This is a genomic window from Hymenobacter lucidus (assembly GCF_020447265.1).
GTDB classification, from domain to species: domain Bacteria; phylum Bacteroidota; class Bacteroidia; order Cytophagales; family Hymenobacteraceae; genus Hymenobacter; species Hymenobacter lucidus.
The window spans coordinates 1-57,671 of record NZ_JAJADR010000015.1 but is presented as its reverse complement, the minus strand read 5'-3'; the positions used below and the strand labels follow the sequence as shown (position 1 = coordinate 57,671).

The following is a 57,671-nucleotide window of genomic DNA, read 5'->3' as shown; positions in this document are numbered from 1 at the left end:
CCACAGCGCGCTGTTGGACTTGAAGTCGTTGGGGAAATAGCCCAGCGTCATGCCGAAGCCATCGGCGGCCGAGGCCGTCATGCTCGTTTGCGTGCCGTCCTGGCCGGGGTCTACGGTAGGATGGTTCACACCTTTGAGCCAGCCCTGTAGCGTGTAGGTGTAGTCGATGCCCTGCACATGGTCTTCACCCAGCTCCAGGCGTTTGAGCGGGCCGTGCGCATAGTAGGAGTAGCGGGCATCCTGGTCCCAGAGCACGCCGTCGGTGGAGGTGTATACTTCCGTCAGGCGGTTATCGGCATCGTAGCTGTAGCGGTGGTGGAACTGGTCTTTCTGGCCTTCCTGGTATTTCACCCGTAGCACCTTGTTGCTGATCAGGTCGTACTCGTAGCGCACGAACTTGATGGGCAGGCCCGTCTGCTCCTGGGCCAGCCACTCCACGTTGCCGTGCGGGTCGTAGCTGTAGTAGGTGTAGCTGTTGTCGGTGCGGGTGCTGGGGTCGCCGTCTACATCGAGGTAAGAATAGCTCACGCGGTTGGTGAGGTAGCGCTGGGGCTCGGCGGGGCTGGTGTGGTTGAGGTAGTTCACGGGTGCCGGCACGCTGTAAACCGTGCGGGTGATCTGCTTGCAGTCGTCCAGCGGAAAGTCGAGCATATCGATTTTGGCCAGGGCATCATGCAGAACGAATATCTCGCCCCCGGTGGGTTCGCGCGGTCGGTTCACATCTTTAGTTCTACCCGACTTCGAACTCCGCGCGGTTTCCACCGGCCCTTTGTTGGTAGCCCGCTCATAGTAGGTGCGGGCCTCGCCGATAAAGCTTGTAACGCCTTCCGAGCTTTCGCCTACCTCCACTACGCGTCCGAGCGCATCGTAGCGCGTGTAGGAATACGTGCCGATGGAGCGTTGTACCGCGTTCTGGGAAAAACGCAGCTGGCCTTTCTGGTTGTAGTGAAACTCAGTAGTGCCCCCGTCGGGAGAGGCCTGGGAAGTGAGCTGGTGAAGGCTATTGTAGAAGTAGGTAGTGCGCAGCGTGTGCGCCGGAGCTGGCCCGTTGTTGCGCAGCCAGGAGTACCCTCCATTTTCCAGGTTAGTTAGCAGGCTCGTCATCGTACCTTCTGATAAAGGTTGGACACCCGCCGGTGGCACCGTTTTGATCAGGTTACCGCCCCGGTCGTAGTAATAGAGCGTGAAGTGGTGGTAGCCCAGCGGATAGCTCAAGAAGAAGGACTCACTCAGGCCGTTCATAGCGACACACTGGTCCGCGTACTGCTGGCTGAAGGCCGTGAGCTGATTTTCTCCCCAGGTATTGAGCTGCTCATAAAAAGCGGTCCGGATGCGGGCCGCGGCTACTTTGTTGCAGTTCGTCGTGTTGTCAAATACCCGGGTGCTGTCGATAGGCAGCTCTACCGAGTCCAGTTCGGGATTCCACTCAAAACAAAGCTGAAAACGCTTGTTCTCGCATTCAGGCACTAGTGTCTTCCACTGCAGGAAGCGCTTGGCGGGGTATGTTTCAGTTGGCTCACTGCTACCTTTGTAAACATCGGACTGGATTTCGGCAATTATCCAAGAATTGGTGTTCGTACGCGTATCGTGCACCAGAAGCCGGACGCGAACATGCTCGCTGCTGTAGCTCTCGTCAGATGTTATGGGGGATAACAGCGCCTGGTCAGCCAGGAATGGCGCTGATATATCGACAATGGTCGACTTTTCAATTGCCGTATTGGTTGCCTGCCCGTTCACAACCTGAACAAAGCGCATGTCGAAATGATAGTTATCATCAACATCCAGATCAACCGGCTGGATGCATGGTGGTGCTACAGATAGCGGGAGATCAACTGGGCGGACGCCCAAACTGTTGCAAAAACGGCCATACTTGTCCCAAACAAGCGCATAGTCGAAGTCCTGCCGAAAGAATTTTCGATGGTGCTCTTTATAGCCATTGCCATATATTTGGAATGTCCGGTCATCAATTAAGGCAATAGAAGTCAATCCTGACTCATCAGCGCAGGTAGATGAGTTGCGCGTCAGATGGGCAGCGCTTAAGGGACCGACGTAAGAAAAAACATTCGTACTGGTTTCGCCAATGCCACCAGGGTTAGGGCAACCAATTGGATGGTTAGGTAGCAGTACAGCTTTGTTTACTCCCCGGGCTAAAGCGCCCAGATATTGCACGACCGTCTTCGCTCCAATAGTAAGCGAGGGCTTAATTGGTTCTTCCCTCTTGGTTAGCCGGCGTAGGCCGGTTTCACAGACATCCGGGTCCCGGTTGGTATCCACCACGGCTAATCGAAACCCATGAAGCATGGATTTCTTCATGGCGTCATGCTCGGCCAGGGTGCCAACTGAGCAATAGGAGTTGTCCTGATCCGGAACCAGGGTTAGCTGGCAACCATGCTGGCACTCATCAACCATTTCCTGAACCAGCATGTCCAGTTCGCACTGTTGCACCTGCTCCCGCTTCTGCTCCGGGGACAAAACAGTGTTTGTCAGCGTGTAAAAGCCGGCGATGATCTGCCCCTCAAACTCGTCGCCCTGCACGTAGATACCCTGCAAGTGCAACCGATTCACAATAGCCGTCAGAAACTCGCCCCGGCGGTCTTCGCAGATAGTGCTGCACGAGCGGACCATCTCATCGCGCTGCTCGGCAGCCACGGTGCAGGACGCACTGGCGGGCGGCGTATCAACCACCGCCGTGTTCTTAATACAGTCGTATACCTTGTTACGCTCCTTTTCAGGATACGTCGAGAAGACGCTCAGCACAGTCTGCAGGCTGACATTGAAGCCACTGATGCCCGGATGGTTGGTTTGGTAGAGAGCCTGGAAGCAGCGCAGGTGCAGCTGGCTCTCCTTCTCGTACTGGGAGGTAGTAGTACGCGTTTCGTAGGCAAACTGCCGGAAAGCCTGTTGGGGATCAATAGTTGCCGGCTTGGCTACGGGCACCGACATTTTTACGCCCGTGCATTGAAGGTAGCTGTCAAGCAGGTTGAAGCTATATCCAGTTGGAACGTCAGTAGTCAAATACAGATTGACTTCTAGGCTATTAAGCTGGCTTTGAAAACACTTCTGCAGGTCTTGGCAGCTGTAGCCGGCCTGGCTCATATTTACGAGCATGGCATTGAAATCTCCTGCGTTGTAGCCTGGCAGAAGCTCCGGGTCTCCAATTGCATATTGCCTCTCATCCGGATGTTTGCCATTGAGCTCGGCCACCTTGGCACTCAGTGCAGCTTCGAAGTCGAAGGTGGTTACATCACATTCGTTGTTGCAGAAGTTGACCAGGTACGGTATGCGCACACTAGGCATGCACTCATTCGAGTTCAAGAAGGGTATTTCGTAGTAAGGCTCTTCTACGTCTTCTACGAGCGTAAACCCCTGTTCCGCCAGATACCGGTACAGCCCCCGAACATTGGCTGCATCCAGGAATTGGTTGATCTTCGTCCAAGGTTCCCCCAGGGTGGCTGAAGTTATCAGGGTACGAATCCGGTTCAGATGGCTCGATAAGGTGCGGGGAGGAAATCCGTTTACGTTATCCAAATATTCACCAATTTCGCCTCCCCCGATACCACTGTTATTATCGTCGGCGGTAGCACTGGTAAAAGGTCTTATCTCACGCTCAATGCGATAGGTGCCGGCCTCTAATGGTAAATTATGCTTGTTTTCCAGGAACCTGGTCTCGCTCCCGCATTGGTCGGAAGCGACAACCAGATGTACGAACTCCTGTGGAATTGCCAGCGAGTCGAGTTCGAAAACGCGAATGCGCACCTCATAGTCGCAGGTCGAGCAGTACTCTACACAGGCATCCTGCAGCATAGCAGGGGTGATGCTGTAGTTGAGTTCCACAGTGGTTGGCTGCGTCAGGGTAAGCGTTTTGCCGATAACCGCATCCCGGCCCGTAATAAAATCCTTGACGTCAAAGCCCGCCGTAGCCGCCGACGGCAAGGCGCGCAGCAAGGCGGCTGTCGTGTCATTGCCTCCCGATTTGGAAAGGGCGGTGGCGATGGTCTGCCCTTCCTTGGTCTGGTAGGTAATGGTTGAGGTATTGTTCGGGTCCGTCGTGATGATTTTGTAGGTTCCTTCTACTTCGGGGGACTCCCGGCCAAATAAGCGCAACAGCTCGTAGGGAGTCACGCTGGCGTAGGCAGTGCGCACCGTACGCGGGGCCGCCGTGCTCGTCGGCTGCTTCAGGCGCAGGGCCGCGCCCACCCCACCCTGCTCACGGACGCGGTTGGTCCCATCATTCGAAAACAGGGTGCGCGTAAAGGGGTAGCCTTCCGCATCCGGTACCCGGTCGTTGTTGGCAATGGGCTGGCTGCTGTAGTAGCCATTGGCCGTGCCCAGCTCCGTAGCAGCCCAGGGTTCCCGAACGGGATTGGTCGTGCTGGACAGTGGAATATTCCAGTCGAAGTGTTCTGGTCCGTACGCTTGTGTGCCCTGGGAGAGCAGCTTGGGCTGATACCCCAGCACACCCACGACGGCCCCGGTTGTCGCATTCGTGACCGGGAAAGGCAGGCTGGTCAGCGCATCACGGCCCGAGTAGTCCTGTAAAATCTGGGTGGCGATAAGCTGCTGGCCCAGCGCCGTGCTAGCCTGGTTGGGGCTGGCCAGCCGGGTCTGTACCTGATGGACCTGCTGCAGGCCGTTGGCAAACGTGAGCTTCTCGGCGACTCGTCCGCCCTCAGTAAAGGTGCGGCTGTAAATCCAGTTTAGATCTTTATTGGGGGCCTCAACAGAGAAAAAGGAGCTGGAACTCCACTGTCCCCAGTTGGCCGGATTGGCCACGCCGTTGGGCTGGTTGCCTAGGGCGCGTACCCGCCAGTGGTAGGTCCCTTCACCTTCTGCCAGCGTCAGCTTGTAAGCAGCAGTAGCACTACCTGTTTCGATGAGCAACCCATTCTGTTCCCAGTCCGAGGGAGAAGGTATAGCAGTCGGCTTATAGGTTGCAGTAGGACTGGGATCCGTAGAAACAGGGCGGTGTAGAATCTGCAGCTGATAATTCTGGACCAGCGCACAGGTCGGAATCCAGTGCAACTCATGCTCGAAAGCCACGGTGCCCGCGGTAGGAGGTGTATAAGCAGTGAGCGATATCGGGGCTGCCTGGCCATCGGCAAAGCTTATGTTATAGACAGGTTCACAGCTTACTACAATGCGCTGGCTACCGGGGTCAGTGCCAATAATGAGGGGAGTATTGATCGAAACCTGAATGTGGATATTGCCCGTTGCCGCTACAAAGGCAGCCGGTAAATCCACAATAGCTACTGCTTCTGGCTGGGCCTGCCCGATGGACAGAGTACGCACCAGCGTGGTTGGCGCAACCGAGCCGTTGGTTGTACTCAGGTTCAGTGTTATCTCCAGGTGGGTTTCAAATGCGACTTTCCCCGAGCTATGATCCACCCCATTATCTAATCGGACGTGGATGGGCGCTTTGAGCAGGGAAGCACACGCATTAGCGCCGGCTTTTACTGTAATGTCTGTATAGGGCGTCCCCGGTTGGTTACGGGTGATAATCACTGGGGCCGTCGCCTGGGCCAGCACGGTGCCGTGGCCCAGTATTCCTGCCCCCAGAACCAGTCCCAGGCAGCGGAACAGCTGTTTTAGTACCGGCATACGCATCCCATTAAGCACTCGCATAGTATTCGACATGAACTGCTGTAGATTCTTACTTTCTCGTTTGAGTAACACTCGTCTGATCCACAAGCCGGTAGCCTTGGTAAGCCGGGCGTAGATGCCCGGTCTTGTCCAAAATCTGCGCCCGGGCATCGGCCGTTAGCTTTTCGGGCTTATCCACCCATTGCTGCTTGAGAAAGGACAGGGTGAGGCGGGACAAAGGCATACCGGGCCCGTAGTTGATTACCATTTTCTGGACCCGGTGCTCCCGAAGCCAGAACTCCAGCTTTTGATTGGACGACCGGTTTCCGCCTGCTAGGGGAAGCACCAACTGCAGGTGTTGCTGGGTGGTGTTTTGCACTTGCTCCGTGCGACAGAACGCCACTTGGCTCTGACGGATCAGCGAATCGCGAAAGACGGTGAACTGCCCCGGATCAGGCCCTTTTTTTCCGGCCAGCACCCGTGTGATAAACACGGTGTGCTGGCGCTGAATCACCGAAACTACGAATTGACCATCCTGCCACATCGTTACCTCCGGCGTGTGAAAGTAGACTTGATTACCGCTGGTATAGAGCTGGGCATCAACACTGGACTGACGCTCGCCATCTTGGCCGGGAATTCGATAAGCGGTCTGGCTCAGGAAGTGTACATAAAACGCTTTGCCATTCACCGTTTGCTGCCCAGTTTGCAGGTGAGCATAAGCATTCATCAACTCCTGCTTGCAGGCGTCGGCTGTCGGGATCGGGGCAGTTGGGAAAGAAGCAAGAGGCAGCGACAGGGTAGCTGCCCAGAGGCAACCGGCACTCCAGAGCGCAGATAGAGGTATAGCCATAAGGCGAAAAAAGAGCAACGACAGGGTGACTCGTAGTGAGAATTAAGGCTGATAAGGCGTATGGTAGTGCGTTTCCTGTACCGTCTTGACCCCGCGCTCAGTTTCTACCTGCTTGCGGATCAGCTTACCTTCGGGGTTATATTGATAGAGGAGGGCAAAATGCTGGTCATCGAAGCTGGCCAGGAGCCGAAACGTGTTGGGCTCATAGACGTAGGCTGTCATCTGCGCATCCATAGGTTGCACCCGCACGTCGTCTACCCACAGCGCGGCGCCGTTACCCTCCGTGCCGGTCAGCAACAAGCGTGGTACTAACATTTCGTTTTCACCCAGCACCAGCGTATTGAGTGAAGCAGCCGGAATCCGGGCCTCGTAGAGTACCCATTCGCCGGTGCGGACTAATTCCCGCAACGGGGCTGTCGCGCGGGACTGGCTTTCCGTTAGGCTATTTGCCAACACCACCTGCGGGCTGGTAAGGGTCAGGGCCTGCGTTTTGATCCATACCTTGACCAGCAGGCCGCTTTGGCGGAGCCGGTTGGTCAGCGGAATGGCTTTCAGCGAAAGCTGCCAGCCCGCGCTGCCCTGTTTCAGCAGCTTCGCCGATCTACTGCCCGTATGCCGCTGCGCTGTTTCGGAACTCACTTCAGTAGCGCGCAGCAACAGGTGGTCTTCCCCATACAGGGTGGCTCCTGTTCCATACAGGCTCTCGAAGCTTTCAAAAAGCACGCTACCGGTTTCCGCATTCTGTGCCTGCAGATAAGGCAGCGCATGGGTCGAGCCGGTTGCAATCGAATGTGCGTCAGGATTAGTAGACGATACCCACGGCGTGGCCAGCCCGTAGCCAAACTTGGCCGTACTGGGCACTCCTAACGGGTCACGCTCCTGTAGCACTTCACCGTTAGGAGCTACCTGCTCGGCGATGGATGCCGGCAGCCAGACGCGCGGCCGGGCCCGGGCACTGCTCTGCCAGTTAAAGGGCAGCATAGAGAAGGTGCCCGCTGCAAAGTTTGGCTCATTGTTATAGTTTGGGGCTGCCGGTGAGCGGTAGCTGTAGCTGGCATAGGGCTGCAGCTGATATTCCCCGTCCAGGAACGGGTTGCCGGTCAGCTCTCCGGCATAGGTGGCATCGGCCCGCACCAGCGTATCGGCAAATGCCGTGGCCGTGGCCGATACAACTCGGCTGATAGTGGGAATCGTGAGGCCCAGGCATTCCAGGGAGTTATCAGGGATGCACTCTGAATCAGTGTACACGTAATCAATGGAGCCGGAGCGGTTATTACGCTGAAACGTTCCACCGGGGGCGACGACCGTTTCGCAAAGGAAATCCTGAACTTCCACACTCAGGGCAACAACCTTGGAGCAGGGCCTATTGGTAGCGCCAAAGATGCCATGAATCGTTACCTGCACGGTATACGGCGTGGCTCTGCCGGCTTTGAAGGTGTGGGTGGCTGAATTGCCGGTAGTTGTTTGTGCAGGGCTGCCGTCTCCCCAGTTCCAATCGTAGGAAACGTAGCCGGCCGCCGCCTCAAACTTTATCTGGTAGTTTTTCAGGAAGGGGGCCATGCCGCTTTCCGCGGCTACGCTGAGCGTAGAGCCGCTACCATACACAGTAACCGTCACCTTCTGACGCGGCGAGCGGCACCCGGGCGAGGCTGTCGGGTATGCCTCGACATAGTAGTCGGTGGTACTGGTCAGGATGCCGGTGTTGTAGGTCGCTCCTGTTGGACTCAACGGGTTGCCATTGGTATCGAACCAAGCATAGGTAAATCCCGCAACCTGATTGACCTGCAGTATGGTGGATTCCCCAGAGCAGATATCTGGATTGGCCGCGGTTGGAGCGCTGCCAATCACGCTTTGAATGCTGACCATTACCGGAACCCGATCCGATGGGCAACCCAGCCGACCACTGGATATTGCCTGTACATAGTACGTGTCATTGGCTGTTACCGTAGGATGGTAATTGGTCCCAGTATGCAGAATAGGATCTGACGGGTTGTTGGTCTTATACCAGTTATAAACAACACCAGAAGCAGCATTGGTAACAATCAGGTTGGCCTGCTGGCCCGACAGACATACAGTGCCTTGTGGAACGTTGGGGTTGGGCAGGCTATAAATTGCTGCGTCGCTCGTAAAGGCGATATCGTCAACACCTATTACCCCCGCCTCTTGCCCACTACAGGAAGCATGACCAGGTCGGTTACAGCAGCTATAATCAGCCGTATAGATTAACCGTAGCCGCAGTGGAACCGTCGCTGCCGTAGAGCCTGGAGACACCACACTAGCTGGAATCGTGGCATACCCGTTAGTGCCACCGGAAGGTGCGGACCAGATAGGCTGATCGTCCGCGCCTAATACTTGTACCGTAAACCCTGTGAGGCTGGCACTGGCCGCGTTTCGCCACGTTTTTGCGCTGAAACGCCCACCAAACCCGGGAGGAACCTCCAATGTTTTGCCCCAGATAACATAGGGCTGGTCTGGACTGCTGACCTCAATACTACCATCACTGCCACGTGCCGCACAATAGATTTTAGGCAGCCAGACCCATAGACGATTGCCTGACCCACTTTGCGTGGTTTGGTTCGGGACAGAAGATGCTACAACATACTGCCCTGGCCCGGAGAAGGCAGGATTCCAAAAGAAATTCTGAGGATTCTCACAGCTATATTGACTATGGCAAGTGGCATTCGGTGCAGACGTTACGCAATCAACAAAGGGGGCATCAAAAGTCTCTACAAAATCCGGGGCATCACTATTGAAGTAGATGTCATCTAAGCTTACAGTCCCGAACGTGTCGGAACACTTGTCAATAGAACAGCAGCCTCCCAAAGTGGTATAGACTATCCGGAGCCGCAGGGAAGAGCCATTTGTTCCCATTAACATAGTAGCAGGAATGGTAAAGTTGGCAGGACTTGAACCTACTGTCCAACTCTGCAGCACACTGCCATTGGCAGCAAGCGCATCGACTCTCATTTCATGCCAAGCTCCTCCACGGCTGGTAGTGAAGAATCCAAAGTTGCCACCATATCCTGCCGGTACCTGTAAGGTTTTTTCCCACAATACATAGTCTGTATCTGGAGCATTGCCCTGCACCCCATCGTCAGGAAGCGGGCAATAAACATTGCGCAGGCGCATCCATAGCTCATTATCACTATCCCCGCCAGTAGTAGTACCTGGCTCCCGGGGAGCTACTACATAATGCCCATAGCTCGATAGTTGCGGGTCCCACAGCCAATAGGTATTTCCCGTCTGATAAGGAGATAATGAGTGACACGCTTGCGTTGGGGGCGAGCAAACAGGATTATCAAACGTTTCCAGAAAATTCCTTGAACAAGGAGCCGTAGCTTGCCCATTCGCTTGATGGCCAATCGATAACAGGCATACTACAATCATCAATGTAGTGTAGGCGTGCTTTAACCCAGCGTTATGAATAACCCGTTGCAAAAACAAGCTTGGTACTGGAAGGTATGATATCATAAGTAGGAGTGAAATCGCGCAGGCTGACACATTTGGAGTACAGACGAAGAAGAAACTCACAGCCGAAGCTGTTATCCAGGGTTAATTGGAGCACTCTGCTTTTTTGAGGTAGCGTGTAATAGCTCCTCGCTTCCATACTTTGCAATCAATTCTTCACCAGCACCCAGCTGCCATTGGCACAACGGGCCTGGAATGACTTAATCGTGAGCCGCATCTGGCCATTCGTGATTTGGCGGGCTACCTGCACTTGGCTGATAGTAGCATTGGCTGGGTCGGGCACACAAGATGGTGGTAGCTTTGCCGCGTAGGCCGTCATGTTCACTCCCGCATAAGACGAGCCCGGCAGGGTAGTACTCACCGTGCTGGTACCCGTACCCGCCGTGGAAGCCAGCCAAGTGTTCAGATCGTCGGTAAAACTATGCTCACTGCCATCAGCGTGCTTGGCAGGGCTGTTCGGCAGCCACAGCGATTCGTAATTGGTCTGATGGTACGTCGTCGCCCCGGCGGGGGTGCTCAGCTGGTTGCGGTGGCCGCTGCGCACAATCTGAACCCGGGTGATAGGGGCCGTCGTGGCGGATTGTAGAAATGCAGTTGTGAAGCCTGAGGCCGCAGAGTTGGTGTGGGGCAGGCCGGCGGGGTAGAGTCGGATACGGTTGTGAATAAAGTCAGGAGCTCCAGTAAAGCACACGAAGTTCGTGTTGCTATTGAGTTCGAGCTGGTCACCCTTGGTCAGGCGCCCAAGATTGTCGCACACGCCGCCCGTAAACTGCAGCCAGATTTCGTTGTCGTCCCCGCGGGCGATGCTCATCCCACTGGTGGACTTGATTACCAGATTCTCATTCCCAAACTTGGGCTGCAGCTCCGGATACAGCCAGGAGGCCATTACGGAGGCCTGCAGGTAGCCTCCCTCAAACTCATCCGTCGACTTGACCACCACGGCCTGACCGGTGAATTTGTCGAAAGCCATGTTGACGGAAGTATGCACGATGCCGTCCTGCAGCGTCTCCACGCGCTTGACGACGGCTGGGTACCGTACTACTTTGGATGTGACATGCGTATAAAACTCGGCCTGGGTATGCGTCAGGGTGGGGAAATAGGTATTAAAGGTCAGCGGCACGAATGCCCAGGAAAAGGTTAGATCCGCCTCAAAGCTCAGGTCGACCATATTATCCGTCACCGCCTTCTGGGCACTTGTTATATCTACTTCCCGGCCCGGGTGCATACTCTCCAAGACTTCACCCGGCTCACTTTGCACCGTCATATCTTCAGCCGGCGTGGTTGATCCGTTGCTTGCAAACTTGGTCGGCTCAAAATAGCTGTAGCGCTGCTGGCTGATGGGGGAAAGCTTACTCTCACCAGCCAGCCCGTGGTAATCGCCCGGGTAGGTAGCCTTGCGCAAAACCTGCCCGTGCATGCTGTTCAGGATAAAGCTGAAGCCCTGCGCCGCCCAGGCATTGTTAACCAAGTCATTCAGCCACACGGCATACACGTTCCGCTCTTCCAGCACCGATTGGAGCACGGTTTTGCGAACCTGCATAGGATACGAGCGCGCAGTAGCAAACTCGCTTACCGAGTACCCGGTGGAAGTACGCCCACTATGAATGTTGCGCGTGACCACGCGCGCATAGCCCACGGAGGGGGCGGGTAGTAAGCTTTCTCCTAGCGGACCTTCGGTTTGCTTGCGGTCTATGCCGGCAATGATTTTGGACAGCACTCCCTGGCTCTGCCGGGGCAGGTAATCGACCAGGATATTCTCTTCCCGCATTCCCCCCGGCTCCGTCGTGGCCACGCCGCTGCTGATAACCTGGCCGTTCTCTTCCATCCGGTAGATAAACTCGCTGCCGTAGAGTACGGGTTTGCCATCAAAGCCGGCATCGTAGGTAAGCAGCCGCTTTACCCGCAGCCCTCCTCCCTTCTTGGGCTTGGCCAACGGAATGCGGAAGTAGGAATAGGCCGGATTCAGCGATGCGCACTGGGACGCTGGGGTCCAGATGGTTTTTTGCCACTCGGCCATTTGCCGCACAATCTTTACGGCATCCTGGTCGCCGTCATCCAGACGGTTTGCATTGGGGTTGCAGCTGCCGCCGGGCACGAGCTTGCCCGCCCGCTGCGTTTGCAGGAAATCCTTGCACACTTGTCGGGGTAGGGTGTATTTGTCGTTGCTGCCATCTACTTCAATAAACAGGCGGTTCCCTTCCAGGCCAGTGCGTTTGACTGTGACATAGCCGGAGATAAAGTCGGCATTACACGAATTGAAGTCTGGCAGCGTCCCATTTGCCAGATCATACAAAAACTTGAAGTAGATCTTGCGTCCGCCATTGTCGGGGTATTCCCTTTTCAGCGCGCGGGCCGTAGCGCGCAGCTGCTCCGCATCAGTGCCCGCTACGCCAATACTGGCTAAGTCCAAAAAGAACTTGCCCACGGGAGATATTTCCCCAGCTTGCAGAGCCACCATTGCATGGGCGGGTTTGTCCTGCACGTAGGCATAGTCATCCTGCTCGTATTGGATATGGATCTGCCCGCCCGTAGGCAGCGTTATTACTTTCAACTGCCAGGCGGCCGGATCAAAAGTCGATGTCGGTTCAGGGTCCTTTTGGTCAAGCCAGGGCTGCATTCTCTGAGACCGCGTCTGGCCATCCGCCTGGTAGTTGCCCCAGGCATCGAGATTGAAGTTGCTGTAGATCGGGTTCTGGGCTAGCTGAGGCGAGGAATTTCGATAGAAACCGCTGATAATCTCGTCTTTACCCTGCTTGTACTTTTCAGGATACTTGGTAAAATCAGGATAGGCATACGAGAATGTATAGGGACTGATCTTGGTCGGGATATTTTGAAATTCAAACCAGATTCTGGTGAGCGTTAGCTTGCCCGCGCCGTTTGTTGCATTCGGCAAACCGGTACTCAATCCCGTAGCCGCGTAGTCAAAATGCACTGTTTTAATCGGCTTTGCACCAGTTTTAGCAGTGCATTTGCCCGTTGCAGGGTCCAGGATTATATCCGTATTAGCATACAAATCGATTCTCTCAAGGGCTTGAAGTGCATGCTTTGAGGCCGATGAGGCAGCTGTCTGCGTCTTTGCCGTTGCTTCGTCTTCCGCGTCCAGGCCATCTATCCGGTCACGGGTTGTAAAGATGGCCGTATGCGTCTTGGTCTGGACAGACTGCAGGTAAGCAATTTCCTTTTCACCCGAAGACACGGTACCCATGTCATCCAAGGGGTCAGACAAAGAGTTTTTCTGATACAAAAGTCCCTTATAGGGAATGCGCCAGTTATACCAGGATGGCTTGCCGCTTCCATAGTACTTGGTATAGTTGAAGCGGGTATACCCCCCAAAGTCATCGGGGCTCGGGCCATCCATACGCCGGTCAACATAATCGGGGGTGTGTACTTCCGTAAGCAGGAAGCTGTTAGCATAGGCTGCCGGGCGCTCTTCGCCAACCTTTACCTTGAAGGCGTCTTCGCCTTTGTTGCTGTACACCAAGTATTTATCATTGGGTAACGATTCGCCCTGCACGCCAAACTGCAAATTCCTTTCTTTCCTCGACAGCAGGGGCAGACCGTAGATATAGTTCGCGCCGGTAGCAGTGGCAATCGACATCTCACAGAGCATAGATCCGTTCACGCCGGCGGGCGTGATCGGCAGATCAGTACGCTGGGAGAAAGCCCGCGAGCGGCGCAGGGTCGTGGCCGGTGTACCATAGAGGTCCGCAAAGGTGTGGTAGCCGATATAGCCCGACCTGCTCGCCCGGTCGGGATAATGCAGCTCCTTATTAAGCTGATCCTTATTCAGACTGTGTGATAGCAGTGATGAGTTTATGCTGGCGGTTACGGGCTCATCAGAATCCGTATCCGTTGCCGACCAACTGCCACCCAGGTCATTGGCAAAACGAAAAGAAATTCCTTCTCTATTAGTAGAAGAGGGAGTGGTGTTTGCTGGCGCATCTTCTGAAAGACCAGAGAATTTCTCGCGGGCATTCGGTTTCTGCCACTGGCCTTCCGTGAACGTCTGCCAACCCGCTCCCACGTCCACCCCTAACCCAAAGGTGGTGCCAAGGTTCACTTCCGGGGATACGTTGAAAATCTTTGTGGTACTGGATTTTGTATTAGGAACAAATTCCCCTACATCTTCATGGTATAAGCGAAACCCGCCCCCAACGCCTTCTCCACTCACCCCAAAATTGTCGGCACTGTTAAACGGGATTCCTAAGAAAACGTCCCGTTTAGTGTAAGGGGAGTCTTTCTCCAGCGTATAGTCCGTTACCGCAGATTCCGTTAGCGCAGCATTGCTATACATGTAGCCGAAAGCTGGCGCATATTCGTCCTTGGTGTTCTCCTGCCAGCTATAGCTACCCGACATATTCGCAGAGAAACCAGAGGGAATAATAATAGGATCAACAGTTAGGCCTGTGGTAACGTTGTAGGAAGCTCCACTGTAGCCGGTTACGTGATTTGACCTTACCGCCTCCGAGAAGCTGAACATTCCAAAGTTGCCGCCGATCAGGCTAACCGAATTTATGGTGGAAGACTTCCGGACCGACTTACCCAGCGAGTCCTTTAGCTTTTTCTTAAAGCTATTATCTGAATCGTCCGTCCGCTTGCTTGCTTCCTCATGGGCTGTAGCGTAGCGCTTCAGAATGGCAGCCGGGCTGACCTCCAAGGAGAAGCTTCCCCGGCCATTCGAAAGGTTGTAGCCCAGGCTGACAACGCCCTTGGCAATCGGAATACCAGCCCCGACGCTGTAACCAAACCCCTGATAGTTATTATAGCGGATGGATGCATTTACATTGGCGAAATCTTTGCCGAAAGCTTCCACGGAGGTACCCACCCCCCTAGTCGCCGTCCATTCACGTGGGCTCTTATTCCAGTAGTGCACACTGCTTTCCTTGAAATCATCCGGAAAGCCGCGGGTATTCCGGGTAATGGCCCCCGGGTTGAGCGACCAGCCGTAGCCGACCCAGGAGGCCTCCTCTTCCGGAGTAGCACCGCTATGGTAGGATAAGGATAAGGGATAGTCACTGCCCTGAGGACCCGGAATATTGATTACGGGTAGATTGTACGTGAAGTCACCCGTAAACTCATCCACCATCTGGTTGGTGGAAACGGGTTCGAAGGAAGAGAATTCCGGTTGACTCGGCCCGCCGGTTAATGCGTAGCTAACGGAAGGAAAGCCAATCTCTGATAGGATCAGGCACAAGAGAAACGCTGCTATCCGCTTGCGGGTAGCAGAACGATACAGAAAAGACATAGTCAGTAGGTAGAATTATATCATGGCATCACGGCCAGAATATCCTTCGCTGCGAAGTGAAACCGGATAGGATCAGCTAGGAAAAAAGCATTGTCCAGGACAAAATCAACGGGGGGGCACCCGTCCAGAACGTCACTGGTAAAAGGGAAGACGAAAACGATATTTACCGACTGATCACTCTGGGCCGTTACTTCCGCAAAGGCTGCTAGTGGCTTGATAACCTTGTTGTTGATTTTCAGATGCCCGGCATCCTGCATGTGGTACAGCAGCTGGGTCTGTGCATCGGTAGTAGCTGTACCCGCAACCGGGTATTGCTGCATAAGCTCTTGGACAGGTATACCTTTTTCGAGGCTCGCTACTTGTAGCTTAAGGGTAATCGTTTGGGAAGCAAAGCGTGATTCAGCCCGGGCAGGAAGTGTCGTTTCGTCCCCCTGCAGCTGGGTTAAGAAGGAGTCCGGCAATAGCCTGAGCATCAGATGCCAAGGCTTAGCGGTGTGTTCGTGGACTAAGCCATTGGCTGGGTCAGCCAGATAGATAGCCAACGAGGCGACATCCTGAGGCGCCTTTTGCTGGCAACCAGTTAGTGCCACACAAGCCAGGAAAGCGAATAAGCAAGAAGTAAGAATGGGTAGCCTAGAGTGAATAAACAAGGCAATTAGAATCAGAAGCTAGTAGAGTATTTCTGCAATACTATTGGATTTTATCGTCAACAACAATAAAGATTGTAACATTTATTTATGTATATCGTATCGTAAAACAAAATGATATTAAAATGCTTATAATCAGATAGGTGCAAAAACAGATGTGTTGTTTACCCCGATAAAGTGGCAGCACAATTGGTACAAGTGATCAACTATAGCAGAACGTTTGTACTCGCCCACGGCATGCCTATTGTTCTACCTACCTAAACAGGATAGAAAATAGCCATTGCGCTTCTACCCAATGGCACTGCTCATCTGGAATATGGGCAGGTACATCGCAACCAGAATGAGTCCGACCACCAAGCCGAGAAAAATGATGATCAGCGGCTCTAGTGTGCTACTCAGCAATGCGGCCCGATGGTCTACCTCGTCACTGTACTGCTGCGCCAGAAGACTAAAAAAATGCCCCAGTTGGTTTACTTCCTCGCCCACTTTTACCAGGGCTATAAACCGCGGCTCAAAAAAGGAAAAGGCCGCTAAGCTTGTATGCAAAGCAGTGCCTTGCATAATCTGCGCCTCCACCGTTTCCAAGGCCCGTACCAGGGGCGCAAAGCCTATCATTTGCCGGGCCAGGGCCAAGGCCTGCACCAGGGGAACGTGCGCGCTACTCAGCAAGCTCAACGAACTACACAAGCGAACCAGGTATACGCGCAATACGATGGGCCCCAGGATCGGCACCCGCAACAGGGCTTGGCTCATCCGGTAACGATAGCCCGGTACACGCCAGAAAAGCCGCCACGCCGCCAGCAGGCCGGTCGCAGATAGCATCCCCAGCCATACATGCCCCCGTACAAAGGCTGACAGCCCTACAATGGTCTGGGTAAGTGGGGGCAATTGTCCGCCAAACCGTCGAAAGACATCAGAGAACATCGGGACGATAAAATTCAGCATAAATACGACAGCTCCTACCGCCGTTGCCATCACCAGGACCGGGTAAGCTAAAGCTTGGATGAGCTGGCGGCGCTGCTTGATCTGCCGCGCGTAGTAGTGAGCCAACTCCTGCAGAATGCTGACCAAGCGTCCCGTTTCCTCGCCGATCTGTAGGCTGTAGAATTCATAGGCGGAGAATTCCCCGGATTGCTGAGCCGCCTCTGACAGGGTGCTGCCTGCGACGACCGAGTCCCGGATGGAGGCCAGCAGGGTACCAGCTTTGCCTGTCAGCTGTTGAACCTGAATGTCCAAGGCGGTTTTGATGTCGACGCCGGCGCTTAGCAGCATTCCCACTTCGACATACAAGGATTGCCGCTGCTTATCGGATAGGCGCTTACCCAAGCGTATGTCCCGGCTTAGAAAAGCCCCCAAGGAACGAGCACGTGGCGGACGAATCCTTGCCGGAGCAGCGCGCACTTTGGAAAGATCTAATCCACTCATTTGTGTGATGTCCGTAAAAGCAGCTGGCCGGCACTGTAGGTAGTTGCCGCCTGCAGGTGGAAAGTATCCTTGAGCACTACTACTGCCAGCGCTACCTCATCGATCAAGCCGGCCTGTTGTGGCTGCGCCTGAAAGTAATAGTCAACGCTGAGTAAGGGCAACTGGAACGTATCGGTTACTTCCCCCTGCTGCCGGGTAACCACTGAGTCAAGCCAATGGTATTCCACCATACGTGCTTGCTGCGTGCATTGCACCCGGTTATCCACGGCGGTAATGGAGGAGGCGCGGTCAAAGTCGCGGATGAGGACTGTTTGCAGGGTGCTGACCTGGCCCAGGATCTGGGCCTTTTGCTGGAATAGCTGCTGTTGCTGCTGCACAATGCGGAGGCCGGCATAGGCCATGCCAAAGATCAGGGCACTCAATACCAGGGCCAGCATAAGCTCCACCAAGGTAAACGATCTAAGGCGTAACGTCCGGGTGAGCATATACCAGCTGCTGAAATTGAGCCATCGTCTTCTCCCCGACACGGGCCGTAAGGCGAAGTTCGAGTAAGTGGGGAAGGTTGCCATAGGCTAGTACCTCTTGCTCAACCTCAAACTCATCCACAATCGTTGTTTGGGTGCGCCAGGCACGGGTACGAATGGTTTCAGCGGCAACTTGCCGTAGCACCAGCTGACTTTGCACCCGCATCCTGTTTGGCCCCGTAAGCGCCAGCCTGGCGCATACGCCTAGTCCCATTCCCAGGATAAGCACCAAAATGGCCGCTGCCACGATTACCTCAACTAAAGACGAGGCAGCCAGACGCCGCGAAGTTACTGCAGCCATGAGACGACAGCCGTTTTACTGGCAGAATTAAGAATGGGAGTAGTTATAAAATGAGGGGAGAGGATCGGCCGGTCGATAGTGGCATTGATGAAGTAGTTGGTAAAGAAGGTTGATGGCGTGCGGTACAGCAGCTGATGGGCAACGACCGATCCGTGTACCTGTGCACAGTTTTCCAATTGGCCCGATGTCAAGACTTGCCCCTCAACCAGTGCCCCGGGGCTCATGCGAATCGTGGCTCCGTAGAGGTTGGGGCCAGTACTGACCGCGAGAACGGCCCCACTAACCGCGCTGTTTGCTCCCAGCAGCACAACCGCATTGGTTGTGGAGGAACTCGCGCACAGGGCACTGGGATAAGTCAGGCGGCACCCCTCTTCTAGAATGATGGTATCACGGGCCAGTGCCTGCACCTGCCCGGAAAAGCCCTTCTTGAAGACAATGACGGGAGCAATAAGCAGAATGTTGTTGAGTTGCGCCGTGGGTTCGATTATCAGCCGCTGGTTACTGGTAAGGATAATGTTTCCCGATAAGCTCACATGTGCCAGGGGGCTGGTTGTGGTATGCTCAACAAGCAGCGGCAGATCAGCGAATGAGTGTTGCATCACGCGCGCCAGAGAGCGGGTTTGCGTGGCTGGCGGGAGCCATTCGCGCAGTTGAGCAATATCATATTTTGACAGCTGGCGAATGACATCCGCTGTTTCTATCGGAAGCGAATGTTGGCTTTCACGCACCTGTCCGCGGATGCTAGCTGACGGAGCAGGATTCGTGACCAGTCCTCCAACATAGGGACGGATGCCGGCTTTGGGTAGATAAGAAGTACCAATGATTTGCCCCCCCCCTACCGCTACCGGGGTATTGGTATCGGCCAGGTAGAGTGCCGCGCGCCCTGTCTCGTCAAAGTGGCACCCGAGCAAAGCAAGCAGGGTATCTCGTTCAGTTCCTTGATGCGCAACAACGATTCCAGTATCGAAAACCCCCCAGGGGCGTTTTTCTACTTGTACCGAATCCTTTTCCGCTCCGAAAAGATCGAAATCCACCGCCTGGAAGTACGGCAGGGCTGCGGCCGCTTCCAAATAGGCCAAACCGGACTGAAGATTCCGGCGCTGTACGATACGCTGGGCCTCCAGCCTGAGCAGCGTACCCCGGCCGGCAGCGAGGTATACCAGCGATAGAAGTAGGGCAGCAATGACGATTCCGATAACCAGCACAAGCAGTAGCGCCCCAGCCTGTATGCGCTTGGGACTACCGTAGCTAGTAGTCTGGTGTGGTATCATTTTCCGGCAGCATATACTGCCACGCCGGCATAGACCCCGGTAAGGAAAAGCACTTGGCGTGGAGCCGTGATTCTATCGGCTGCGGTAGGGATACCAGTTGTTGTCGCTTGTTTCCTTTTGCGCTTCCGAATCAGGCCTTTCCACCTGTTTTTAGCCCTACTGCTGGTGTCCGCTAGGATAGGTGAAGACCCAGCTGGCGACGTGGCAGGGATGATCTTGCCTGTTAAGTCAAAGTGTGTGATTTTTCCTTTGAGCCGCCCTTTTTTCCAGCTTGAGGTCTGAGATAAGGTTCCATCGGGATACCAGGCTTGCCAGTGTCCTGTTTTTAAGCCGTGGCTGAAGTGCCCGCTGATCAACAACTGCTGATTGCGGTGCAGAAGCATGAAGGTGCCGTGCAACAGCTTTCCTTGGTAGTTCGCTACAGAGTGATTAATGCGATTCTGGGCGTACCAGTAATACGTTTCGCGCTTTGTAGCTCGGATCTGCTTGGAAGACACATCAAAGACTTCTACCGTATCGCCTTTCACTTCAGTGATGTGACTGCGATTAAGCGAATGCCGCTCCAGCTTTTTGATGGATTGGCAGTTGACATGCGTTAAGGATACGGTTAAAAGTACTGTTGTCGATATAAGGCGGCGCATTCAGGCAAAAGCAATAAGCGTAGAAAGGTACTGGCTTTGAAAAGTAAGCATTTACCCTGTAACGCAAAGAGAGGGATCTAAATCAGTTAACATTATATTACTGATGTTACTAGTGTTTAGAAAGTAACATCTGATATGTAGAGGCTATCACTCTGGTTACCGTAGCCCATGAATTTTTAAGAATAAGCCACCTGGATTACGATCAGCTTTTACTTTATCCGTCTTGAGCTTGTACATGAATTTAAATAGTTCGTCTACGAGCCGTGCCTCATTCAGAATCTGTTGTACTAACTCCAGTTTGGCAATGCCTAGTGTATCTAGGTGCTTGCGAGCCAACTGTATCTTAGCGTCATCAGCCTCCAACTCAAAGGGAATAGGGAGCTGCTGGGGTACTTGTGTGTTGACGTAGAACTTGATGCTTTGGTAGGAGCGCCCTTTCTTGAGCAGCTCGTACTTGATGCGCAGGTCGGTGTGCTCGTTGATCTGGTTGGCGGCCACGTCTAGCACGTACTTTTGCAGCGCCGAAATCTTCTCGTACTGATCCGGCTGCTGGCCCTTGGGGTCTTTGAGCGAAAGCATGATTTTGAACTCGTCCAGCGTGAAGGTTTTGGTTTCCCCAATGTCCTTCCATTGGGAGGCAATCTGGTAGATGCGCTTGGCGTACTTGCTGGACAAGCTGAAGACCGACTGCAGGCGATAAGACGTGAAGTTATTCTTCAAATCAATCAGGTAGCGACGGATACGCTCGGAGATTTCCAGCTCAATGATGCCCTCCCCCTTGATGTAGAGAGCTGAGGCCAGCAGGCCTACTTGCAGCACGTGCTTGTTGTCCTCGATATGGTATTCACGGCTGCGCAGATTGGAGGTGGCCTCCAGCAGGCGCTGGTAGTTCCAGACCCGACCCGTGAGCTGCTCCAGCTCTTTCACCCGGATGCGGTAAATAGTCCCGGCCTTATCTTCCTTGCGCAGCACCGATAAAAGGGAGAAGACAATGTCCATCTCGCAGGCACTCATCTCATAGCGGGCCGTCGTAATAGCATTGTGTTGCCTGATTTCCAGGAAGGAGGGTTCAGAGGTGGCCGGTACGCTCATAATAACGGAAATAAGTAGCTTCTACGGCCCAATATAAGCAACTTGCAGCAGATAAGGTAAGACTTCCTTTACACTCTATCCTTTAGCTTACCATCTCTATCCCAATTGCTTACCATTCCTATCCTTTCGCTTACCATTCCTATCCTTTCGCTTACCATCTCTATCCTTTCCACTTACCATCTCTATCCTTTCGCTTACCATCTCTATCCTTTGCACGGTATAAAGGATAAGAAATCAACTACTTATGAGCCCTGCAAATAGGGTAAATACTTAACAAATAATAAAAGCCCACAAATTTGTTGATGTTCGAAATCCAAAAAGCTTTTAAAGGGTACAAAACGGGAAGAACGAAGCAGAGAAACAACAAAAAGGGGAGCACATTATAGCATAAAATGGCTTGTACTATTTCAAGAAAAATTTGTACTTTTTATTACTTATGAGACCTTTTCTTGTTCCACTTTCTCTAACTCCATTGGTTAGAAGATCGCAATAATTGGCCATATGCACTTCTAAGCGTGGGTTTTTCAATACTTTTCCAGTCGCTAAGCCGATAAATAAGCCGACCCCTGACTACTCCCGGTTGGGAAGCCTGAAAGGATACAACTACCAAGTACCAGCTCTTCAATTGTCCGAAAGGATAGAAATGGTAAGCCAAAACAGGCAGCCCACTCCGAAAGGATAGAAATGGTAAGCGCTTACAGCATTGGGAGGCAGTATTTACCCATGCAAGCTTCCTAACACTGCCCCGAACTTAGACATACGACTTACCATTTCTATCCTTTCGGAGTCCTTGACTAGCGCCACCGGTTGCTCCATAATCACCTTTAGAGCGCTAAGAGTAAGAGTTTCATGAACGAAAGTATAAACCCGAGCTGCTGATTAAGACAGGTTCCTGTGGAGAAGCCGGGTTCCGGTGTTCGGAACTTGACTTACAAAACCTATCCTTTCGGTAACACCCCTGGAATCCAGATTCCTTTGTTTGGCCCTCCAGAGTTTTATATCTTAAAACCGGTAGACTTAAGGAGATAAATAACTGTAGCTACTCTTCATGAAAGCCTGTGGCCTCTGTAAGCTGCTATGGTTAAAGGCCTAATTGGAAATGGATACGCTTTAGCCCAGTAATCATAAGGCCAACAGAGGCAGTAACGGATTACTTTGGGCTGAATGATATCCTGTCGCATAAAAGCCTATGCTCGTCCAGTGCAGATCATCTATCGAGAGTCAAGCTAATATGACTTTCTTAAATACTTGTTTTAAGTAACATCAATAACATCAGTAACATATAGATAAGTTTGTAACATGCATAACACGAAATAATATTGTAGTATTGCCGCATGAGCAAGATCATCGCTTTTACCAATCAAAAGGGAGGTGTAGGTAAGACTACCTCTACAGCCAACATTGGCGCTGGCCTAGCCCGGGCCGGGCAAAAGGTGTTACTCGTTGATTTAGATCCTCAAATCAATTTGACTCACGGGCTAGGCTTGGTGGATGCCGAGTTCAATGTCTACGGAGCTCTGCTGCAGGAGTACAAAGTAAAGGCCTACCCTATCCAGGACAACCTGGCTTTGATTGCTGGCTCTGCGGCACTCTCCAGCTTCGAGAAGGTAAAGGGAGATGAACTAGACCGGGAGTTTCTGCTTAAGGATCTGCTAGAGCCACTGCAAGAACGGTGCGACTACATCTTGCTCGACTGCCCTCCTGCTCTTGGCCTGATTACTCTGAATGCCTACGCGTGTGCTACATCGCTCTTCATTCCCTTGGAGGCGCAGCTCTATGCGACAGAAGGGTTGGAGAAAGTGCTGGAGATGGTTGCACGGGTGAAGCGTCGGCTAAACCCTACCCTAAGCGTTGGTGGCATCTTCTTCACCCGCTTCGACCCTCGTAAGGTGCTACGCCGCGAAACGGCCGAGGTTGTGCGCGACAAATATCCTGACTTGGTATTGAATAGCACCATCCGTGAGACGATTGCTCTGGGGGAAGCACCTCATCTGGGCAAGGACATCTTCTCCTACGCACCAACGAGTGCCGGCGCCGCTGATTACGAAACCTTAGTCCAGGAAATCCTCACCCGCTAACGTAGCCCACCATGGCAAAATCCTTCAAACAGCTCGCCGCTAAACTGGAAGCCCCCAAACGCACATCTGAAAAAGACATACTTGATTTCCTTGAGCAAGACCACCCCGCTACGAACCGAGTAGCTAGTAGTATCAGTAACACTAGTAGTTCAAGTAACACCAATAACACAAATATTGCCAGTAACACCAATAATACCGAAGCTGTCGATAAACAAAGTAACAGTAGTAACACGAGTAATACTAAAAGTCTAGCTACGGTAGTTGATTCTAGTGTTACCGATGTTACAAACGAAGATATTGATGTACGCCAGACGTTCATTCTTGGCCTGCAATACCTTGATCGGCTAAAGGACTATGTGCATACCAAGCGCACTGGTGGGCAATACGAATACACCCAGAAACAAGCCTTACATGATGCATTGGACCGTCTGTTTGAAGGAGCTACAATAGAAGCACGGCCAGCTCATATCCGACAGCAGGAAGAGAGCCGCAAACAGAAGATCCGTCGCGGCATTCCCAAGTAAGCGGTAACAACTTTGGGTTTTCTGCTACACTTCACAACCAGGAAGGCGATTCGCTATTCTTGTATTTTACAATACTGATGAACGCCCCATATTTTCCTTTGCCCCCTGAGCGTCTGTCGCAGGCTGAACATCAAAGCTGGTTGGAGCGGGTAGAGGAAGCTGAGAAGTTGGCGGGCATCAGTGAGGCCAGTATCCCCTTAGTAAGCTTGGAAACGCTTACCTTATTAGAGCGCTATGTACGAGGTGAGTTGACATTGCCGCAGGTACTAGTCCTGCAGTCCCAGCGGCTACGGAAGCAGTAGGGGAGGGGATAGTTAAGCTTTAAGTAAGCAACCAGATTCCTCCCTGAAAATGAATTGATTCAAGGTTCTGGACAACAGTTTGCTATCAAACTAGCAGGGGGATATACCTTCTTTCAGAAGGTGGTAGCAATAGAGAATAGATAGAAACGTTCTGATAGCTCGGCTGGCTTTTCTGTTCAATGTATAACCCACTACGCATTGGATAAAATGACGGTGGCTGTTTTGTCTACTTTGGCTACCTGCTTTACGTAGGTGTCCTCTACAACTATACTTCCTATGGCTTATGCAATTCTGCGTATCAGTAAGCTTACCAGCCGCGAGATGGCTACCAGTGCCACCCTGCACAACTACCGCGGGCAAGATACCCCCAATGCAGATCCAACTCAGTTCAGTCGCAATCAAGAGCTCATCAATCACGAGCAGCTTAACTACTGGGACTTAGCCAGTGAGCGCATCGCTGAGCTGCAACTACCTCGACTACGTAAGGATGCCGTGCGGGCTGTGGAGGTGCTACTGACGGCCAGCCCGGAAGCTTTCCCACGCGATGCCAACGGTCAAGCAATCGACCGGCGAGACACCACATGGCTGCGGGACAATGTTGCCTTTTTACAAGACAAGTTCGGTGCACGAAACGTCATCAGTTGCACGCTACACCAGGATGAAATCACCCCGCACATTCACGCCGTGGTTGTTCCTATCACGCAGCAACAACGTCAAAAAGACGGCCAGCCGATAGGACCAAAAGAGCGCTTATCCTGTCGTGATGTGTTCAGCCCAGCCAGCCTGCGCCAGCTGCAGACAGACTATGCGAAGGCCATGGCTGTGCATGGTTTAGAGCGAGGTGTCATGTACAGCACTGCCATTCATGAGGATGTGCGGCGCCACTATGGGGCCCAGAAAACGACCCAACAGGAACTGGCCCAGACCGCATCTCCCTTAAAGCATGAACCCTTTGAGCTAACGCCAATGAAGCTGAAGGACCATGTGAGTCCTCAGGCCTATCTGGAGCGTGAGCAGGCTCGGATGAACGAGCACCTGGCTCGACAGGTAGCGGCCGTCAATGCCAAGCTCACCCAGGTGGCAGTCGTGGCCACGGCGAACACGCTAGACCATGACCGGGCCCGGGTGCTGGAAAAGCAGTTGGCCACGAGTAAGAAGGCGGAGATGCAGGCCGCTGTGGCCTTATACCAAAAGACGCAAGCGTTAGAGGAAAAGTCGGCGGCCCTGGCTACCGTTCAGCAGCAATATCAACAACTGATCATTCGCACGGCACAAGGTGAAAGTTTGAGCCCCAAGCTGCGGGAGTGGGCCGCCCAGCAGCAGGAGCAAAGTCGTAAGCGAGCAGAGAACGTGGTAGCAGTGTTGCTGCAGGGGTCTGTCTCGGGCGCACAACAGGTCGACGAGGTGCTCAGAAAGAATGGGTATACAGTTCATAAGACGGACCAGCAGCAGTTCCTTGTGCGCGAGCAAAGGACCCAGATACAGTTTCCTTTAGCCGCGCTACAGCCAGATGGGAAAGAACTGCACGAGCAGTTGCAATGGGCGATAGAACGCACCCGGCAACGCCAGGAACAACAGCGCCGTCAGGAACTAGCGCAGCAGCCTGGCAGCCTCCATGGTATCATCACAGCGCGTGATGCTGAGCAGGCCGGCCGCATTCAGGCGGACCTGGAAAAGGCAGGTGCCAATGTCTGGTCAGTAGAGCCATTACCTACTAAGCGGGTAATCGTCCAAGTAAGCTACCGGTTCGATTGGGATACTATTGGGCAAATTAACTCCGTACTGAGTAAGGTCAAGCGTTCGGTGGAGACTGAATTGCAAGAAAGCCCAAAGGATTACTCGACCCGTACTACAGCCGCCAATACTTTAGAACGGGAAAAGAACCGTGATCGTACGAAGGAGCACGGTTTAGAGCGGTAACCGAAAATCCCACCTGGATGGAAAGGTCTTCTTCGAGCCTGACTTCCTCCAGTCCAGAAAAGCTAGCACCGTCCAGCAGTACAGCTTTGAAGCGGCTCCAACGTAATTTATGACTTAACGTGGAGTTGCAGGTGCGAGCAGCAACGCATCTTGGTCCTACTTTATGGCCTGCCGCCAGGCTATATTCAGTGTACTACCGCTAGTGAGCCAATGAGTTAAGTAGAGGCAACTCATACGAAGCTTGCCCCGCATCGCAAACACGTCCGTATCATTGGGCCCAAAGCCAATTCAATCCACTCTTTCGACCTATTTTCTACCCCATCTAAAGTATGAGCTTGGTTCCTTTCTATTCTGCTCACGATGCCTATGAATTGGCACTTTTGCTCCAGTACCACGATGCCAATTGCCGTCATGACCTAGCCGATGGCTTTATCACTTCTGAGCGCGACTACGTTTCCAACCTCGCAACGCACCTGCGCTACCCAGCCGGCACGATCCAGAACAGCCGCTTGTCTTCCTCAATTGGCCTTCCCCCGTCAACCTTCGATGGCCCCATCACTTCCTATACCATGCCACCAGCTCACGAAAAAGTGCTTGGCTGTGATGGCATTATTATTCTCAGTCGGCCAATTTCCGGTTCAGATGAGGTACTGTACAAAATAGGCTTGTTTGAAGCCAAATGGCCCCGGATGTTTGGTGGCCACCAGCATATTTATCGTACCAAGTCAGGCAATGCGGACCGATGGGATTCCAAATACAACCCTGATACACGCACCAAAAAGCTGCGTGTATCACCGTTTCCCGCGCATTACTCTCACTTTTCAAGCCAGTTAATCCGCCAGCAGACTTGGTCTGGTTCGGATGTCGTAATCTGGGAACAGCTCTTTTCTGAACAGCCAGTGGGCGCACCATCAAAAAAAGGCTTTAAAAGATTTGGCTCAACCTGTGTGTTCCACGAGCCTGCCTACGATTTCATGCGCGGTTCTCCACGACTTAATCCAGACGATAAATCTGTACCTAACGGAACGTGGAAACGAAGTGACCTCATAGCAATGCTGAGCGTAGCTAAACCGCTCCCAATAGCAAGCATCATTTTCGGCATGGCCGTTTGTGATTATGGCAAGCCTATTGTTGGCAATCGTACTCGGCTTAATATTCTGCCACCTTCACGACTGACAGAAGCATATTCTGCAGCGCCTACAGATAACCAGTTTGGCAACGGAATACCAATAAATCTACCCAACCCTGATAACCCAGCCGCCGTCCACCAGACAATGCGTGAATTGGGCCTGAGCAATTACACCCACATAACGCTCAGTCCGGAAGGCATCAAAAGAGTCGAGACCGAGCAGCACCAACGTTATGTTGAGGAACATCGGAAAAAACTGGTTAGCCTGCTCCCCACACTGTGAAGATGAGGTAGACTGTCGTGCTACGGATATTGATTTCACAAACAAAGCTCTCTCAATCCACTAGAAGGTCTTTTTATATCAACCATTCCGGTCGCTCTTTCCTTCTGTTCAGCAGTTCGCTCAGCGTGAATACCGATTTTGGCCTTGGTTGAAAGTATGGTCCCAATGTTATAGAGGTGGCCCTACCTTGCAGCCATGAAACAGGTGCTGTATCGTTAATGGCCATACTGGCCAGCGCTAAGGCCGACGCACAAGTCCCCGCCAGTACGCATACGCCGGCCTGGGAAAATATGGAACCGCTGCCCGGCTACGACGTGCTGGCCACCGCCGCCACAGCTAGCGGCGACCTGTACCTGGTAGGTGTTCTGGGGTATTGCAACGAGCAAAATAGCGGCCCTGAGGATGGCCCTGCCTACCTGGGTAGCAATGCCTTTGTAACCAAGCGGAGCGCCGCTACCCACCAACTGGCCTGGCTAGTAGCGATGGGCCACTAGTACGAAGACTATGCCGCGCTGGCCGTGAAAGGGAACACTGTGTACATAGCGGGCTCCTTGCTAGGAATGAATAGATGAAATGGCTCCCTTTAATCTATGTTCTACCGTGCGCTATTCTACGTTTTCTGAAAGGATTGACAAACAGAAGAAATTAGATGTTTTTCTTGGACTTAGCTCACCCCAATAGTAAATCTTCAGGGAGAGGTTACGCATTCTCCAAGACGAATCTCTTAAGAATGAGTAGCTTGTGTACAGTCGCTTGGCAAAGTATCAGGTAAACGCACTCTTGCCCTTGAGCACCTCATTAAGACGACTGCCTGGCACCTTCAGCAGAGCCGCAAGTTGACCTTTGTAAGATGGCGATTTATGCTCTGGAGTACGGTGACGAAATCGTGTAGCCGTATGACCTGAAATAACGTTGTAAAAGCCGTAATCGAGCTTTGCTAAACGCTGTACGACTATAGCCCTGGGTGCCTTTAGGCGCTGTCAGCAACGCCCGCACAACGGATTGATTGATGCTAAGTTGTCGCGCGATGCCCGACACGTTCCATGGCCGGGCTGGGTCATTCGCTTGTTTAAACCACGCTTGCAGGTGATCCCACTGCTCAGGCAGTTCTTTGATAACACGCTTTTTAGCCGGCTGTGAATTACTCGAGATCGGCTCCTGGGAACTACTGGTAATTGGGTGAGGATAGGCCCGGCGAACTGATGGGTTATGATCAGTTAGGAAGGCAAAGGCTAGGTTAATGCTGTTGACTATGGCATCGCCGCCTGCTACGCTTTCCAACACGGAGCGGTATAGATCAATGGCTTCCGGTTTCTCCGCTTCGCATAATGTAGACACATGCGCCAGCGTATCTGCCGCTCGTCGGCTGACTCCGGCCAGTTTGTAGGCAACGTGCCGAGAGGCGCTGCAGTAGGCGAGACTTTCGGGAGCGTCTGTATCGGTATGCTGGAGAAACAAATACGTAGCCAGACGTGCAAAATCATCTGATCGGATTTCCACACTCATACCTTCTACTTCTAACACCGGATAACAGGCAGTGGCTACTTGGTGCCATTGCGAAGACGTAAGGGTAGAAAAACGGCTTTGGAAGACCTGTCGAATTACCGAAAGTGCCTGCTCTTGCAGTGCGGGCGAAGCCAGTGAGTAAGGGATGCTTTTGTAGGGTAACTGAGTCTCAGGAAAGGAGGATGGCATGAGTAAGGTGCGCGTAAAGTAGCTGATAGGGGATGAAGTAAAGGTAAAGAATAATTTGCTGTATAGGACATATGTGTCCACGCAGCTAAGCTACTGTAGCCTGAGCTTGCAGCAGTGAAAAGACCGGACAGTATCCTTGCGTTTGGCCGCCATCTGCGCATGTTGCGGGAAGCACGCCAGTGGAGCCAGCAGGAGTTAGCGGACCGAGCTGATATCACGAAAAAGACGATCTATCGCATCGAAACGGCGCAGACGGCTCCAACACTGGATGTATTAGTGTGCTTGGCCGAAGGCTTAGAGTTGTCACTGCCCGAACTCGTACATTTTCGTCCGTAGAAGGGGTTTGCAAGTTCTTCTATAAGAAGGGCAATCAGATTATACGGTCATCGTTGGGGCTTCACTGGCAGTGGCCGAAAGCAAACATACTGCTCACCCGTTGTACGCCGGACAGCCAAGCTGAACGCCGACTAGACTCCTGGAATGTGTCTAGTAGTATGGTAAACGACGACGTTTACTCTATCTTTCGCAGTAAACGAACAAAGGCCCGTCTGTCAACGAGCCTTTCAACAACAAGGGGTCACGTCGGCTCAATCCCTGGTGCTGGGCCGGAGGCTGGTACTCTTAGGTAGAGAACCAGCCGATGATGGAAGCAAGGGAGAGCTTGAACTTGAAGGTCCGCGCTCCTTTGCCATCTGTAGTGTATTCTAGCTCCATATGGTGGGGTTAGGTACTGGTGAGTGCTTATGCAAGTAGACCCTGGCGAAGGCCCGTGCTGTAACACGGGCCTTTTGCATGGGCTCGCGCAGTGCTAGCCTGTGGCTGCGCGATGTTGGTAAAGGAACCAGGTGCCGGTAGTAGCGCCAAGCTTTCCAGCAACCCTTGTTGCAAGGCTGGCTTTTTCTACCTGCTGGCTGCCCTGTTGTAAAGGACGGGGGCTGTATCGGCAGGAGAAAGCCGGCCAGCGCCAAAACGTCGCCGGGTAGGGCCAAAGCGTCGCTGACTTTCTGGTCCGGGCACTTCGACTGGCTGTTGTGGGCAGACAGTGGCACCGTGTTAGGGCGTACGCCACACCTTGATGAGCTCAGCAGTGTATCGAAAGAGCTGGCTGGTCGCCCAGATGGCGATGATGAGGATGCTTGCCCAAACCAGAATGGTCGGATGCTGGATGATGTCGCGCATCAGCTGTAGAGCAAGGTTGAGTAGGTTCTCGGTCATGGGAGTGTTTTGGTTGCTGAAGTATATATCTCGGCTGAGAGCTGGTTTTCGGGTCTTTCAGCCCCATTCTAGAAAATAGTCGAGGCGGTGCGTAGGACGAAACTGGCAAATGTGCCTTCATTGGTTGCAAATGAGGTTTTTGAGCGTCGTGCTCTTCTCTTCTGATTGAATATTTCTGCGGGATCCGTCGAAACTCGGTCAGCTTATTACCCAAGAGCAGAATGCGCTCAAGGCGTTTCCCGTTAGGTAGTACCAGCTTTTTCATGGTCACACTATAGCGGTTGCTCTTCGAGAAGCCGAGTGGCTCCAATAAAGCTAGGGCGTAGGCCACGGGGCCGAAAGGACAGAAAAAAGGCCCGCCGGTACTGGCGAGCCTTGAGTAGTTGATGTGCTGAAAAAGGGCACCCTGATCCCCTAAATTCTACTCATGGTAATCAACGCGAAGTCGACTAACTACGTCCCGAACTGCCCACAAACCAGGGTCAAGGTTCTCCCAACAAATTTGAAAAAAATGGGAAGACCCGAGTGCGCGTGAGTACTGGATGTACCATGCCCCCCGGTGCTTCAAGGCAACCTGCCTATCCCCACTTCATGTAGCCACGCGTGATGCTTGGTCAGTTACATCGTTCACGTTTAGCTGCTGCAGAGCTATGAATCACCTCCTTTACCGCCAGTGTTCGCCCTCAGTCAAACCGCGTTGCCGCGCGACGCGGCAACGCGGTTTCATGCCACGATCATATAGTAACTCCTGCTAGAAGCTGGTACCTCATGCACCAGAATAGCATACAAAAGTTGCAACAGTGAACAAAGTGCTTTAACTTTGCGTAATACAAAGTGTATACACTTTGTATTATTGAGTAATATTGCATTACTGGACCTTATTAATTGGCATATCGGCCAGGAATTTGACTTTTTGCTTTTTATAAGTTAACTTTGCAGGAAGTATATATACTTCCTGCTTTTAGGATTGCCAAACTGTTGCTATGGCTGGTAAATCACGGTTTGTTATCGCAGAAGCTCGGATACGGACCTTCTTTAAGCATCACTCCAAGAAGGTCTTTACCAAGCTGCAACTGGTTGCCCTATTGGAGGAGCAACGGGAGACCTGGAACATTGCGCCAACTACCACGGAAGAAAAGCTAATTGACCAGCTGCTGGCTAAGGGGGTATTGCAGAAGTTAAATCTTCAGTCTGAAGGGTATTTGCCCTCAAAAGAGCTCTATGTGCAGGACGAGTTTTCGGTATTGCACATTGCCACGGCGCTGGCCCCCAGAGCTTATCTGTCGCATTACTCGGCCGTGTGGATGAACGGCCTCACCACGCAGGTGCCAAAGATTATTTATGTGACATTTGAGCAGACTAAGAAGCCTCAACGGGAGGCATCCCTAACGCAGGCTGGCATTGACGCGGCTTTCTCCAAGCCCCAGCGCCGTACCACAGCCAGTATCCGCTACGGGGATTTCACGTTTATGGTGCTCAACGGCAGTTTTACGAACCGCATAGGTGTGCATCAGCTGGACGGGGTTCCATCTACCAACGTGGAGCGCACTCTTCTCGACAGTACTGTGCGGCCCGGCTACGCGGGGGGCGTTTCTGCCGTTCTGGATGCCTACCGCAATGCCCGGGGCAAACTTTCATTAAATAAGCTGGTGGCCACTCTCGATGCGTTGGATTTCATCTACCCTTACTTCCAAGCAGTAGGATTCTATCTGGAGCGTGCCGGCTACCAAGGCAAGAAATTAGACGAACTACGCGAGCGCCCGAAGACGTTCGATTTCTACCTGACGTATGATATGAAGGAGATGGATTATTCCACTGACTGGCGACTCTACTTCCCTAAAGGGCTGTGATTCCTCCAAAGGCATTAATCACATAATCGAAATAGAAGTCAAAGTCCTGTACTTCCTCCGTTTGGGAAACCGTCGCCCGAACGTTCTCCCAGTCGTCGCGGTGGATGGCCTTGTTGCTTATCATCTCCTGTAGGAACACCATCGGCACACGTTTGGCGTCGAAGATGAATTGCAGCAGGGTCCGGCTTTCGGCGGAGCTACAGGTTACCCCTTGGGACTCCATGATCAAGTGAATGTCGTAGAAGTCCCGGGCCCGGGCCCTTGGGGTATGGGAAGGAATTATCTCGGCGTATTGCGGAAGCTGCTGGCAAATGGCCCGTACTTTCTCAAATACAATCATTTCCGCCGTGTACACATAGACCGTGTAGCCATCTACTTTAATAGGCCGCTTGCTACCTACACCCGTGTACTCGAACTTGCTGAACTCGATTTGAAACTTCGAGGAATTGTTGGGGCGCAGGGGGATGAAATCCCGCCGCTGCGCTTTAGGATTCACAAGCGGCTGATCGAACACGTGCTGCTCCACCACTTTGAACTCAACCAGATAGCCACCCCAAAAATCAGCTACTTGGGGCTTGACTTTGGGTTTGATGACAAAGTTGTATTCCAGAACCACGTAGCCGTTTTCAGCGAAGGTCTGCACCAGCGTCTTTTCAATTCTATTCTTAATGACCTGTAGGTCTTCCAGGAAGTCGCCGTCGGCCAGGGAAAAGTCCAGATCAAAGGAAGTGCGCGAAACCGCGCCCTGCTGGCCGCTGTAGGCTAGATCGATGGCGTTACCGCCCTTTAGCACAATGGCTTCACTTAGCTCGTCATCGGAAGCGAGGGCAATAATGGCGAGATGCTTGATTTTGTTGACGACTTCGATGTCCATACTGAGGGCTCAGGAGCGCGGTAACTTGACTACAGCGCAAAATTAGCCGAATTTCAGAACCGCAACTAACAAGGGTTGTAATACTAGTAACATAAATAATACTGGTAACACTGGTAAACTATAATATGCCTTCTTATAGCGACGGGGGATAAAACGACGCTAAGTCTCTGCGGGCACCAATGATGCTCTATTATGGCACCACTAAGGTGTAGCTTTTACCCACAGGTGCGGCAATGTCAGAGTCCAACCTAAGTCAATATTGCTAGACCCAAGTGTGGTTGCAGCAGAAAATAACAGCCAATGGGTGCCTGCCAGGCTTGTCGTAACTTCTTCCTCCGGGAGCGCCAGCCGGACGGCCTTTTTGACTTCCTCAATCAGTTAGCCCCCGCATAAGAAAGCCTATCGTACCAATCAACATGGCCCTGAACACTGCAGATATAGTACTCTACTAGCAGGCGTGCCGTGTACAGTACCTGCTCTGCACTGATAGCCCGAACAAGGTAAAGTCTTGGATCTATGCCTGTAAGTAGGAGCTTCGTTCCAGTCCCCGTGCGAAATGGCCGTCCCACCATATCCAGCAATTATACAGTAGCCGAGGCAGAGAGTTCAGGAGCCAGAAAAATTCATGTGCCGGATTAGGCAAGAGTTGAAGCGTCACAGATGCTCTCTCAGGTGATCAGGAAGTGAGTGTGGGCTGCCATATGTCAGACTGGACTAGAGAAGGGCCCAGTGCCCAGCCGGAAGGGTGGGGATGTAGGCCGCAACCTTGTACCTAATTTAATACTAAGCGTGAAGTGGCATGGTAGCCATCAGGTCCATCCAGGCGAAGGAAATACAAACCGACTGGGTACTGATCTACTTGTATGTCAATACCAGTCCCACTAACCGCCAGAGCCTGCGAATATAGGATACGGCCGGTGGCATCTACCAAGGAGACCCATAGCCCGTTGCGCGGGGCTTGGTCAGGAAGGCACAGGGAAATAGTCGACCGGGCCGGATTGGGATAAACACTCAGCACTTGGCGTACGCTACCGGGAGCTGTGGCTGTGGTCGTGCCGGCGGTAAGCTTCACCACCCAGAAATCCCCCATTCCAGGGCCATTTTGTGTCTTATCCCCGCTACTAGAGGAAGCAGACTCTCCCGCAACCAGCAAGCCGCCATCGCTGGTGGCTTGAATTCCATTCGCGGCTAAACTGCCATCCCCATCCGTGCCGCCAAGCGTCAGATCCCATAAAATGGTGCCAGTGCCATTTACCCGGACCAGCCAGAAATCACTTCCACCCCAGCTCACCTGGGTTTTGTCCCCGGTGATGCCAGAGCTGGACATGCCTCCTACCGTAGCCCCCCCATCGCTGGTAGCGAGCACGGCAAACCCTTGGTCACTTCCTGCTCCGCCTAGTGTTCGGTCCCAGAGCTTCATGCCAGCCGCATCGAGCTTGACGACCCAGTAATCCCGGCCACCGCGACTGGCTTGGGTTTTATCTCCACTAATACCGGACTCCGTAATGCCATTGAGGATATAGCCGCCGTCTGCGCTTTGTTGCACCCCATAGGCTTCATCATAGCCACTACCGCCCAGCGTTCGGTCCCACTGTTTCTGGCCAGTGGCGTCGAGCTTCACGATCCAGTAATCATACCCTCCTTGATTCGGCTGCGACTTATCGCCGCTGATAGGAGACCTGGATTCGCCCGCTAGTACCACCCCGCCATCGCGCGTAGCACTCATCGCATTGGCAAAATCACTGCTGCTTCCACCGAAGGAACGGTCCCAGATCTTGTTGCCCTGGGCATAAATTTTCACTACCCAGACATCCCAGCTGCCTTGGCTTGGCTGCGTTTTATCACCGCTTCTACCGGAACTGGAATACCCACCGAGTAAAAAGCCCCCATCGCTGGTCAGCTGTATACCGGTCAACGCGTCGTCATCACTACCGCCATAGGTTTTATCCCAGATCTTATTACCATTGGCATCCAGCCGAACGACCCAGAAATCCTCGTACCCGTTACTGGCCTGGGTCTTGTCGCCACTAATGCCTGATGCAGAAGTTCCACCCAATAAGTACCCCCCGTCGGCGGTTTGCTGTACGGCATAGAAATATTCATCCCCACTACCCCCGAAGGTTTTATCCCAGAGCTTGTTACCCGCCGCATCTAATTTGACGACCCAATAATCATCCTCGCCTCTATTGGCTTGGGTTTTGTCGCCACTGATGCCCGAATTGGAATTTCCGCCCAGAATAGAGCCGCCATCCCGCGTCACCTGCATGGCCCACAAACGTTCCTCGGAGCTTCCACCAAAGGTTTTATCCCACTGCTTGGTCGGGGCCTGAGCAGCGGCTTGTTTAGCAAAGAAAGGAGCGGTCAAGAGCATCGCTCCAGCCAGTACAGTGAATAAAAATTTGGGCATAGAGGAGGGATTGTAGCCTACGCAGCAAGAATGCCTACGCAGCAGCGCAACAAAGATAAGGCATTGACTGGCAGCTACGTTTCTATTCTGGGCGTTTCCTTCTCCTGACGAGAAAACACGCTGCCGATCTCCAGTACTGCCCTTTGCTAATGTTTGCCTGCAGCTGGGCGTAAAGGCTTGCCGCCCCGCGAGGGGCCGGAATCCGACGTGTACTTATAACTCGAAAGCTAATGCCCGCCGGCTGGTTTATTTGAAATCTGCACTCTACTTAGTTCCTGCGGGTAAAAGGTATCGATTGATAAATATAATGCTAGCTCTTAATCTTTATGTCTTCCGTTAAGTAGTACGCCTTCCCGAAACTGTTGAGCCCATTTTACGTGGGCTTTGGGTAGTATACGGCCGTTGAAGGGGCACACGAGTGCTCTTGGGTTTAAGCAAGTAGGCGTTATTAGGCGATGCGCGTTCATCCTGAGTAATATTGCACTGGTGCAGACGTTGGCGGATTATAGCCGATGGCTCCAACTAGACGCTGTTGAGCGAGGAGGTATTCAAAGAAAACTGTTCACCTCTGCGTTAGCTGCACTGGCATCAACCTCGGCGATGAAAGTAGCCTTTGCTGACAGATCAGCGCTTAATAGACGCCACACGGAAGTTGCGTGAAAGTCCTTGCCCCGTCGGGTGCGGTAGCCCGTTCGAGTAAGTGTGGCAGCTATCTGTTCCAACGTCTGTCCCTTCTCGCGCAGCAGGGTAGCCAGCTGGGCAGCCTGCCGGTTAGCTGGGTGCTCGCGGGCGTTGCGCTGCATAGTCGCTTGCCCTTGCCGGGTAATGGCTGGGGTCATGTTCTGGGGATTGCCCAGCTGGGCGCCGCGGGCTTTCTTCGCGGCTAAGGCATCCTTCGTCCGTTTTGAGATGGTCTCCCGTTCATGTTGCGCCAGTACGGCAAATAGGCCAACCGTAAGCGTATTGGCATCGGGCATATCGCAGCAGACGAAGTCCACCCCCGAGTCCCGCAACGCGAAGACAAACCCCGCATTTCGGGAGAGCCGGTCGAGCTTGGCAATGAGCAGGGTGCTGCCCACCCGCCGCGCCTCAGCGATGGCGGCCAGCAGTTGGGGGCGCTGATTCTTCTTGCCACTTTCGATTTCGATGAACTCCGTCAACAGCTGGCTCGGGTCGGATACGAAAGAACGCACCGCGGCTTGTTGGGCTTCGAGACCTAAACCGGAGACACCCTGCTTCTGGGTGGAGACACGGTAGTAAGGGGTATAGCGCCGAAGAGAGGTCATGGTATAAAAAAAGAGTACAAAACCGTTCGATAAGCGAAAGCGTGATGCAAAGTACGACATTTTACATATTAGCAACGGTCGTTTAAGAAACGTGACAAAGCCCTATCTTGCGTCTTTTCCACTCCTTTATATATAGGTACACATGATTCGGTATGTGGCGTACTTCCGCGTGAGCACCGCCCGGCAGGGACAATCAGGGTTGGGACTCGAAGCCCAGCAGGCCGCCGTGCGCAACTTCGTCGGGACGGAGGCCAGCATCGTGGCCGAGTATGTCGAAATCGAGAGTGGCCGGAAGAACGCCCGGCCCCAGCTGCAGGCCGCCATTACCCAGGCCAAGCAGGAGAATGCCGTGCTGCTCGTGGCCAAGCTCGACCGGCTAGCGCGCAACGTGGCCTTCCTGGCCACGCTCATGGAAAGCCATGTGCGCTTCAAAGCCGTTGACCTGCCGGCGGCCGATGAGTTTACCCTCCATATCCTGGCCGCGGTGGCCCAGAAGGAGGCGACGGCGATTTCTACCCGGACGCGCGATGCGCTGGCGGCCAAAAAGGCGCGGGGGTTTCAACTCGGTACGCCGGCCAATCTGACGGAGGAAGCGCGGGAGAAGGCGCTGGCATCCTTACAGCACAATGCGCAGACGAATCTTAATAACCGGCAGGCGGCGCAGCTGGCCATGCTACTGCGGGCCACGGGGGTGACCCTACGGGAGATTGCAGCTCGGCTGAATGAGTCCGGATATCGGACCCGGCGGGGGAAAGCATTTCATCCCATGGGCGTAAAGAGGTTGCTAATTAAATAATACTTGTAGCGATTAATAAAAAGGTTGCCATAAGTATTTAGTCGATTTTTTCAAGAGCAGAAAGAAAATCAGTGGTATCTACGTTCAACCTTATTCCTTTATTCTCCAAGATAATGAAAAGCGTATTCTCAATTTGATTAATATTATAAATTTTTCACATACACCACCTTAAAGCACTTGATATGGAATTTAACATTGCAAGGAATAAGCATCATAATATGACACATTTTCCAACTTCCAAATCCGAAAGAAATTTTTTTGCTTTGCCAGTGGTAACCTGCCCATTAACATAACGCACAGTGAGTATTGTATTTCTAGGAATTTTGTTATAATGCGCCACTTTTGCGAGAACAGCAGCACCATACACCTTTTTGCTATTTGCTGTTCTATTTAAATCAACTATTATTTCATTAATAGCCTCTTCATTGAGTAAAATGCCATCTTTCCGTCCGCTAGTCTGCCACTTAGACACTAGCTGTAAAGCGCGTTCTTCAAAAACAGTCGCTTTTGCTATGTTTCCTATCGAGGTATATATGCTGCTAGCAATATGGTAAATAGCAATGCAGTCTCCCGGCAATGAAAGCTCATCATCAGAATCCAACCTAGTAGTTAAATAACTGATAAATCGCAAAGCGAGCGCGAAATTACCAACTGCACGATATGATATGGCCCCCCTGACGGCAAAAAGTAAATCATGCCTATTTAACAATCCATATTCAATAACACCTTCAATAGCGTCGATGGCAGCAAGTGCCCGCTTTCTGAATTCATCATTGTTTGATCTAGAAGACAATGCGATGCCCTGTTTACATTTGGCTGCATATAACGTTGTTATGTCTTTATGATTTAATGCTAGATGAAAAATGTCATCTGCAGGACTATTAAGGCTGTGAACTCTTTCATTTCCTATTTCATATAACAAGACATACAATGGCTTAGAATTATTATAGTAGTCTTTAGCGCATTGCATTACCAAGGCAATGTATTCTTGCTGATAAAATTCATACAGTACTCCCAAAGATTGGTGGAGAGCTTGCTGTGTGAAGTCATTTTCATTACTAAACTTTGGCTGCAGTGTTATTGACTTATTTACGAGGAGCGTACGTAATTTTTCTGCATATATAACTTTCTGATGTTTAGATTCAGATACCAATAACCCAATTAAGATAGATGGCTTCATCTCTGGAATAGCATATTTCAGAGCTTCTTGCAGATAATAACAACTTTCCTCATACTGACTAAGTTGTATGTTAATGTTGCCAAGCTTGAAATTTAACGAACAAATTATAGAATTCTTATCATCAACCGGCAAGTCTGAATCCGTGGCCTGTGCAATAGTAAGTTTCAGAATATTATAAACATCAGAGTGGTATTTTTCAAAATTGGTATTCAGCTTGAAACTTGTTTGGTTAATAACTGCGCTGTAGTATGTTTGGCTCTTATTTGCATTGTCAATAATATCTTGCAATAATTCAATCCCCAAGGATACCTGTCCAAGGAAAGTGAAATTGAGCGCTCGTAGGGATTGACCGAAATAGTATTCCTCTGGATTTTCATCTCGAGTAATGCTGACTAAATTTAAATATTCATTGGACTTATCATAATCATTTATTTTATGATAAGCATTAGCAATAGAAGATAAGGCTCGATTGCGATTGGAGCTATCAAGATTTTCGTTTTCCAAGTATTGGATTAAGCTAGTAATGCCATCGCTAAAATCGCCAGCAGTCATTTGCTCTATACCGAACGTGTACAAGTCTTTCTGCTGCAATTCTGCCTCACGCAACCATGTGTCTGATAGAGCCGCATTTAAGATTCGATTTTTAATCCGTGGTACTGATGATTTAAACCTAGACGCGATAATGCCATATAAATAGAGTTGGCCAACACTCTCATCCGAGATATCACCACCTTTTCTAACTATTTTGATGGCGTTACGAACTAAAGAATTTTTAAGTACTACTTCCCGTATGTGGTCAATAGGAGCCCTGTTGAACTGCACTAAGTATAACTCATGCACAAGAGTTTCTATAGTAGTTGGACTAACTGGCTCTCCCATCAAAATTCGATCTTCAACTGCCGAGCACACCTCGTAAGTCATACGCGGATTTCCACTAGTCCAATCATATATACTAACAGCTACCTCTGCGCTGATAGCAAGTTTACTACTAATCACAAATCTAGAATATTCATCGAATGAAAAATCGTCTAGAAATATTTGTGTAGCAATATTGAATGGCGAGTTATCCTTATTCTTAATTAACTTCGCAGGTTCAATAACGCCTGATAAAATGTATGTCACATTGTGTAGAACAGTATGCGTATTACGCATAAAATACACACTGCGGATCTGCGCGAATACTTCATCAGAGAAAGAAGCTTTGGCTAAAGCATCTACCTCATCGAAAATTAGTACAAGCGAACTAGGTAATTCTCGTAAAATTAACCGCAACTCCTTGTCATATTCACCGGATGGCGATGCACTGGTTGATGCTTCTTTTCGGCGTAGTGCAATATCTAAATATGATTGTCTGAGAAGCTCTTCCTCGACCTCCAGTATGGTGTCAATGATATGTCGGAAAAACTGTTGTGCGCTACCGTAAACAGCGGCTGATAAATCAAAGTAAATAATTGTTCGCGAAGCACCTTGTAGCTGTTTTTTGATACGCTGTAACAGGCTTGTCTTACCCATCTGCCGAGCAACAGATATATAACCTGGCCGGGACATTTCAGTAATAACTTTAGCTAACTGTGCATCTGCTTCTCGAGTCACATATAGGTACTCAGGGACACTTACCGACGATTTAATGATTTTCTCCATGATCTTTACTTGCTGGACGTTAAGTAGCTGACAACCTTATCAAGAGCCTGATGTTGGTAATTCAGCACATATTGATGCACAATATCCTTGGCAATTCTCGGCGAGTCGCAAGCTTGGCGTACCATCACTATGTCTTGTGCTGATAGAAGATGGCCTACTGTATTCATATTTGTTAGCAATTTATCTATTTCTACACTTTGCCAAGCATGTAGTTCCATAAATGTAAACATTTCATTGAATTTTGAGGTATTATAATGAAAGTCTATTGGGGGTTGAATAGTGGCAATAATAAACTTCAGACTGCCATTACCTTCCTTACAATGTCTGTACTCTGCGCACACTGCAGCTATATTATTGACAAAATCGCCGAAAACACTTTGGTCTCTTATAGATATTTCATCGATACAAATAATAAAATCACCAATAGGAAACAAATAAGCCAATAACTGAGCTAATATTTTAATTTGATTGGAGCTTTTGCAGCTGTAATTAACAAGTTTAGCAGGATATCTGTCGCTTATATCCTCCGTTATATGCAATAGAATTGTGCTAGCGTCAAGAGGGTTTGGCAAAGCTGTGAGATAACAATAAATATGTTGCAATTTATTAAGCTGCAAATTGCGATTGGCTAGGCAGGTTTTGCCTACGCCAGACAATCCGTGTAGCCAGATATTTTTAGGAGAAGCTAAATAACGTTGGAATGTTTCATCGTCTGGTCTAACAACATAAAATAGTTCATAAGGCAGTGTATATTCTGGTGTAAATAATATATTAAATTGTTGTTGATTATATGATAGTGTATCTGGGGAATTTGCGTTTTCAAGCCGTTTATCTTCAATGCTATTTCCTAACAACAGTTGTTCAATGCGAGCCAAGCGTAGGGAGTCCTTAAGATCAAAGACCAGTTCGTATAGACCATGCTCCTTGAATAGCATTATTAGATCTTTCCCATTCAGCAAATTAATGGGAATAGACGTTGTTTGTTGCTGTCCCACTTTCCATTCACTCCACCACTTATGTTCCTTCAGGTCAAGGTCATCAGTGGGGACACATAGTACCCATTGGCTTACTGAAAAAATATTTGACTTACTGATACTACGAAACGACTCGCGGATTTGCTCTTTCTGCGAATCGCCAAAGCCCTCAAGAAAAAATTTGCACTGATAAACAATCAGCGGCTCAGCAGAGAATTCACCAACAAAAACATCAATACCGCCGTCACCTGGATTAGCTCTAACTACATGAACTGGTCGGCCTGGATGCATTTTCTGAAACAGCTTTTTGCAATCCTGCTCGAATGCATCCCGAGCGCCTGGCAGGTTCGAATGCAAATGCACATAATCAGTCCAAGTTTTCTCCATAGTGAAAAAGTGCACAAAGCTTCGCCAGTGGCTAAACCAAAGGTAAGTGACAATTTCCTTTGGTAGTTTAAGAATTATTAGTTAGGCTTCAACTTAGTGATAAATAGTAGCCTGAACTTGATCACAATTCTATCCGCAGCGGATAGCTATACTGTTGTCCCATTCCTCTATAACTCCCTTGGTCTTGCAGCCAATGACGCCTCTGAAGCTGCTAGGTGTAACTAATGATTTTGCTCAAAAGCTAGCCGAAGCATCTTAACCAATGACAGAGACTAATTTTCGGTAATGAGTTTTTAATATGATTTTCCTGAGCATAGACAGAAGGATTAACTTATCATATCACTTCTGTACTGGCACTGCAGTCAAACGAATACTAAGGCCAGAGTTAGACCCAGTAGGCATACCACTTCCTCGATTGCTACCATCCAGACTGTTTTTAATGAGTAGCAGAACCCGTCGTGGATCTTCTAGATTGCCCTCAATCAATTTGGAGACACTGCGTGGTGTGCTAGCCGCTTTGGCCCGATAGATCTCTACCATGTGTCCTTCCCCAAAGGCCCTGTGACAAACTCCACGCATGTAAAAGTTGTTGAACTCACCTTCGGCAAAGGTCAACGGTGCATTAGTGGGCACCTTCCGAGTGACGGCACCCTGTTTCTCATGTGAGTTAAAGCACTCCTGCTCCTGCAAAGCAGTTGCTAAGGTCTGCTCGTTACCATTTCTCACAGCTTCCAACAAGAGTTGAGAATACCTTTGGATACCTTGCTCATTAAACCGCTTGCTATGATTAAGCTGACTGTTCTTGATCGCTTCCTCCACTTCAATGAGCATATACTGACGCGTTTTTTGATCAAGATTTTCGAAGTTGAACATAAGCTTGCGTTTATCAAATTTTGAACTGGTGCTATTCGCCTGAGAGAGCCAGCAGACTGGGCATACCTATACCTGCATAGCCCCTTGCATAACTTTTAGCGTGCAACTTCTGCCACCATTTTAGGAGCTTATCACACGGGCAGCTATCCTTACTTTCTATTCATTGAGCAAGTTGATCACACGTTGGAGGACCTGAATGTGTTCCCCCGTAGTCTGCTTGTTTTCTGGTGTCCAGTAATTGGTATGGCTAAGAAAGCCGCCCCAAATACTAGTCCTGACCGGGCAATCACGAATTCCTAGCCCGAAAACGTTGCGGAGCGGACCACCAATGACGTCTCCGTAGACAATAGCTCGGGCAGGAAAGTACACATTCGACCACCGGGTGGGGCCGAAGACAGCTGCGTAATGCAACCGGCGAACCTTACTAGCTGGTGGATAGGAAAAGCGCGAAGCTTCTAACTGAGGAGGACACGTGGGTAATTCCCGCTCGGCCTGTTTGCTGTGCAAGTCCTCGCGGTTAATCGCCATCAGTACCTCCGCGTGCGCCAGCGGGCTGCCCATGGTAATGAAATCCGTCACCAGCCACGCGCAACCGTTGGCTCGCAACTCATTCCCTAAGGCAAGTTGCGCATGCTGATAGGCATCGATTTCAAGGCCGGACGATTGCAACAGGTCTTCCAGCTGATTAAGAACTGGATGGGCAAGCGGCTGAGCCTGTTCCGCATAAGCCGGCCAGGCGTGCGTCAGGATGTCATACCCGATCACACTCCCCAGACTGTGTCCCGCCAAGATGATTCGCTGATACTCGCCTGATTCATGCAGTTTGTTGAGTACCTCCACGCCCTTAGCTCGAATCTCCTGCCGGCGGTGTATGTTGATGGGCAGTGGGGTTAAGTAGCGTGCGGCATCGCCAACAAACTTTTTGAGCACTGGCGCCAGGGCCAACGTAGCCAGCAAGCCAATGGCCGCGCTTATCCACTTGGGCAAGTGCCAAAAGCGCCACGATTCAGGCAGTGCCGTTAGTAACCAGAAAAACAGGGCAACGAGCACAATGCCCGTGAGTACCCACCAGGCGCCTTGCAATGCGCGAGGCAAACTACCGGGTCGCCGCAACAGTAAGTGCTTCAACCAAGGCAACACATGACCCATGGTGGTACCCTCCATCATGTGCGCCCAGTAGAATTCGAAGAAGTCCGTGCGCACCCCGTTCCGGTCTTTCGTGGTGGTGAGTCGGCGTAATTCGTAGCTGCCCGAAATATCGTCGGGCTTGCTAAATACTCCGGTAGCAGCATGCGCGTGGTGCACATCCGGATTGCGTTTCCAGATCATGTCTACAAACCCTCGGAGCGTATCCATAGGCCGTTGCTCCCCAATACCGTGAATCAATAAAACGGCCTGCTTTGGAATCTGAGTCATGTAGCAATAGAAATTAGTAGAGAAGTGATGGGAGCAGTCAAGGTGTGGAGAATTACCTGAACTGTCAATAGATAGCTAGGCCTTATCGATAGATTAGAACACAACACGTCACATTCCGGCATAGTGAGAGTGCCCTTAAGCACCATTTCCCCGGGTTGTATGAAGCTAAGGCAAGCCGACTCTACACCGTTTGTCCAGCTGGCTCGTCGCGACTTCCTGGGGCTGATGCAGCATATTACTTTTCCAGCGATATAATCCCGAAAGCAATAGGTTACTTGCCGCAAGCAGCCTATTTTCGACTTAGTTTGAGCAGAATTGTTTTCTATTAATGTTCCTGATGGATTTTTCGTATCTGATCAGTGCGAAGAAACCTAGCTTGCCTCAACACCTATCCGGAAACTGTTGTGAACGCAACACAACAGAATAGCCCATATAGTCTGGTTAATGGACATGGTGTTTCTGAACACGCGAAAAAAGTATCTTCGATAACTTGCTCTGTCCTCTATGTTTCTTCGCTCCTTATTCATTCGTAACCTCCGCTCCATCGGAGATTTGTCGATTTCCTTCGAAGCCCAGGATACGAAGGATAAAATTATCACGCGTAAGCAAACCCTACTGCTGGGCCAGAACGGCACCGGTAAAAGCAGCTTGTTGCGAGCCATCGCCCTCTTAACAGCAGGCAGCAATTCGTTAGGCGAACTACTGGGCCAAACGGACGACTGGATCCGCAACGGGGCTGACATCTGTGAGCTGGCGGCGGTGCTGGCTACTAAACAGGGCGTAGAGCGCACCGTACGTCTGACCCTGCAACGAGGCGCCTCTCTACGTGAAGTATTGGCCCAGAATGAGGAGTCCATCGATCAGCTGGAAAGTGCCCTGAACCACGCGGATCGCAACTATTTTGTGGTAGGTTACGGGGCCTCGCGGCGGCTGAACACGGGCGAGAATGCCTGGTATTCGCAGCGAGGAGCCTATTCCAGTGATCGGTCCAACAATGTGGCTACCCTGTTTCGCAATGACGCGGAATTGAATCCGCTCACGGCCTGGGCCATCGACCTCGACTATCAGGCTGAAACCCCCGAAACCAGCTTGCAGGTCATTCGTCAAGCCCTTGACGATCTACTCCCTGGAGTTCGTTTTCACGCCATCGATAAGGCTCGGAAGCAACTGCTGTTTGAAACAGCAGAGGGCGTTGTGCCCCTGCACTTGCTCAGCGATGGGTACCAGAACATGACGGCCTGGATCGGGGATCTGCTGTATCGCATTTCCACCATCTTTCGCGACTACCGCACGCCATTAGAAGCCCGCGGGTTGCTGCTTATCGATGAGGTCGATTTGCACATTCACCCCGTATGGCAACGGCACCTGCTGGCTTTCCTGCGACGCAAGCTACCCAACTTCCAGATTGTGGCCACTACCCACTCGCCGCTGACGGCTCAACAGGCTGCTGAGGGGGAGCTATTCAGCCTGCAGCGTGGGCCCCAGGCCGGGCAGGTCGAGCTAGTTCCCTTCGCTGGCAACCCGCAGAAAATGCTCTTACATCAGTTGATGATGTCCGAGGCCTTCGGACTGGAAACGGACGAGTCAGTAGTAGTGGAAGAAGCTAAGAACACCTATCGGGCTTTGCATGACAAAAAGGAAAGCCACGCGCCACTGACCTCGGCAGAAAATCGTCAGCTTAAGCAGCTGTCGACCGAGCTCCGGGAGTTACCTGGTGCCACCCAATATTCTAATACGCTGCTCGATGCCGACCAGATGGCTTTGCTGCAGCAGTTGAAACAAGAGCTGAGCCGCGAGCTATGATCCGCTTACACCGCGTCCGCACAGCCGTCCTGCCAGCGTATTGCCTACCTGACCGCCTGGCGCGGGAGCAGGAACTCATTGACATGGCGCTAAAAGAAGCTGGCAAGTCCGACCCCAAGTACACCTTCAACGAGAAGTTCTGGTCTGCCGCGAAGGAACAGCTCGCACAGGAGTCGCACGGAAAGTGTGCGTATTGCGAAGCTCCCACCAGCACCGTGGCCTATGGTGACGTGGAGCACTTTCGACCGAAGTCGCGTTATTGGTGGCTGGCTTACTGTTACGACAACTATCTGTATTCCTGCCAGATTTGCAATCAGCGGCACAAACGTGACAAGTTTCCTATAGGCGCTGCTAAGTGGGCCGGACCTGACCCCGCCACCGCCGTAGCGGGTGCGCTGGCTATTGACCCGTTGGTTGACGACACCACATTCCAACAGTTTCTCCAAGATAGCACCATTGAGCAGCCTTTACTGCCGAACCCTTACTATGCTGATCCTGAGCTGTACTTTGTCTGGCAAGCAGACGACGTCGTGCGGGAGGTCGTGGTACAACCCAACCTAGCTCATGCCCACGCTACGCAAGTGTATCAAGCTGTTCAAGAGTGTTTAGATCTGAATCGGAAGGAACTGCGAGAGCTACGCTACCAAATGTACGAGTGGGTATCGGTGGTCAAGCTCGCTAGCCGCTCTCCACAAATTGATGCTCTTACAGCAACTCGTTGTGCCGCGCAACTAGCCCGCGCAACGGCTGACCAAGCGCCCTTTGCTGGAATGGCACGCTATTTTGCTGCTACCCTGTAGCTACATTTGCCAGCACGGACGACAACGGGATTATAAATACAGACTAAACATGAGACCAGTTCAATGATCCGTCGCTAAATGGGCCTATGAGCCTTACTCTACTTTACGGAACGGATTTGACTTTCTAAGGAAGGCATCATTTAGTATCCTTAACTTACTTTCCCCGTCAAAAACATCATCTTGTTGCTTACTACTCCAACGGGCGGGGCAATAGCTATAAGATGAATGTATACGCATTGAGCCTTATATAAACGATGAATTGATAGGCACTAACTAAGGCAAAGAAAACCAATCGATTCATGAATTTAATTTAAGTAATAATTTATTGTTTGAAGTCACTAATCAAATAGCCTAATTGCTATTTCAGCAATAAAAAAACTCATAATTCTAAGTCCCCTTATTAACCAATAGCAAATGGTAGTCAGTTCATTTTCGCCTGTGCAGGTGATTGCGTGGGAAGACCCTGGTGATGAAACACTTCGCAATTTTCGTTACCAGATTTGTTATGGCGTCGTCTTACTGGTTGCTTCCATTACGGGTGCGGGCAAAGAATACGTATCGGTTTACTGCGAGCAGCACGATGACTACCTGTGCGAGTTGGCCAATGGGAAATACGATGCCGTGCAGGTGAAAACGCGTAAACCGGAGATTGGCGAGTGGGAAATCACCGATGAGCCAATCATGAAAAGCATTTTCCGGTTTTACGAGATGGAAATTAACTTTCCCCATCACCTGGAAGACTTTTTCGTGGTGTCCAATGCGCAGTACCTGGATACCGAAAGCGCCGACCCGAAAAAGGCGGCAAAATGTCCGGTAAAGTTTTGCAATTGCCTGACTGATACTTCGGTTGATATCAATACCAAGCCGGAATTTTTGGCTAATTATGGCAAGTTGAAAAGCTATTTAGTCGGCAAAGGGGTCGCGACGGTTGACGACCCGACACTCCTCAGCGTATTGCGGCGCATTACCTGGACTACTGGCCCGAGCCGGGACGGCTTCTTTGAGTACATCACCCAGAGTCACATGACCCAACTAAACGGAGTCGGCATGTGGCCTAACGTGAAAATCACGAAGCTTACCACCGACATTGTGCTAAAAATATTTCATGCCTCGTCCCTGTTCTCCAGTCAGCCGGCGGCTTGGCTGGTCATGAACCAGGGTAGCAACCAGACGGCAGCAATCGCGCACAAAAGAATCGAAACCACTCATATCAAAGAGGTTGTTCGTTCATTTGAGGAGGACGACATTGGCAAATATTACCCCAACTACGACGGCATTCGGCTGGAATCACTGGACAAGGCCCTGCTGAAACTCGATGAGAAAATGCAGGAAGGCGGCATCGCTGAAAAGCACATTTCACGCGTGAAGGATTACGCCCTGGCGGCTGAGGCAACGCTGCTGAATCTCATTCAGATGCCAGGCTTCGACGAGCTGGCCGTTCAACAAATAGAGGCCATCGTAGAAAGTGCTTGTGAGGAAGCACAACTGTTTGCTGAGTCGAGCAGTACTTCGGCGACGTATGGGAGCAAAATGCTGTCGTCTATTCAGTCAAAATTGCGCGATATTGCCCTGCACACCCCACAGGACGTGTTTTACCAGCGTTACGAGCTATTGGTCGGCGTGGCGGGACTCCTGAGTCAGGAATGCCGCATCTGGTGGAGCGAGGAATTTGTCTTAAAAAGCGCCTGAGATGAGCCTGAAAATTGTCAAGGCCGCTGCGCAGTTGGAAAAGCAGGATGATTTTCATCTGGCCCGGCTGCTGCTCCTCCTCAATGCCTACGATAAAGCGAGCAAAAATTCGATGGAGGGCATCACTAAATTGGCGAAACTAGATTTTCTCCTTCGGTATCCTACTTGTCTGGACAGAGTGCTTAAATCGCAGACAAAAGTCAATAGCATTAAGGCTGCAGCGAGGGCCCAGCCCATTGAAGAAAACGAGATTCGTACCATCGAGTCGAAAATGATTCGCTTTCGCTACGGTCCCTGGGATGACCGCTACCGAAGATGGATTGGCTTACTGGTCGCCAAAGGCTTGGTAATTGCCTTTCTGGATAATAAAACCGTCAACCTGAAAGTAACCGACGTGGGGCACACCGTAGCGGAGCAATTGGCTGAGCAAAGTGAATTCCACCAACTCTCCACGCGTAGCGAACTGGTTGTTCAACTTGTGGGCAAAATGGCGGCGACGGCGCTAAAAAACTACATCTACGAAATAGTACCGGAAATCACCGCCATGAAATGGGGTGACGAAATCTCGCTGTAATCATGAAATTCGTACTAACCTCGCTGGTGCTCCGGTTTCACAGCGGTGAAGAAGTTATTCCGCTGCACCGGCTCAACTACATCTACGGAAAAATGGGCGCGGGCAAATCCAGCATTGCCCGCCTGATTGACTATTGCCTGGGCGCGGACATCCTGCTGACGCCGGCCCTGCAGGAGGAATTTATCAACGCGAAGCTTTCCGTCATCCTGGCCAATGCGGCCCTTACGATTGAGCGGGCAAGGCAGTCCGACAACGTGCGGGTGGAATGGTGGACTGCCGAAGATGCGCATTTCAGCGGGGTGATTCCGTCCCGGGAGCCCAGGGGTGAATTTATAAAAGGCACCGGCGTTGAAACGTTATCGGACTTGGTCTTTTACTTATCGGGCGTCCCGATTACCAAGGTTCAGGTTGGAAAAACGACGGGCAACACCGATACCGGGCGCATCAGCTTGCGCGATTTATGGTGGTATTGCTATGTGGAGCAGGACACCATTGACAGCAGCTTTTTCAACTTGGACAATCCGGCTTTTTGGAAGAAGAACAAAAGCATTGACGTGCTTAAGCTCATTCTGGGCTTCCACCAGGCGGAGGTGGCAGCACTGGAAGAGGAACTCCGAAAAACCCACAGCAGCCGGTTAGAAAACGAGGCGCTGCACAAGGGCCTGACAGAGGCACTCTCCGAAACTGGGGTCGGCAGTTCCATCGAAATCCACAACACGATAAACCAGCTGCAAGCCTCGCTCAAAAAAGCCGAGGAAAGCATTCAGCAGGAGCAAGCCAAGCTCAAGGAGAAAACCGTCTCGAATGCTGTTGAACAAATCCGGGAACAGTGCCGCAAACTCACCCGTGACCTATTCATTATCGACGACAATATTCAGGCGTTGAAGTTGTCATCCGACAACGATACACGGCACTTGAATGAGATAAGCGGGCTGTCGATGAAGTTTGAAAGGGCCACTTCGGCCAAAGCCATTCTCAACGGGGTAAATTTTGAAGCCTGCCCCCGCTGCACACAGGCGCTGCCCGAGCGGGAAGCCGCGTGCTGTGCGGTTTGCGGACAGGTGGAGCTGGAAAACGAGGCAGGCACCCAGCTGGCGACCATCAAGGTGGACGTGGAAACGCGCATCAAAGAATTATCCGGCCTTATCTCTATTCAGGAGACTAGCTTGGCCAATCTGGAGAAAGCCCGCCAGCAGACAATCCTGTCTAAGCGTGAGGCGGAAGATGCGCTGAATAAAGCCTTGGCGGCGTATGACTCAGCTTATTTATCATCGATTATTCTCAAACAAAAGGAAGTAGGAGCCATCAACCAGCAGCTAGCCGACTTCCAAAAGCTGCTTTCCATCGCGCAAAAGGCCGATTCATACAAAGTATTTGCTGGAGTCCTGAAAATTAAGGAAGGTACCATCAAGGAAAATCTTAGCGCCGCCCGAAGCAAGGCCGAATCCGATGACTCGCACCGTATTCAGTTGCAGCGGTATTTTCTTGATTGCTTGCAGCGCTCCGGTTTCCCGGGAATTACGCCGCAAACGATCGTATATATATCGCCTAAGACGTTTATTCCGGTGGTCACGAACGGCGTTTACCTGGACGGAAAACGGCCGACGGAAACGACGTTCAACAACGTAGGCAGTGGGGGCAAAAAACCAATATTTAAGTGTTGCTTTGCCATTGCTGTTCACCGGCTGGCGCTGGAGCTGGGGGCCAGCCTGCCCGATCTATTAGTAATTGACTCGCCCATGAAAAGCATCAGCGAGCGAGAGAATCGGGACGTGTTCGAAGGGTTCTATCGCATGATTTATACTCTGGCCGCTACTAAGATGAAAAGCACCCAGTTCATTATTATTGACAAGGAACTGTTCCCGCCGCAATCCAACGCTGACCTGAATATTACCATTCGGCACATGACGCCGGACGAGGAACAGAATCCGCCATTAATTAAAGGTTACCGCGGACTATAATTCTTCTGACCACGTTTCAAGGCTACGAGGCTTTACTAAGAATACTTTGGACTGCCACTGACTCAAAGCCGAAACGCAGCATTGTAGGTCGAAGACGTTCGGTATATTGCGCGCCTACCTTGCATACGTTCTTGGCTATGCGCTTTACAATTCATGCCTCCTGGCAGTTGCCTAAACCAGCTGGCAGAGAAGGTGATGCCCTGCTGGTGCCGGGCACTTGGAATGACTACGGCTTCGTCACTTCATTTGTCCTGCTACTCTATCAGCCGCAGGGCTGGCAGGAGATTGGCGGCCTCAAGATTGGCCAGCAGGATATGGCAGGCAAAGGGGCTACGCCACAGCTGGATAACGATTTTCTGGCACTGCCAATAGACTGTTTCTCTTTGGGGCAAGGTGACGAGTATTATACCCAGTTGCAGAAATTGGGCCCCTCTCTGCGCCAGCGGATGTTGATCGCCTTACGCGACATTGCTTACGATTTGGATTTACTGGCGGAGGTGGCCGATTTGCCGGTTACTCGCAAGTCGCTGCTGCGAGACTTCTCGCTTAGCGAAGTGCGGGGGCAATTGCACCGGGTGTCTAAAGGTGGGGCGCGGCTGACGCCCTATCGTTTCGCCTCCCGACTCACCGCACCGTTGGGGGGCAGCGTAGAGCCCGCGCAGCTAACGTTCGACGTAGAGCCTGAAGCGCAGCCACCTACCAACATTCACGTGCTCATCGGGCGTAATGGCGTGGGAAAAACACACCTGTTGCATGGCCTAGCGCAGCAACTATTGGCCGTACCGCGCCGCCGTAGCGGCTTCGGTATCAGCGTACCGTCGCCTTCCGGGCAAGAAGCAACAGATTTTGCCAACTTGGTGGCCGTAACGTTCAGCGCCTTCGACCCATTTATTCCTTTTCTAAAGCCGCCACATCAGCGGCGCCCTTTACCATACGCTTACGTTGGGCTGAGGCGCGACCGTACGAATGGCCCCGGCCGGGGAAGCCCGAAATCGGACCGGATGCTGGCCCGAGAATTTGCCCAGAGCTTAGAAGCCTGTACAGGAGAGACCCGACGGCTACGCTGGCTGCAGGCCCTTACAACGCTTGAGGCTGACCCCGGCTTTCGGGAAGCGGCTGCCCGGGAACTGTTACCTGCTACTGAGGAAGCAATTTTCTCGCGTCGGGCTGAGAAGTGGTACGGGCGGCTCAGTTCTGGCCACAAGCTAGTGGTGCTGTCCATTACGCGCTTGGTAGAGGTAGTAGAAGAGCGCACGTTGGTATTGCTCGACGAGCCGGAGGCACACCTGCATCCGCCCTTACTGGCTGCCTTCGTGCGGGCATTATCCGATTTGCTAGTCGACCGCAATGGCGTGGCCATCATCGCCACGCACTCACCTGTGGTGCTACAGGAGGTCCCCCGCAGCTGCGTGTGGAAACTGCGCCGGGCCGGCAACTCTTTAATTGCCGAGCGTCCCACGCTGGAAACGTTTGGCGAGAACGTGGGTATTCTGACCCGTGAAGTATTTGGCCTGGAAGTAACTGAGACCGGCTACCATCAACTGTTGCGCCGAGCCGTGGCCGAACAGGGCAATTATCAGGGTGTACTCAATTATTTTGACGGGGCGCTAGGAGCAGAGGCTCGCGCGCTAGTGCAGGCCTTATTGGCCGGCCGCCAGCAATTCTGATACTTCCGCTTATGCGTAGCCTACCCCACCCGCCCGAAAACGCTGACGACTTCTTTCAGCTATGCATTTCCCGGATTAAAAACCGCGACCTGAAGCAACGGCTGAGCGAGGCGCGGCCGGCAGTGGTGGCAGCCGCTACCGAGTTTGTTACCAAAGCTATGTCCACGGAGCTGCATCAGTTGCGTCCCCATGTCGGGGCCGGCGCCGACGTGAGTACCCCCGAGATGGTTGCTGTATATACCGGTCGCATGGCCAAGTCCGGGCAACCGGGGCGGGCCGTGTACGACCGACTGCGACTAGCCCCAGCTGACGGCCTGTGCCCGCTCTGCGGCCAGCGGCCAGTCGATTCACTCGACCATCACCTCCCCAAACAACAGTTTCCGTCCCTGGCTGTGGTGCCTGCTAATTTGGTGCCTGCCTGCTTTGCTTGTAATAAGCTCAAGGAGACCTATGTGCCAGCAAGCGCGGCAGAAGAAACCTTGCACCCTTATTTTGACGATGTCAGCAGCGAAACCTGGTTAGTAGCCACGGTGCTTGCGACCCAACCAGCCGCCGTAGTGTTTGCAGCGCATCCTCCTGCAGCTTGGCCACCGCTGCTACAGGAGCGGGTAGCACATCATTTGCATCGGTTCGAGTTAGGACTACTCTATACCGCTCAGGCTGCCGTCGAACTTACCAATATTCGTTTTAGCCTCAACGAGGTATCTGCCAATGGGGGTACAGCGGCCGTGCAACTACACCTTGACCGCGAGGCCCGCAGCCGTCGACATTACTGCCTCAACTCCTGGCAGAGCGCGCTTTACACGGCATTGGCTGCAGACGCGTGGTATTGCGGCGGTGGCTTCCGCTACACATAGACAGTAAGAAGGTGTCTTTGGCCTTTATGCATGGTCTAAGTACAGTTTCTCATCGCGAAGATAGACCTATCTGTACTTTGATTGCTGAACCAAATCCTTACTTTTCGGGTGAAATTTGTGGTAGCCCAATTTCTTGGTTGACTTATTTAAGCGAGCGGATTTGTGACCCAACGGGTTGCATTACTTCTTCTGCCGCAATTGGCCCTGCCACTGCAGCGTGGCTGACCCTGGCCCGGTTGCGGAGAGAGGTTCAATGCTCTGGGGCTTTCTACCGTGCGCCTGGGTTCTTGATGGGCGACGTACTTGACCCATGTGGGCGGTACCACGACGCGACCATTCCAGATCGCTGGGCTGTTTGCAGGTGTTCCGCCGACAAGAGCACAACTGGCTGGGTCTCCCCGTCACTCATGTACAGGGGAGTCAATAAGGCAGCCTCCCCACTTTTGGCGACAATTGCTTCGTTGCACAACTGCAGCAGATTATCTAGATAATGCCCCTCGGCAAACAATGCCCGTTCATAAAAAACTCCGCCTTGCTCGAATGACATAGTCCCGTTGGGTTCCGGGGCAAACACGACGGTCAACGGTTCCGGTTGGAACCGGCCCGCCGCAAACCCCACTAGGTCGACTACCAACTGCTCTAGCGCATACACGCTCTCGCTTTGCATAAATGCGATGCCGTACTCCTCGGCGCGATAATAAAAGGCGGAGTTCTCGAACTCTTCAATCAAGTAATTGACATCCACGACGGTGTACCTCTCTTGAAGGGCCTTATTCGCGGCCTCCTCGAGTGCTGCTATGGTATGGGGGTGGATGAGGCCCGCAGTGAGGTAAAACTGCAGGGCTGTTCGGAGGTCAGCCAGGGTGAGTAACGCGGTATTCATGTTTTCATATTTAGGCCTCTCAAAGTTTTTGCTGGTGGTAGGAAGGTACCGCTTCGGGAGCGACGGCAACGATACATGTTGCCAGCCTTACTTAGGTTCACATGATGCCGGTGGCCATGCTTACCGCCGTTCACGAAAATGGTCCGCTTTCAAAAAGGAATAATGTATTGCTTCACCTTATGTCATACAAGGGCATAGTGGTACATTGAATGCTTCAATTTTTCCATATGTATGGCCTATTACTTGTCCTTTGAACTCTCTGACGATGACGCCAACCGTAGTGACTTTGCCGACTATACTCTAGGCACATCCGAACTACTGCCTAACCACTTCGGTGAGCTAGCGCCGATTAATATATTTCTTGGCGAAAACAATTCGGGCAAGAGTCGCTTCATGCGCGAAATCATGAAGTGTAATCCAACGCGCACATTTGACTATAGCATTGCTGAACGATTAGAAGGCCACGTAGAGAATGCTCTGGAGTCCTTACACTCTTCCTGCCTGGATAATTTTTATAAAATAGAGTTGGTGGCGTATCAACACATAAGTAAGAATCCAGAACTTATGGGGTTGCTGTTCCCTGTAGACGGTTCCGTTACGTTGAATACCAAGCTAGAAATTGACCCTATTGGGGAGGTGTCGGCGATGGTTGCTATCGTTGAAACTTTGCATGAGGCTTTAGAGCAGCCAGCTTCTTTCTTAACTATTGTGGCACAGGAAACAGTAGGGCAATTGAATGACAGGCTTCAGGGATGCGTTTCCAAACTGGAGCAAGTCTTTGAGCTCTACCAAGCTCAAACCAATGGCCTCTTTAATGGGATGCATTGCGAGACCGTTAGCGATAGGACTGTTTACCATTCCAACGAGGTCAACATTGCCTTTCTTCACGGCGCACCAGCTAAACATCGTGGCACACTGGGTTATGGTGGCGATGAGTCAACCCATGCTCCGGTCGTACTCGACGTTATTCTCAACTTCGGGGAAACCCTGTTGGCAACACTGAGGGAAGTGCTTCAGCAATCCAGCAAAACGCAGAAAAGGACCTACATACCGACCTTGCGCACGGCGCGCACTCTGACTAGTCCAGATGGAAGCCGTTCCCAGGTTGATATCATGCAGTCCACTATCACGGCGGACTACGAACTTGACAAATCGGGCGTGGTCATCCATACCGGCCTCTCGCTGTATTCAGCCATCAACCAAAGTCGGAATACCGACATGATTGAGCGGGAAGAGTTTGAAAAATTTCAAGAATTCCTGTCGGAAACGTTCTTCAATGGGGCGCGTGTGGTCATCGTCCCGAATCACAGAAAGACAACCATTCTGGTGGCCGTTGACCGGGAGGAGCGTGCCTTGCCATTTCTGGGCGATGGGATTCAGGCCATTATCCTGTTGCTATACCCGTTATTTATCGCTTCCGAGAGCGCGTGGTTCTTCATTGAGGAACCCGAAATCCACCTGCATCCTGGTTTTCAACGGCTCTTCATTAGTACTATTGCCACTCACCCCGTCTTGCTGGCCAAGAAGTTAACCATTTTCTTGACTACCCACTCGAATCACTTACTCGACTTTGCACAGGAAGAGGCTAAAAAGATTAACCTATTCACGTTTCGCAAGTCGCTGGATGGTAATGGCAATGGAAAATATCACGTGCAGTTAACTGCGCCCACCGATATGGAGTGCTTGAACGCGCTCGGGGTGCAGAACTCGTCGGTGTTTTTGGCAAACTGTACGATATGGGTGGAAGGCATCACCGACCGCATCTACCTCAAGGCGTATTTAGATGCCTATCTCCGGCACTTAAACCAAACATACTCGCTACTGGAGGGGCTGCACTATTCCTTTCTGGAATACGCTGGTGCAAACGTATCTCATTACTCGTTTGGGGCCAAATCGCATCATGTTTCCATTACTCCAGAAGCTCTGAGGGATATACAAGGGCTATCGATTTCTAACCGCATCCTGCTTATTGCCGACCAAGATGCGGGCAAGGAGACCAAGCATGAACGGCTGACTTCCCAACAGCACGCTGGTTTTGAGTACGTGGTGCTAGAGGTGCGGGAAATAGAGAACCTACTTAGTCCGTTGGTTATCACCAGGACACTGAAAAAGTTGTATCCCGAATTAGATTTCGATCCTAATAAGCTTCAATCCGAGCAGTTTCGCGGCATTTACCTAGGCCACTACCTACGAAAGAAGTACCCGGACATACCCGAAACCTTTGCCCCAGCCAAGCCTAAAGGGAGTGGTACTATTAGTAGCGCAAAAAAACGCAAGTTTGCTGAAGTGGCAGCAGACGAGATAAACACCTGGAGTATGCTCAGCCCAGAAGCGCAGGCCCTTACAAAGCGAGTGTTCAAATTCATTCTTGGTCACAACCCACGACTGGGAAGCAATTAGAATTAGAGGGTGTCAGTTGATACAATGGTAGAGTTATCGCGACCACGACGCAGGCCGTCTGAGGCCAGGTGCAGGATATGTTTCTGCACTGAACCAATGCCTGTACAGCTGGTTCCCGCTGACAGTAAGTATAGTAAAAGGAGGGTTCAAAAAGTCTGTGTGCGGCAAGAGCCTAATCTAGTGATTACTGGTATTGTTCCTGGACGGCTTAGTAAAGGTCTAAGATGCAACCTCGTAAAAGACGCTTCCCACTCGGGCTGTTTTGCAACCTTATTCTCAGCGGGCCCAGCACGCGCGTTAGGGCTGAGGTGGGATTACAGTGAAGGGAGTCGCTAGTAGCCATTCCAAGCAGCGGTCTGGCACGAACCAGCTGCCGGCGACCAGCATGTACAGGGCGCCAGCCACCCACGTGTTCTAGAAACTAGCCGCTCTGACCAGGCTGTAAGATTGTCCGCGTCTGCAAAGAAACCGGCCGGCCCGCTAATGACCATATCCGGCACCGCATTGTGCTGGAAGCCTAGCGACTAGTGGCCCAGCATGACGTGCCGCTGAAAGAAGTGGCCTACCAGTTGGGCTTCGAGGATGTCTCCCACTTCAGCAAGCTCTTCAAGCGCTGCGCCGGCGTCACGTTTTCAGTCTTCAAAGGGCAGGGGCAGGTGCAGGTACAGTACCGCCGCCCCGCGCTGGCCGTGGCGTAGCCGAAAGAGTGGCACTAGACGTTAGGGGATATCGGCTGTTTATTGTACTTCGCACTGCCTGGGCATGGCCCCGGGTTTTCCTGCGGCTCCACTTCTACTGCTTCTCCGATGCCATCTTTCGTCGACATTCCCCGCCTTTCGTGCCAGGCTTACCACCAGCTCTATTTTCAGGGCGAGGGCCAGGACCTGACGCCCGTGCCCAGCGGTAGCAGCACCATTGAGCACTTCGAGATTCACCGGCGCGACGATTTTCGCTACAAGTGTAAGGACACGATTGAAGCCAACCGGATTGATTTCTATCTAATTTTCATCGTCACGGGCGGCGAGGGTATCCACACTTTTGGGGAGGAAACCCACTACGTACGGGAGAATATGCTGTGCTTTATCGGCCCCCATACCATTACGACCTGGTAAACCACGGTGGCCGACCACCAAGGCTACTTGGGCAGCATCAAAAAGTGTGGG

Annotated in this window: 38 protein-coding genes (1 of these 38 running past the window's edge); 18 read left to right on the top strand and 20 right to left on the bottom strand. The window is 51.8% G+C overall.

Annotated features, from left to right (window positions below):
- The 10 genes from LGH74_RS24365 to LGH74_RS24320 form a co-directional block, all read right to left on the bottom strand.
- A protein-coding gene (locus LGH74_RS24365) for a hypothetical protein (protein WP_226180726.1) crosses the window boundary here: on the bottom strand, positions 1-5,598 show its 5' portion. The gene continues 1,929 nt to the left of window position 1, outside the view; 5,598 of the gene's 7,527 nt are visible here — the first part of the coding sequence; the start codon lies at positions 5,596-5,598; its stop codon lies beyond the left edge, outside the window.
- 52 nt (positions 5,599-5,650) lie between these two features.
- Positions 5,651-6,430 carry a hypothetical protein gene (locus LGH74_RS24360; protein WP_226180724.1) on the bottom strand — a complete coding sequence of 260 codons (780 nt, stop codon included), beginning with the start codon at positions 6,428-6,430 and terminating at the stop codon, positions 5,651-5,653.
- Positions 6,431-6,472: 42 nt separating this feature from the next.
- Positions 6,473-9,559: an immunoglobulin domain-containing protein gene (locus LGH74_RS24355; RefSeq protein ID WP_226180722.1), complete on the bottom strand. Its 3,087-nt coding sequence runs from the start codon at positions 9,557-9,559 to the stop codon at positions 6,473-6,475.
- A 487-nt stretch (positions 9,560-10,046) separates the two neighbouring features.
- A complete protein-coding gene (locus LGH74_RS24350; protein WP_226180720.1) occupies positions 10,047-15,143 on the bottom strand; it encodes a hypothetical protein in 5,097 nt (1,698 codons plus the stop codon).
- Positions 15,144-15,163: 20 nt separating this feature from the next.
- Complete coding sequence (locus LGH74_RS24345; RefSeq protein ID WP_226180718.1) at positions 15,164-15,733, bottom strand: hypothetical protein; 570 nt, start codon at positions 15,731-15,733, stop codon at positions 15,164-15,166.
- A gap of 345 nt (positions 15,734-16,078) precedes the next feature.
- The gene (locus LGH74_RS24340) at positions 16,079-17,062 is read right to left on the bottom strand and encodes a type II secretion system F family protein (protein ID WP_226180716.1); all 984 of its coding nucleotides are present in this window, start codon (positions 17,060-17,062) and stop codon (positions 16,079-16,081) included.
- 149 nt (positions 17,063-17,211) lie between these two features.
- Entirely contained in the window at positions 17,212-17,700 is a 489-nt protein-coding gene (locus LGH74_RS24335) for a PulJ/GspJ family protein (protein ID WP_226180772.1), read from the bottom strand.
- A 327-nt stretch (positions 17,701-18,027) separates the two neighbouring features.
- The gene (locus LGH74_RS24330) at positions 18,028-19,119 is read right to left on the bottom strand and encodes a hypothetical protein (RefSeq protein ID WP_226180714.1); all 1,092 of its coding nucleotides are present in this window, start codon (positions 19,117-19,119) and stop codon (positions 18,028-18,030) included.
- Positions 19,120-19,307: 188 nt separating this feature from the next.
- Positions 19,308-19,952 carry a toxin-antitoxin system YwqK family antitoxin gene (locus LGH74_RS24325; protein ID WP_226180712.1) on the bottom strand — a complete coding sequence of 215 codons (645 nt, stop codon included), beginning with the start codon at positions 19,950-19,952 and terminating at the stop codon, positions 19,308-19,310.
- A 156-nt stretch (positions 19,953-20,108) separates the two neighbouring features.
- Positions 20,109-21,044 carry a replication initiation protein gene (locus LGH74_RS24320; RefSeq protein ID WP_226180710.1) on the bottom strand — a complete coding sequence of 312 codons (936 nt, stop codon included), beginning with the start codon at positions 21,042-21,044 and terminating at the stop codon, positions 20,109-20,111.
- A 1,334-nt stretch (positions 21,045-22,378) separates the two neighbouring features.
- On the opposite strand from LGH74_RS24320, the gene LGH74_RS24315 reads away from it, so the two are divergent.
- The 5 genes from LGH74_RS24315 to LGH74_RS24295 all read left to right on the top strand — a co-directional run bounded on the left by LGH74_RS24315 (position 22,379) and on the right by LGH74_RS24295 (position 27,774).
- The gene (locus LGH74_RS24315) at positions 22,379-23,122 is read left to right on the top strand and encodes a ParA family protein (RefSeq protein ID WP_226180708.1); all 744 of its coding nucleotides are present in this window, start codon (positions 22,379-22,381) and stop codon (positions 23,120-23,122) included.
- Between the two features lie 11 nt (positions 23,123-23,133).
- Entirely contained in the window at positions 23,134-23,646 is a 513-nt protein-coding gene (locus LGH74_RS24310; protein WP_226180706.1) for a hypothetical protein, read from the top strand.
- 578 nt (positions 23,647-24,224) lie between these two features.
- Complete coding sequence (mobV, locus tag LGH74_RS24305; protein ID WP_226180704.1) at positions 24,225-25,868, top strand: MobV family relaxase; 1,644 nt, start codon at positions 24,225-24,227, stop codon at positions 25,866-25,868.
- Between the two features lie 329 nt (positions 25,869-26,197).
- A complete protein-coding gene (locus LGH74_RS24300; protein ID WP_226180703.1) occupies positions 26,198-27,280 on the top strand; it encodes a hypothetical protein in 1,083 nt (360 codons plus the stop codon).
- Between the two features lie 290 nt (positions 27,281-27,570).
- The gene (locus tag LGH74_RS24295; protein ID WP_226180701.1) at positions 27,571-27,774 is read left to right on the top strand and encodes a hypothetical protein; all 204 of its coding nucleotides are present in this window, start codon (positions 27,571-27,573) and stop codon (positions 27,772-27,774) included.
- Between the two features lie 364 nt (positions 27,775-28,138).
- Here the strand turns inward: LGH74_RS24295 and LGH74_RS24290 are convergent, their stop codons facing one another.
- Positions 28,139-28,975: a hypothetical protein gene (locus tag LGH74_RS24290; protein ID WP_226180699.1), complete on the bottom strand. Its 837-nt coding sequence runs from the start codon at positions 28,973-28,975 to the stop codon at positions 28,139-28,141.
- A 114-nt stretch (positions 28,976-29,089) separates the two neighbouring features.
- Here LGH74_RS24290 and LGH74_RS25265 point away from each other — a divergent pair, with 114 nt between their 5' ends.
- Positions 29,090-29,311, top strand: coding sequence for a helix-turn-helix domain-containing protein (locus tag LGH74_RS25265; RefSeq protein WP_226180697.1), 222 nt, complete (start codon positions 29,090-29,092; stop codon positions 29,309-29,311).
- Between the two features lie 717 nt (positions 29,312-30,028).
- Here the strand turns inward: LGH74_RS25265 and LGH74_RS24280 are convergent.
- The gene (locus tag LGH74_RS24280; protein WP_226180695.1) at positions 30,029-30,190 is read right to left on the bottom strand and encodes a hypothetical protein; all 162 of its coding nucleotides are present in this window, start codon (positions 30,188-30,190) and stop codon (positions 30,029-30,031) included.
- A gap of 983 nt (positions 30,191-31,173) precedes the next feature.
- On the opposite strand from LGH74_RS24280, the gene LGH74_RS24275 reads away from it, so the two are divergent.
- Positions 31,174-32,040 carry a type IV toxin-antitoxin system AbiEi family antitoxin domain-containing protein gene (locus tag LGH74_RS24275; protein ID WP_226180693.1) on the top strand — a complete coding sequence of 289 codons (867 nt, stop codon included), beginning with the start codon at positions 31,174-31,176 and terminating at the stop codon, positions 32,038-32,040.
- On the opposite strand, the gene LGH74_RS24270 is transcribed toward LGH74_RS24275, so the two are convergent.
- The 3 genes from LGH74_RS24270 to LGH74_RS24260 all read right to left on the bottom strand — a co-directional run bounded on the left by LGH74_RS24270 (position 32,027) and on the right by LGH74_RS24260 (position 36,667).
- Positions 32,027-32,914, bottom strand: coding sequence for a nucleotidyl transferase AbiEii/AbiGii toxin family protein (locus LGH74_RS24270; protein ID WP_226180691.1), 888 nt, complete (start codon positions 32,912-32,914; stop codon positions 32,027-32,029). The genes LGH74_RS24275 and LGH74_RS24270 overlap by 14 nt on opposite strands.
- Positions 32,915-33,686: 772 nt before the next feature.
- Positions 33,687-35,321, bottom strand: a complete 1,635-nt coding sequence (locus LGH74_RS24265; RefSeq protein WP_226180689.1) for a T9SS type A sorting domain-containing protein — start codon at positions 35,319-35,321, stop codon at positions 33,687-33,689.
- 548 nt (positions 35,322-35,869) lie between these two features.
- The gene (locus LGH74_RS24260; RefSeq protein ID WP_431357460.1) at positions 35,870-36,667 is read right to left on the bottom strand and encodes a recombinase family protein; all 798 of its coding nucleotides are present in this window, start codon (positions 36,665-36,667) and stop codon (positions 35,870-35,872) included.
- A gap of 82 nt (positions 36,668-36,749) precedes the next feature.
- On the opposite strand from LGH74_RS24260, the gene LGH74_RS24255 reads away from it, so the two are divergent.
- The gene (locus LGH74_RS24255; protein WP_226180687.1) at positions 36,750-37,403 is read left to right on the top strand and encodes a recombinase family protein; all 654 of its coding nucleotides are present in this window, start codon (positions 36,750-36,752) and stop codon (positions 37,401-37,403) included.
- A gap of 211 nt (positions 37,404-37,614) precedes the next feature.
- Here LGH74_RS24255 and LGH74_RS24250 read toward each other — a convergent pair whose 3' ends face one another.
- From LGH74_RS24250 to LGH74_RS24235, 4 genes are all read right to left on the bottom strand, one after another.
- Positions 37,615-40,224, bottom strand: coding sequence for an AAA-like domain-containing protein (locus LGH74_RS24250; protein ID WP_226180685.1), 2,610 nt, complete (start codon positions 40,222-40,224; stop codon positions 37,615-37,617).
- Between the two features lie 5 nt (positions 40,225-40,229).
- Positions 40,230-41,585, bottom strand: coding sequence for a hypothetical protein (locus LGH74_RS24245; RefSeq protein WP_226180683.1), 1,356 nt, complete (start codon positions 41,583-41,585; stop codon positions 40,230-40,232).
- A 339-nt stretch (positions 41,586-41,924) separates the two neighbouring features.
- Positions 41,925-42,458, bottom strand: a complete 534-nt coding sequence (locus LGH74_RS24240; RefSeq protein WP_226180681.1) for a hypothetical protein — start codon at positions 42,456-42,458, stop codon at positions 41,925-41,927.
- A 156-nt stretch (positions 42,459-42,614) separates the two neighbouring features.
- Positions 42,615-43,874 carry a hypothetical protein gene (locus tag LGH74_RS24235; protein ID WP_226180679.1) on the bottom strand — a complete coding sequence of 420 codons (1,260 nt, stop codon included), beginning with the start codon at positions 43,872-43,874 and terminating at the stop codon, positions 42,615-42,617.
- A 504-nt stretch (positions 43,875-44,378) separates the two neighbouring features.
- Between LGH74_RS24235 and LGH74_RS24230 the strand changes: the two genes are divergently transcribed.
- The 7 genes from LGH74_RS24230 (at position 44,379) to LGH74_RS24200 (ending at position 53,225) form a co-directional block, all read left to right on the top strand.
- Positions 44,379-45,677: an AAA family ATPase gene (locus LGH74_RS24230; RefSeq protein WP_226180677.1), complete on the top strand. Its 1,299-nt coding sequence runs from the start codon at positions 44,379-44,381 to the stop codon at positions 45,675-45,677.
- Positions 45,674-46,477, top strand: a complete 804-nt coding sequence (locus LGH74_RS24225; protein ID WP_226180675.1) for an HNH endonuclease family protein — start codon at positions 45,674-45,676, stop codon at positions 46,475-46,477. Before LGH74_RS24230 ends, LGH74_RS24225 begins: the two co-directional genes overlap by 4 nt.
- A gap of 414 nt (positions 46,478-46,891) precedes the next feature.
- Positions 46,892-48,166, top strand: coding sequence for a dsDNA nuclease domain-containing protein (locus LGH74_RS24220; protein WP_226180673.1), 1,275 nt, complete (start codon positions 46,892-46,894; stop codon positions 48,164-48,166).
- A gap of 1 nt (position 48,167) precedes the next feature.
- On the top strand, positions 48,168-48,740 hold the full coding sequence (locus LGH74_RS24215) for a hypothetical protein (protein ID WP_226180671.1): 573 nt from the start codon (positions 48,168-48,170) through the stop codon (positions 48,738-48,740).
- A 2-nt stretch (positions 48,741-48,742) separates the two neighbouring features.
- On the top strand, positions 48,743-50,701 hold the full coding sequence (locus tag LGH74_RS24210) for an AAA family ATPase (RefSeq protein ID WP_226180669.1): 1,959 nt from the start codon (positions 48,743-48,745) through the stop codon (positions 50,699-50,701).
- 119 nt (positions 50,702-50,820) lie between these two features.
- The gene (locus LGH74_RS24205) at positions 50,821-52,368 is read left to right on the top strand and encodes an AAA family ATPase (RefSeq protein WP_226180667.1); all 1,548 of its coding nucleotides are present in this window, start codon (positions 50,821-50,823) and stop codon (positions 52,366-52,368) included.
- Positions 52,369-52,379: 11 nt separating this feature from the next.
- On the top strand, positions 52,380-53,225 hold the full coding sequence (locus LGH74_RS24200; protein ID WP_226180665.1) for an HNH endonuclease: 846 nt from the start codon (positions 52,380-52,382) through the stop codon (positions 53,223-53,225).
- Between the two features lie 268 nt (positions 53,226-53,493).
- Here LGH74_RS24200 and LGH74_RS24195 read toward each other — a convergent pair whose 3' ends face one another.
- On the bottom strand, positions 53,494-54,108 hold the full coding sequence (locus LGH74_RS24195; protein ID WP_226180663.1) for a hypothetical protein: 615 nt from the start codon (positions 54,106-54,108) through the stop codon (positions 53,494-53,496).
- Positions 54,109-54,339: 231 nt separating this feature from the next.
- On the opposite strand from LGH74_RS24195, the gene LGH74_RS24190 reads away from it, so the two are divergent.
- From LGH74_RS24190 to LGH74_RS24180, 3 genes are all read left to right on the top strand, one after another.
- Complete coding sequence (locus LGH74_RS24190) at positions 54,340-56,508, top strand: ATP-dependent nuclease (RefSeq protein WP_226180661.1); 2,169 nt, start codon at positions 54,340-54,342, stop codon at positions 56,506-56,508.
- A 527-nt stretch (positions 56,509-57,035) separates the two neighbouring features.
- Positions 57,036-57,206, top strand: a complete 171-nt coding sequence (locus LGH74_RS24185) for a helix-turn-helix domain-containing protein (RefSeq protein WP_226180660.1) — start codon at positions 57,036-57,038, stop codon at positions 57,204-57,206.
- A 108-nt stretch (positions 57,207-57,314) separates the two neighbouring features.
- A complete protein-coding gene (locus LGH74_RS24180; RefSeq protein WP_226180658.1) occupies positions 57,315-57,620 on the top strand; it encodes an AraC family ligand binding domain-containing protein in 306 nt (101 codons plus the stop codon).
- Positions 57,621-57,671: the final 51 nt, after the last annotated feature.

Excerpts from the sequence above, each read along its gene's own strand:
- LGH74_RS24200 (WP_226180665.1), top strand. The coding sequence starts at position 52,380 with ATGCGTAGCCTACCCCACCCGCCCGAAAACGCTGACGACTTCTTTCAG.
- LGH74_RS24225 (WP_226180675.1), top strand. The coding sequence starts at position 45,674 with ATGATCCGCTTACACCGCGTCCGCACAGCCGTCCTGCCAGCGTATTGC.
- LGH74_RS24245 (WP_226180683.1), bottom strand. The coding sequence starts at position 41,585 with ATGGAGAAAACTTGGACTGATTATGTGCATTTGCATTCGAACCTGCCA.
- LGH74_RS24310 (WP_226180706.1), top strand. The coding sequence starts at position 23,134 with ATGGCAAAATCCTTCAAACAGCTCGCCGCTAAACTGGAAGCCCCCAAA.
- LGH74_RS24215 (WP_226180671.1), top strand. The coding sequence starts at position 48,168 with ATGAGCCTGAAAATTGTCAAGGCCGCTGCGCAGTTGGAAAAGCAGGAT.
- LGH74_RS24295 (WP_226180701.1), top strand. The coding sequence starts at position 27,571 with ATGGAACCGCTGCCCGGCTACGACGTGCTGGCCACCGCCGCCACAGCT.
- LGH74_RS24210 (WP_226180669.1), top strand. The coding sequence starts at position 48,743 with ATGAAATTCGTACTAACCTCGCTGGTGCTCCGGTTTCACAGCGGTGAA.
- mobV (WP_226180704.1), top strand. The coding sequence starts at position 24,225 with ATGGCTTATGCAATTCTGCGTATCAGTAAGCTTACCAGCCGCGAGATG.
- LGH74_RS24300 (WP_226180703.1), top strand. The coding sequence starts at position 26,198 with ATGAGCTTGGTTCCTTTCTATTCTGCTCACGATGCCTATGAATTGGCA.
- LGH74_RS24325 (WP_226180712.1), bottom strand. The coding sequence starts at position 19,952 with ATGCGCCGCCTTATATCGACAACAGTACTTTTAACCGTATCCTTAACG.
- LGH74_RS24260 (WP_431357460.1), bottom strand. The coding sequence starts at position 36,667 with ATGTCGTACTTTGCATCACGCTTTCGCTTATCGAACGGTTTTGTACTC.
- LGH74_RS24360 (WP_226180724.1), bottom strand. The coding sequence starts at position 6,430 with ATGGCTATACCTCTATCTGCGCTCTGGAGTGCCGGTTGCCTCTGGGCA.
- LGH74_RS24180 (WP_226180658.1), top strand. The coding sequence starts at position 57,315 with ATGCCATCTTTCGTCGACATTCCCCGCCTTTCGTGCCAGGCTTACCAC.
- LGH74_RS24315 (WP_226180708.1), top strand. The coding sequence starts at position 22,379 with ATGAGCAAGATCATCGCTTTTACCAATCAAAAGGGAGGTGTAGGTAAG.
- LGH74_RS24255 (WP_226180687.1), top strand. The coding sequence starts at position 36,750 with ATGATTCGGTATGTGGCGTACTTCCGCGTGAGCACCGCCCGGCAGGGA.
- LGH74_RS24265 (WP_226180689.1), bottom strand. The coding sequence starts at position 35,321 with ATGCCCAAATTTTTATTCACTGTACTGGCTGGAGCGATGCTCTTGACC.
- LGH74_RS24270 (WP_226180691.1), bottom strand. The coding sequence starts at position 32,914 with ATGGACATCGAAGTCGTCAACAAAATCAAGCATCTCGCCATTATTGCC.
- LGH74_RS24250 (WP_226180685.1), bottom strand. The coding sequence starts at position 40,224 with ATGGAGAAAATCATTAAATCGTCGGTAAGTGTCCCTGAGTACCTATAT.
- LGH74_RS24240 (WP_226180681.1), bottom strand. The coding sequence starts at position 42,458 with ATGTTCAACTTCGAAAATCTTGATCAAAAAACGCGTCAGTATATGCTC.
- LGH74_RS24220 (WP_226180673.1), top strand. The coding sequence starts at position 46,892 with ATGGTAGTCAGTTCATTTTCGCCTGTGCAGGTGATTGCGTGGGAAGAC.
- LGH74_RS24275 (WP_226180693.1), top strand. The coding sequence starts at position 31,174 with ATGGCTGGTAAATCACGGTTTGTTATCGCAGAAGCTCGGATACGGACC.
- LGH74_RS24355 (WP_226180722.1), bottom strand. The coding sequence starts at position 9,559 with ATGCGCCTGCGCAATGTTTATTGCCCGCTTCCTGACGATGGGGTGCAG.
- LGH74_RS24335 (WP_226180772.1), bottom strand. The coding sequence starts at position 17,700 with ATGCTCACCCGGACGTTACGCCTTAGATCGTTTACCTTGGTGGAGCTT.
- LGH74_RS24320 (WP_226180710.1), bottom strand. The coding sequence starts at position 21,044 with ATGAGCGTACCGGCCACCTCTGAACCCTCCTTCCTGGAAATCAGGCAA.
- LGH74_RS24350 (WP_226180720.1), bottom strand. The coding sequence starts at position 15,143 with ATGTCTTTTCTGTATCGTTCTGCTACCCGCAAGCGGATAGCAGCGTTT.
- LGH74_RS24290 (WP_226180699.1), bottom strand. The coding sequence starts at position 28,975 with ATGCCATCCTCCTTTCCTGAGACTCAGTTACCCTACAAAAGCATCCCT.
- LGH74_RS24195 (WP_226180663.1), bottom strand. The coding sequence starts at position 54,108 with ATGAATACCGCGTTACTCACCCTGGCTGACCTCCGAACAGCCCTGCAG.
- LGH74_RS24230 (WP_226180677.1), top strand. The coding sequence starts at position 44,379 with ATGTTTCTTCGCTCCTTATTCATTCGTAACCTCCGCTCCATCGGAGAT.
- LGH74_RS24235 (WP_226180679.1), bottom strand. The coding sequence starts at position 43,874 with ATGACTCAGATTCCAAAGCAGGCCGTTTTATTGATTCACGGTATTGGG.
- LGH74_RS24340 (WP_226180716.1), bottom strand. The coding sequence starts at position 17,062 with ATGCTGCTAAGCGCCGGCGTCGACATCAAAACCGCCTTGGACATTCAG.
- LGH74_RS24280 (WP_226180695.1), bottom strand. The coding sequence starts at position 30,190 with ATGACCGAGAACCTACTCAACCTTGCTCTACAGCTGATGCGCGACATC.
- LGH74_RS24190 (WP_226180661.1), top strand. The coding sequence starts at position 54,340 with ATGGCCTATTACTTGTCCTTTGAACTCTCTGACGATGACGCCAACCGT.